The organism is Streptomyces sp. NRRL S-340, assembly GCF_000720185.1.
In the GTDB taxonomy this organism is placed as follows: Bacteria; Actinomycetota; Actinomycetes; order Streptomycetales; family Streptomycetaceae; genus Streptomyces.
The window spans coordinates 1-55,477 of sequence record NZ_JOIY01000042.1; the positions used below are offsets into that span (position 1 = coordinate 1).

General features: G+C 73.2%; 53 protein-coding genes (1 of these 53 cut by a window edge). 30 read left to right on the top strand and 23 right to left on the bottom strand.

Features of this window, described 5'->3' with window-relative positions:
- The first annotated feature begins 283 nt into the window (after positions 1-283).
- From IG64_RS29010 to IG64_RS29020, 3 genes are all read left to right on the top strand, one after another.
- On the top strand, positions 284-1,852 hold the full coding sequence (locus tag IG64_RS29010) for a DUF2252 domain-containing protein (protein ID WP_078884286.1): 1,569 nt from the start codon (positions 284-286) through the stop codon (positions 1,850-1,852).
- A 141-nt stretch (positions 1,853-1,993) separates the two neighbouring features.
- A complete protein-coding gene (locus IG64_RS29015; RefSeq protein WP_037861626.1) occupies positions 1,994-2,842 on the top strand; it encodes a hypothetical protein in 849 nt (282 codons plus the stop codon).
- A 138-nt stretch (positions 2,843-2,980) separates the two neighbouring features.
- Positions 2,981-3,328, top strand: a complete 348-nt coding sequence (locus IG64_RS29020; RefSeq protein ID WP_037861547.1) for a rhodanese-like domain-containing protein — start codon at positions 2,981-2,983, stop codon at positions 3,326-3,328.
- A gap of 195 nt (positions 3,329-3,523) precedes the next feature.
- Here IG64_RS29020 and IG64_RS29025 read toward each other — a convergent pair whose 3' ends face one another.
- The 5 genes from IG64_RS29025 to paaA are packed head-to-tail and all read right to left on the bottom strand — an operon-like array spanning position 3,524 to position 7,227.
- Entirely contained in the window at positions 3,524-4,594 is a 1,071-nt protein-coding gene (locus IG64_RS29025) for a 2Fe-2S iron-sulfur cluster-binding protein (protein ID WP_037861548.1), read from the bottom strand.
- Positions 4,594-5,190, bottom strand: a complete 597-nt coding sequence (paaD, locus tag IG64_RS29030) for a 1,2-phenylacetyl-CoA epoxidase subunit PaaD (RefSeq protein ID WP_037861628.1) — start codon at positions 5,188-5,190, stop codon at positions 4,594-4,596. The genes IG64_RS29025 and paaD overlap by 1 nt, the downstream gene beginning before the upstream one ends.
- Positions 5,187-5,918 (bottom strand): 1,2-phenylacetyl-CoA epoxidase subunit PaaC, encoded by a 732-nt coding sequence (gene paaC, locus IG64_RS29035; protein WP_037861549.1) that lies wholly within the window; start codon positions 5,916-5,918, stop codon positions 5,187-5,189. The genes paaD and paaC overlap by 4 nt, the downstream gene beginning before the upstream one ends.
- A complete protein-coding gene (gene paaB, locus IG64_RS29040; RefSeq protein ID WP_037861550.1) occupies positions 5,915-6,202 on the bottom strand; it encodes a 1,2-phenylacetyl-CoA epoxidase subunit PaaB in 288 nt (95 codons plus the stop codon). Before paaB ends, paaC begins: the two co-directional genes overlap by 4 nt.
- Positions 6,199-7,227 carry a 1,2-phenylacetyl-CoA epoxidase subunit PaaA gene (gene paaA / locus IG64_RS29045; protein WP_037861552.1) on the bottom strand — a complete coding sequence of 343 codons (1,029 nt, stop codon included), beginning with the start codon at positions 7,225-7,227 and terminating at the stop codon, positions 6,199-6,201. Before paaA ends, paaB begins: the two co-directional genes overlap by 4 nt.
- A gap of 842 nt (positions 7,228-8,069) precedes the next feature.
- Here paaA and IG64_RS29055 point away from each other — a divergent pair.
- The 3 genes from IG64_RS29055 to IG64_RS29065 are packed head-to-tail and all read left to right on the top strand — an operon-like array spanning position 8,070 to position 10,731.
- A complete protein-coding gene (locus tag IG64_RS29055) occupies positions 8,070-8,780 on the top strand; it encodes a DUF5819 family protein (RefSeq protein ID WP_420710004.1) in 711 nt (236 codons plus the stop codon).
- Positions 8,777-9,988 carry an HTTM domain-containing protein gene (locus tag IG64_RS29060; protein ID WP_037861556.1) on the top strand — a complete coding sequence of 404 codons (1,212 nt, stop codon included), beginning with the start codon at positions 8,777-8,779 and terminating at the stop codon, positions 9,986-9,988. Before IG64_RS29055 ends, IG64_RS29060 begins: the two co-directional genes overlap by 4 nt.
- A complete protein-coding gene (locus tag IG64_RS29065; protein ID WP_037861557.1) occupies positions 9,985-10,731 on the top strand; it encodes a TrmH family RNA methyltransferase in 747 nt (248 codons plus the stop codon). Before IG64_RS29060 ends, IG64_RS29065 begins: the two co-directional genes overlap by 4 nt.
- Positions 10,732-10,758: 27 nt before the next feature.
- Here IG64_RS29065 and paaN read toward each other — a convergent pair whose 3' ends face one another.
- On the bottom strand, positions 10,759-12,450 hold the full coding sequence (paaN, locus tag IG64_RS29070; protein ID WP_037861559.1) for a phenylacetic acid degradation protein PaaN: 1,692 nt from the start codon (positions 12,448-12,450) through the stop codon (positions 10,759-10,761).
- Between the two features lie 194 nt (positions 12,451-12,644).
- Here paaN and IG64_RS29075 point away from each other — a divergent pair, with 194 nt between their 5' ends.
- The 3 genes from IG64_RS29075 to IG64_RS29085 all read left to right on the top strand — a co-directional run bounded on the left by IG64_RS29075 (position 12,645) and on the right by IG64_RS29085 (position 15,176).
- The gene (locus IG64_RS29075; protein ID WP_037861561.1) at positions 12,645-14,159 is read left to right on the top strand and encodes a 3-hydroxyacyl-CoA dehydrogenase; all 1,515 of its coding nucleotides are present in this window, start codon (positions 12,645-12,647) and stop codon (positions 14,157-14,159) included.
- Entirely contained in the window at positions 14,156-14,746 is a 591-nt protein-coding gene (locus IG64_RS29080; RefSeq protein WP_037861563.1) for a TetR/AcrR family transcriptional regulator, read from the top strand. The genes IG64_RS29075 and IG64_RS29080 overlap by 4 nt, the downstream gene beginning before the upstream one ends.
- A gap of 121 nt (positions 14,747-14,867) precedes the next feature.
- Positions 14,868-15,176, top strand: a complete 309-nt coding sequence (locus tag IG64_RS29085) for a hypothetical protein (protein WP_037861565.1) — start codon at positions 14,868-14,870, stop codon at positions 15,174-15,176.
- 16 nt (positions 15,177-15,192) lie between these two features.
- On the opposite strand, the gene IG64_RS29090 is transcribed toward IG64_RS29085, so the two are convergent.
- Positions 15,193-15,786, bottom strand: a complete 594-nt coding sequence (locus IG64_RS29090) for an Lrp/AsnC family transcriptional regulator (RefSeq protein WP_234438648.1) — start codon at positions 15,784-15,786, stop codon at positions 15,193-15,195.
- Positions 15,787-15,962: 176 nt separating this feature from the next.
- Between IG64_RS29090 and pdhA (IG64_RS29095) the strand changes: the two genes are divergently transcribed.
- The 8 genes from pdhA (IG64_RS29095) to IG64_RS29135 all read left to right on the top strand — a co-directional run bounded on the left by pdhA (IG64_RS29095) (position 15,963) and on the right by IG64_RS29135 (position 25,234).
- Positions 15,963-17,102, top strand: coding sequence for a pyruvate dehydrogenase (acetyl-transferring) E1 component subunit alpha (gene pdhA / locus IG64_RS29095; protein ID WP_037861567.1), 1,140 nt, complete (start codon positions 15,963-15,965; stop codon positions 17,100-17,102).
- Positions 17,099-18,103 (top strand): alpha-ketoacid dehydrogenase subunit beta, encoded by a 1,005-nt coding sequence (locus tag IG64_RS29100; RefSeq protein ID WP_037861569.1) that lies wholly within the window; start codon positions 17,099-17,101, stop codon positions 18,101-18,103. The genes pdhA (IG64_RS29095) and IG64_RS29100 overlap by 4 nt, the downstream gene beginning before the upstream one ends.
- Entirely contained in the window at positions 18,103-19,635 is a 1,533-nt protein-coding gene (locus IG64_RS29105) for a dihydrolipoamide acetyltransferase family protein (protein WP_037861570.1), read from the top strand. Before IG64_RS29100 ends, IG64_RS29105 begins: the two co-directional genes overlap by 1 nt.
- Positions 19,636-19,776: 141 nt before the next feature.
- Positions 19,777-20,721 (top strand): NTP transferase domain-containing protein, encoded by a 945-nt coding sequence (locus tag IG64_RS29110; protein ID WP_037861571.1) that lies wholly within the window; start codon positions 19,777-19,779, stop codon positions 20,719-20,721.
- A complete protein-coding gene (locus IG64_RS29115) occupies positions 20,721-22,178 on the top strand; it encodes a molybdopterin molybdotransferase MoeA (RefSeq protein ID WP_037861572.1) in 1,458 nt (485 codons plus the stop codon). Before IG64_RS29110 ends, IG64_RS29115 begins: the two co-directional genes overlap by 1 nt.
- Entirely contained in the window at positions 22,175-23,272 is a 1,098-nt protein-coding gene (locus tag IG64_RS29120; protein WP_037861573.1) for a potassium channel family protein, read from the top strand. The genes IG64_RS29115 and IG64_RS29120 overlap by 4 nt, the downstream gene beginning before the upstream one ends.
- 100 nt (positions 23,273-23,372) lie before the next feature.
- Positions 23,373-24,353, top strand: coding sequence for an NAD(P)H-quinone oxidoreductase (locus IG64_RS29125; RefSeq protein WP_037861575.1), 981 nt, complete (start codon positions 23,373-23,375; stop codon positions 24,351-24,353).
- A gap of 482 nt (positions 24,354-24,835) precedes the next feature.
- The gene (locus tag IG64_RS29135; protein ID WP_051813438.1) at positions 24,836-25,234 is read left to right on the top strand and encodes a winged helix-turn-helix transcriptional regulator; all 399 of its coding nucleotides are present in this window, start codon (positions 24,836-24,838) and stop codon (positions 25,232-25,234) included.
- Between the two features lie 43 nt (positions 25,235-25,277).
- On the opposite strand, the gene IG64_RS37720 is transcribed toward IG64_RS29135, so the two are convergent.
- Positions 25,278-25,949 carry a hypothetical protein gene (locus IG64_RS37720; RefSeq protein ID WP_051813440.1) on the bottom strand — a complete coding sequence of 224 codons (672 nt, stop codon included), beginning with the start codon at positions 25,947-25,949 and terminating at the stop codon, positions 25,278-25,280.
- A gap of 137 nt (positions 25,950-26,086) precedes the next feature.
- Here IG64_RS37720 and IG64_RS29145 point away from each other — a divergent pair, with 137 nt between their 5' ends.
- Both IG64_RS29145 and IG64_RS29150 read left to right on the top strand, forming a co-directional pair.
- Positions 26,087-26,695, top strand: coding sequence for a PadR family transcriptional regulator (locus IG64_RS29145; RefSeq protein WP_051813442.1), 609 nt, complete (start codon positions 26,087-26,089; stop codon positions 26,693-26,695).
- A gap of 27 nt (positions 26,696-26,722) precedes the next feature.
- A complete protein-coding gene (locus IG64_RS29150; protein WP_037861578.1) occupies positions 26,723-27,262 on the top strand; it encodes a bacterial proteasome activator family protein in 540 nt (179 codons plus the stop codon).
- A gap of 142 nt (positions 27,263-27,404) precedes the next feature.
- Here IG64_RS29150 and IG64_RS29155 read toward each other — a convergent pair whose 3' ends face one another.
- Positions 27,405-29,078 carry a Stk1 family PASTA domain-containing Ser/Thr kinase gene (locus IG64_RS29155; RefSeq protein WP_037861580.1) on the bottom strand — a complete coding sequence of 558 codons (1,674 nt, stop codon included), beginning with the start codon at positions 29,076-29,078 and terminating at the stop codon, positions 27,405-27,407.
- A 399-nt stretch (positions 29,079-29,477) separates the two neighbouring features.
- On the opposite strand from IG64_RS29155, the gene IG64_RS29160 reads away from it, so the two are divergent.
- The gene (locus tag IG64_RS29160; protein WP_037861583.1) at positions 29,478-31,127 is read left to right on the top strand and encodes a protein kinase domain-containing protein; all 1,650 of its coding nucleotides are present in this window, start codon (positions 29,478-29,480) and stop codon (positions 31,125-31,127) included.
- Positions 31,128-31,297: 170 nt separating this feature from the next.
- On the opposite strand, the gene IG64_RS29165 is transcribed toward IG64_RS29160, so the two are convergent.
- Positions 31,298-32,314 (bottom strand): phosphotransferase, encoded by a 1,017-nt coding sequence (locus tag IG64_RS29165; protein WP_199811675.1) that lies wholly within the window; start codon positions 32,312-32,314, stop codon positions 31,298-31,300.
- A 528-nt stretch (positions 32,315-32,842) separates the two neighbouring features.
- Here IG64_RS29165 and pdhA (IG64_RS29170) point away from each other — a divergent pair.
- From pdhA (IG64_RS29170) to IG64_RS29180, 3 genes are read left to right on the top strand one after another with little or no spacing between them, the layout of a single operon-like run.
- On the top strand, positions 32,843-34,120 hold the full coding sequence (gene pdhA / locus IG64_RS29170; protein ID WP_037861585.1) for a pyruvate dehydrogenase (acetyl-transferring) E1 component subunit alpha: 1,278 nt from the start codon (positions 32,843-32,845) through the stop codon (positions 34,118-34,120).
- On the top strand, positions 34,120-35,097 hold the full coding sequence (locus tag IG64_RS29175) for an alpha-ketoacid dehydrogenase subunit beta (RefSeq protein WP_037861587.1): 978 nt from the start codon (positions 34,120-34,122) through the stop codon (positions 35,095-35,097). Before pdhA (IG64_RS29170) ends, IG64_RS29175 begins: the two co-directional genes overlap by 1 nt.
- An 11-nt stretch (positions 35,098-35,108) precedes the next feature.
- The gene (locus IG64_RS29180; protein ID WP_037861589.1) at positions 35,109-36,536 is read left to right on the top strand and encodes a dihydrolipoamide acetyltransferase family protein; all 1,428 of its coding nucleotides are present in this window, start codon (positions 35,109-35,111) and stop codon (positions 36,534-36,536) included.
- A 217-nt stretch (positions 36,537-36,753) separates the two neighbouring features.
- On the opposite strand, the gene IG64_RS29185 is transcribed toward IG64_RS29180, so the two are convergent.
- The 7 genes from IG64_RS29185 to IG64_RS29215 form a co-directional block, all read right to left on the bottom strand.
- The gene (locus IG64_RS29185; RefSeq protein ID WP_037861590.1) at positions 36,754-37,437 is read right to left on the bottom strand and encodes a contact-dependent growth inhibition system immunity protein; all 684 of its coding nucleotides are present in this window, start codon (positions 37,435-37,437) and stop codon (positions 36,754-36,756) included.
- A gap of 33 nt (positions 37,438-37,470) precedes the next feature.
- A complete protein-coding gene (locus tag IG64_RS29190; protein ID WP_037861591.1) occupies positions 37,471-37,770 on the bottom strand; it encodes an RNase A-like domain-containing protein in 300 nt (99 codons plus the stop codon).
- Positions 37,771-37,792: 22 nt separating this feature from the next.
- Positions 37,793-38,386: a hypothetical protein gene (locus IG64_RS29195; RefSeq protein WP_158771667.1), complete on the bottom strand. Its 594-nt coding sequence runs from the start codon at positions 38,384-38,386 to the stop codon at positions 37,793-37,795.
- Complete coding sequence (locus tag IG64_RS29200) at positions 38,383-40,062, bottom strand: RNase A-like domain-containing protein (RefSeq protein ID WP_051813444.1); 1,680 nt, start codon at positions 40,060-40,062, stop codon at positions 38,383-38,385. The genes IG64_RS29195 and IG64_RS29200 overlap by 4 nt, the downstream gene beginning before the upstream one ends.
- On the bottom strand, positions 40,062-40,379 hold the full coding sequence (locus tag IG64_RS29205; protein ID WP_037861593.1) for a WXG100 family type VII secretion target: 318 nt from the start codon (positions 40,377-40,379) through the stop codon (positions 40,062-40,064). Before IG64_RS29205 ends, IG64_RS29200 begins: the two co-directional genes overlap by 1 nt.
- Before the next feature lie 59 nt (positions 40,380-40,438).
- Positions 40,439-40,873 (bottom strand): WXG100 family type VII secretion target, encoded by a 435-nt coding sequence (locus IG64_RS29210; RefSeq protein ID WP_051813445.1) that lies wholly within the window; start codon positions 40,871-40,873, stop codon positions 40,439-40,441.
- Between the two features lie 179 nt (positions 40,874-41,052).
- On the bottom strand, positions 41,053-41,955 hold the full coding sequence (locus IG64_RS29215; RefSeq protein ID WP_037861594.1) for a D-alanyl-D-alanine carboxypeptidase family protein: 903 nt from the start codon (positions 41,953-41,955) through the stop codon (positions 41,053-41,055).
- A 199-nt stretch (positions 41,956-42,154) separates the two neighbouring features.
- Here IG64_RS29215 and IG64_RS29220 point away from each other — a divergent pair, with 199 nt between their 5' ends.
- Both IG64_RS29220 and IG64_RS29225 read left to right on the top strand, forming a co-directional pair.
- Positions 42,155-42,805: a GntR family transcriptional regulator gene (locus IG64_RS29220; RefSeq protein ID WP_078884289.1), complete on the top strand. Its 651-nt coding sequence runs from the start codon at positions 42,155-42,157 to the stop codon at positions 42,803-42,805.
- Positions 42,802-44,118, top strand: a complete 1,317-nt coding sequence (locus tag IG64_RS29225) for an MFS transporter (RefSeq protein ID WP_037861597.1) — start codon at positions 42,802-42,804, stop codon at positions 44,116-44,118. The genes IG64_RS29220 and IG64_RS29225 overlap by 4 nt, the downstream gene beginning before the upstream one ends.
- Positions 44,119-44,146: 28 nt before the next feature.
- Here IG64_RS29225 and IG64_RS29230 read toward each other — a convergent pair whose 3' ends face one another.
- Positions 44,147-44,971, bottom strand: coding sequence for a maleylpyruvate isomerase family mycothiol-dependent enzyme (locus IG64_RS29230; RefSeq protein ID WP_037861599.1), 825 nt, complete (start codon positions 44,969-44,971; stop codon positions 44,147-44,149).
- A 221-nt stretch (positions 44,972-45,192) separates the two neighbouring features.
- Between IG64_RS29230 and IG64_RS29235 the strand changes: the two genes are divergently transcribed.
- A complete protein-coding gene (locus IG64_RS29235) occupies positions 45,193-45,966 on the top strand; it encodes a carbon-nitrogen family hydrolase (RefSeq protein WP_037861602.1) in 774 nt (257 codons plus the stop codon).
- Positions 45,967-46,002: 36 nt separating this feature from the next.
- Here the strand turns inward: IG64_RS29235 and IG64_RS29240 are convergent, their stop codons facing one another.
- From IG64_RS29240 to IG64_RS29255, 4 genes are all read right to left on the bottom strand, one after another.
- On the bottom strand, positions 46,003-46,497 hold the full coding sequence (locus IG64_RS29240) for an LURP-one-related/scramblase family protein (protein WP_037861603.1): 495 nt from the start codon (positions 46,495-46,497) through the stop codon (positions 46,003-46,005).
- 48 nt (positions 46,498-46,545) lie between these two features.
- Positions 46,546-46,800: a DUF6458 family protein gene (locus IG64_RS29245; protein ID WP_037861605.1), complete on the bottom strand. Its 255-nt coding sequence runs from the start codon at positions 46,798-46,800 to the stop codon at positions 46,546-46,548.
- A 191-nt stretch (positions 46,801-46,991) separates the two neighbouring features.
- Positions 46,992-48,290, bottom strand: coding sequence for a M18 family aminopeptidase (locus IG64_RS29250; RefSeq protein WP_037861606.1), 1,299 nt, complete (start codon positions 48,288-48,290; stop codon positions 46,992-46,994).
- 151 nt (positions 48,291-48,441) lie between these two features.
- Positions 48,442-50,268 carry an acyl-CoA dehydrogenase gene (locus tag IG64_RS29255; RefSeq protein ID WP_037861607.1) on the bottom strand — a complete coding sequence of 609 codons (1,827 nt, stop codon included), beginning with the start codon at positions 50,266-50,268 and terminating at the stop codon, positions 48,442-48,444.
- A gap of 144 nt (positions 50,269-50,412) precedes the next feature.
- Here IG64_RS29255 and IG64_RS29260 point away from each other — a divergent pair, with 144 nt between their 5' ends.
- From IG64_RS29260 to IG64_RS29275, 4 genes are all read left to right on the top strand, one after another.
- Positions 50,413-50,889, top strand: a complete 477-nt coding sequence (locus tag IG64_RS29260; RefSeq protein ID WP_037861608.1) for an SseB family protein — start codon at positions 50,413-50,415, stop codon at positions 50,887-50,889.
- 170 nt (positions 50,890-51,059) lie between these two features.
- Positions 51,060-51,773, top strand: a complete 714-nt coding sequence (locus IG64_RS29265) for a DUF3592 domain-containing protein (RefSeq protein ID WP_037861609.1) — start codon at positions 51,060-51,062, stop codon at positions 51,771-51,773.
- Positions 51,774-51,928: 155 nt separating this feature from the next.
- Positions 51,929-52,906 carry a pirin family protein gene (locus tag IG64_RS29270; RefSeq protein ID WP_037861611.1) on the top strand — a complete coding sequence of 326 codons (978 nt, stop codon included), beginning with the start codon at positions 51,929-51,931 and terminating at the stop codon, positions 52,904-52,906.
- A 78-nt stretch (positions 52,907-52,984) separates the two neighbouring features.
- Positions 52,985-54,010 carry an AI-2E family transporter gene (locus tag IG64_RS29275; RefSeq protein WP_037861613.1) on the top strand — a complete coding sequence of 342 codons (1,026 nt, stop codon included), beginning with the start codon at positions 52,985-52,987 and terminating at the stop codon, positions 54,008-54,010.
- 117 nt (positions 54,011-54,127) lie between these two features.
- Here IG64_RS29275 and IG64_RS29280 read toward each other — a convergent pair whose 3' ends face one another.
- Positions 54,128-55,477 carry the 3' portion of a SpoIIE family protein phosphatase gene (locus IG64_RS29280; protein ID WP_037861614.1) on the bottom strand. The gene runs 807 nt beyond the window's last position, so the window shows 1,350 of its 2,157 coding nt (coding positions 808-2,157); its start codon lies beyond the right edge, outside the window; its stop codon occupies positions 54,128-54,130.

Below are 55,477 nucleotides of genomic sequence, written 5' to 3' on the forward strand. Positions count from 1 at the left end.
GTGCGGTGGTGGGGCGAGGACGGTTGGGCGAGAGGGCGGCGGGGCGCGGCGGCCTGGGGCAGCGGGGGTGCGGCGGTCCGGGGCCGGTGGGGCCGGGAGGGGGCGCCGGGGGTTGGTGCGGTGGTGGGCCCGGCGGGTGCGTGGCGGTCGGGTGCGGCGGGGGCAGGTGGGGGTGCGCGGGGGCGTGCGCGGTGGGCGTGTACGGGGCGTGCGGGCCGCTGTAGCGTCGGGGCGCGCCGCGTCGGCGGCGGGGCACGAACTGGAGCGGGAGGGGCGGTTGTCGATGAGCGGGGACACCGGGGCCGGGGCTGGAACGGGGACGGGGACGGGATCGGGCGCCGGGGCGGGTTCGGGGGCGGTGCCGGACCGGAGTTCCGGCCGGGGGCCGGGCGCTCCGGGCGGGGGCCCGGGCGCGTCGGGCGGCGGAAGCGGCGCGGGCGGAAGCGGGGAGCGTGCGGCGCGGGTGCCGCTGGTGCCCGGGTTCGCACGGTGGCCCGCCGAGGGGTCGCCCAAGGCGGAGGGCAAGGCGCTGCGCAAGCGTGTCGCACGGTCCGCGCACGCCGTGTTCGAGGCGGACCCGGGCCGGCCGGACGCGGTCGCGGCCGTCGAGGAGTCCAACCACGGCCGGATACCCGACCTGATACCGATCCGGGTGGGCAGGATGGCGGCCACGCCGTTCGCCTTCCTGCGCGGGGCGGCGGGCCTGATGGCGTACGACCTCGCCCGTACCCCCGCGACCGGCGTCCTCGCCCAGATCTGCGGTGACGCCCACGCGGCCAACTTCGGTCTCTACGGCGACGCCCGCGGCGGTCTCGTCATCGACCTCAACGACTTCGACGAGACGGTGCGCGGCCCCTGGGAGTGGGACCTCAAGCGGCTCGCCGCCTCCCTGGTGCTCGCCGGCCGGGAGGCGGGCTGCGACGAGGACAGCTGCCGCGAGGCCGCCCAGGACGCGGTCGGCGCCTACCGGCGCACCATGCGGCTGCTGGCCCGGCTCCCGGTCCTGGACGCCTGGAACGCCATCGCCGACGAGGAACTCGTCTCCCACTCCGACGCCCACGACCTGCTCGGCACCCTGGAACGGGTCTCGGAGAAGGCGCGCGGCAACACCAGTGGGCGGTTCGCGGCCAAGTCGACCGAGCGGACCGCGGACGGCGGCCGGCGCTTCGTGGACGCCCCGCCGGTGCTGCGGCGGGTCCCGGACGCGGAGGCCGCGGCGGTGGCCGCCTCGCTGGAGCAGTACCTGGCCACGCTCTCCGAGGACCGTCTCCCGCTGCTGGCCCGGTACGCGGTGCACGACGTGGCGTTCCGGGTGGTCGGCACCGGCAGTGTGGGCACCCGGTCGTACGTGGTGCTGCTGCTGGACCACCGGGGTGAGCCGCTGGTGCTCCAGGTGAAGGAGGCCCGGCCGTCGGCGCTGCTGCCGCACCTGCCGGTGGTCTTTGGGGCCGGTGAGGCCGGTACGGCCGAGGTGGCCCACGAGGGCCGGCGGGTGGTGCTCGGGCAGAAGCGGATGCAGGTGGTCAGCGACATCCTGCTCGGCTGGACGACCGTCGGCGGGCGGCCCTTCCAGGTGCGGCAGTTCCGCAACCGCAAGGGCAGCGTCGATCCGGCCGCGCTGCCCGCCGACCAGATCGACGACTACGGCCGGATGACCGGTGCGCTGCTGGCCCGCGCCCACGCGCACAGCGCCGATCCGCGGCTGATCGCCGGCTACTGCGGCAAGAACCAGGAGCTGGACGAGGCGGTCGCCGCCTTCGCCGTCGCCTACGCGGACCGTACCGAGGCGGACCACGCGGACCTGGTCGCGGCGGTGCGGACGGGAAGGGTCGCGGCCGAGATGGGCGTGTAGACCGGGCCGGGGCGCAGAGCGGGATGAGGGCCTGGCCCGGGAGGAGGGAGCAGGACGGGAGGAGGACGCGGGCCGGGCGGAGGTCCGGAGGAGAGGCCTCGGTGGCGCGGGCCGCGGGTCGCCGTGGCCTACGCTGGTCGGGTGACGACCCCGGAAGCTGAGCAGGGTGGCGTTGCCGGAGCGGACCGGGCGACGTCCAAGAGTGCTGCGGCGCGGCCCGAGGAGCGGTTGGAGCGGGCCGTACGGGCCGCCGAGCAGGCGCTCATCGAGTACGAGATCGCGGTGGAGACCTTCCGGGTGGAGATCGAGAACTTCTCCCGGCTGCACCACCAGCGGCTCGGCCCGCTCTACGCCCGCCTCGAGGAACTGGAGGCCCAGATCGCCGAGGCGCGGGCCGCGCGCACCGGCGATCCCGAGGACCTGCGCACGGCGCAGGAGGCGCGGGCCCGGCTGACGCCGATCCCCGGCGTCGAGGAGCTGCTGCACGGCTGGATGGACGGGGACGGCCTGTTCCCGGAGGCCGCGGCGATGCTCACCGACCGGCCGGTGCGGCCCCCGCAGCGGGTGCGGCCCAGCGAGGAGGCCCGCGGTCTCTACCGCGAGCTGGTGCGCAAGGCCCACCCCGACCTGGCCCAGGAGGAGGGCGAGCGGCAGCGCCGGGAGGAGTTCCTCACCCGGGTCAACGCCGCCTACGCCCGTGGCGACGAGAAGGAGCTGCGCGAGCTGGCCGAGGAGTGGGCCGCCGGGCCCGCCCCCGCCGAGCAGGCACCGAGCCGCGCCGAGGAGCTGTACGCCCGTCTGGAGTGGCTCGCCCAGCGCAAGGAGATGCTCACGCTCTTCGCCAAGGAGCTGGAGGACAGCGCGATCGCGGCGATGCTCAGGATCGCTCCCGACGACCCCGACGGGCTGCTCGAGCAGATCGCCGGGCAACTGCGCGACGACGTGGCGCGACGGGAGTCGCAGCTCGCCGAAGTGCAGGGCGGCCTCTGAGGCCGCCGGGCCCTGGCCGGCGGCAGCCGAACGCGGTACCGGCCGGAAAGGCCGGAACCGGGCGGTGGGCAGGCGAACCCGGCCGCGGCTCCCCGCGCGGCGACCGCTGTGCGGGGCGCTTCGGGTAGCGTCGGACCCATGCGTTTCGGAGCTGGTGTACCCACGGTGGAGGTCACGGACCTCAAGGACGGCGACTTCCTGCTGGACGTCCGCGAGGACGACGAATGGCAGGCGGGACACGCCGAGGGGGCGCTGCACATCCCCATCAGCGACTTCGTCGCCCGCTACGGCGAGCTGACCGAGGCGGCGCCGCAGGACGGGCGGGTCCACGTGATCTGCCGTTCGGGCGGCCGCTCGGCCCAGGTCACGATGTACCTGGTCCAGCAGGGCATCGACGCGGTGAACGTCGACGGCGGCATGCAGGTCTGGGCCGCCTCGGGCCGGGCCGTGGTGACCGACGGGGGAGAGCCGGGGCACGTCCTGTGACGGCCGGGCCGCCTGCTTGGGCGCCGGGCGGCGTCCTGCGCCTGCCGGGACCTGACCCTCGGCGGCCGGGCCGCCTCCCGCGACGGCCGGACCCGTCCCCCGGTGGCCGGGCCGCGTGCTTCCGGGGTCCCTGCTCAAGGGGCCGGCCCGCCTGTTTCGCGGCTGAACGGCCCCGGCCGCCGGGGCCCGGCCCGTTCAGCGGTCGAAGTCCAGCTCCACCTGTTCCGTCGCGGGGTGCGACTGACACGCCAGGACGTACCCCGCGTCCGTCTCCTCCGGTTCCAGCGCGAAGTTGCGGTCCATGCGCACCTCGCCCGTGACCAGGAAGGCCCGGCACGTCCCGCACACGCCGCCCTTGCAGGCGTACGGCGCGTCGGGCCGGTTGCGCAGCACCGTGTCCAGCAGGCTCTCCCCCTCCCGCACCGGCCACGTCCCGCCGCGGCCGTCGAGCCGGACGGTGACCGTGCTGTGCGCGGGCGCCGTCGCGGACGGCACGGGTCCGGCGCCCGTACCGGCGTCCACGTGGAAGATCTCCTCGTGGACCCGCCCCCGGGGCACCCCCAGGGCGCGCAGCGCCCGCTCGGCCCCCTGCACCAGCCCGTACGGGCCGCACAGGAACCAGCCCCGCACGTCGGGCAGCGGCAGCAGCGCGGGCAGCAGCGCCGTGAGCCGCTCCTGGTCGAGGCGGCCGGAGGGCAGTCCCGCCTGCTGCTCCTCCCGGGAGAGGACCGTCGCCAGGTGCAGCCGCCGCGGATAGCGGTCCTTCAGGTCGGCGACCTCTTCGAGGAACATCGTCGACGCGGTCGTCCGGTCGCTGCGTATCAGGCAGAAGCTGGCGCCGGGTTCGCGGGCCAGCAGGGTGGAGGCGATGGACAGCACGGGTGTGATGCCGCTGCCGCCGACGACCGCCGCGTACAGGCCGGGCGCGGGATCCAGCGTGAACCGGCCGGCCGGGGTCATCACCTCCAGCTCGTCCCCGACGGCGATCTCCTTCAGCGCGTACGTCGAGAAGGCACCGCCCTCCACCAGCCGCACGCCGACCCGCAGGGTCCGCGGTCCCTCGCCCGCCGGGTCGGGGGCCGGTGAGCAGATCGAGTACGTCCGCCGTACGTCGAGCCCGTCGGCCGCCCGGCGCAGGGCGACATGCTGGCCCGGCGCGTGCCGGTACTCCTCGCGCAGCTCCGGCGGCACCGCGAGGGTGAGGGCGACGGAGTCGTCGGTGAGCCGGTCGACCGCTGCCACGGGCAGCCGGTGGAAGCGGGCCATCACACCTCCTTGAAGTGGTCGAACGGTTCCCGGCAGGCCAGGCAGCGGTACAGCGCCTTGCACGCGGTGGAGGAGAACCGGCTGAGCATCTCGGTGTCGGCGGATCCGCAGGAGGGACAGCGGAGCGGCTCGGGCGGCGCGGTGCCCCCGGCGGGTGTCCGGCCCGCCGGCGCGTGCTCCGCGGGGGCCGGGTCCGCTGCCGCCCCACCGGCGCGGGTGCGGGTCGGGCCGAGTTCCAGCGGGACGGATGCCGAGGGGGTGCGCACGCGCGGCGGCGCTATGCCGAACTCCCGCAGTTTGCGCCGGCCTTCGGCGGTGATGTCGTCCGTCGACCAGGCCGGGGAGAGCACCGTGCGCACGGCGACCTCCCGCATGCCGTGCTCGCGCAGCACCCGCTCGATGTCCAGGGACATGGCCTCGATCGCGGGGCAGCCGGTGTAGGTGGGGGTCAGCTCGACGTCCACCGCGTCCGTGCCGCGCAGGCGCACCGCGCGGACCACGCCCAGTTCCTCCAGGGTGAGGACGGGCAGTTCCGGGTCGGGCACCGAGCCGGCCAGGCGGAGCAGTTCGGTTTCGAGCGGGGTGGCCGTGGTCACCATGACGCCCCCGGGTGGCTGCGGTGCAGGTGCTGCATCTCGGCGAGCATCCGTCCGAACGGTTCGGTGTGCAGGCCCTGCCGGCCCGCGCCCGCCGCCCACGCCCCGGTCCGCGGGCCCTCGGGCAACGTCAGCGTGGCCCGGTCCAGTACGGCCGTCACGGATTCCAGCCAGGCGGACTCCAGGCCGGGCCAGTCGACGTCCAGGCCGGCCACCGGCTGGAACATCTCGCCGGTGAACCGCCACAGCGCGGTGAGCGCGCGGCGCATCCGCTCGTGGCTGACGTCGGTGCCGTCGCCCAGGCGCAGCGTCCACTGCTCGGCGTGGTCGCGGTGGTAGGCGACCTCCTTGACGGCCTTCCCGGCGAGCGGTGCGAACGGCCCGTCGGTCTCGGCCAGCCGGGCGTACAGCAGGTGCTGGTACGTGGAGAAGTACAGCTGGCGGACGATCGTGTGCGCGAAGTCACCGCCCGGCTGCTCGACGAGCTGGAGGTTGGTGAAGGCGCGCTCCTCGCGCAGGTAGGCCAGTTCGTCCTCGTCCCCGACCAGGGACAGCAGGACACGGGCCTGACCCAGCAGGTCGAGGGCGATGTTGGCGAGGGCGACCTCCTCCTCCAGGGCGGGCGCGTGCCCGACCCACTCCCCCAGCCGGTGGGAGAGCACCAGGGCGTCGTCGCCCAGGGCCAGGGCCGCGGTGGCGGTGGCCGTGGTGGGGGCGGTGGGCGTCACAGGTGCTTCACCCCTTCCGGGATCTCGTAGAAGGTCGGGTGCCGGTAGGGCTTGTCGGCGGACGGCTCGAAGAAGGAGTCCTTCTCGTCCGGCGAGGAGGCGGTGACCGCCGCGGACGGGACGACCCAGATCGAGACGCCCTCGCCGCGCCGCGTGTACAGGTCACGGGCGTTGCGCAGGGCCAGTTCCGCGTCCGGGGCGTGCAGGCTGCCGGCGTGGGTGTGGGACAGCCCGCGCCGGGAGCGCACGAAGACCTCCCACAGGGGCCAGTCGGTGTTCGTCATGCCTGCTCCGCTCCTGTCCTGCCGCCGTGTCCCGTCCCGCCGGCGCGCTTGGCGGCGTGGGCCGCGGCGGCCTCCCGGACCCAGGCGCCCTCGTCGTGGGCCCGGCGGCGCTGGGTGATGCGCTGTTCGTTGCACGGGCCGTTGCCCTTGAGGACGTCCCAGAACTCGGTCCAGTCGATGGTGCCGAAGTCGTGGTGACCCCGCTCCTCGTTCCACTTCAGGTCCGGGTCGGGCAGCGTGAGGCCGAGGGACTCGGCCTGGGGGACGCAGATGTCGACGAAGCGCTGGCGCAGTTCGTCGTTCGAATGGCGTTTGATCTTCCATTCCATGGACTGCGCGGAGTGCTGGGAGGCGTCGTCGGCCGGGCCGAACATCATCAGCGACGGCCACCACCAGCGGTCCACCGCGTCCTGCGCCATCGCGTGCTGCTCGGGCGTGCCCCGGCTCAGGGTGAGCAGCAGCTCGTAGCCCTGGCGCTGGTGGAAGGACTCCTCCTTGCAGATACGGACCATCGCGCGGGCGTAGGGGCCGTAGGAGCAGCGGCACAGGGGGACCTGGTTGGTGATCGCCGCGCCGTCCACCAGCCAGCCGATCGCGCCCACGTCCGCCCAGGTGAGAGTGGGGTAGTTGAAGATCGAGGAGTACTTCTGGCGGCCGCTGTGCAGCTTGTCGAGCAGTTCCTCGCGGCTGGTGCCCAGCGTCTCGGCCGCGCTGTACAGGTACAGCCCGTGTCCGGCCTCGTCCTGGACCTTGGCCAGGAGGATGGCCTTGCGGCGCAGGGAGGGCGCCCGCGTGATCCAGTTGGCCTCCGGCTGCATGCCGATGATCTCGGAATGGGCGTGCTGCGCGATCTGCCGGACCAGCGACGCACGGTAGGCGTCCGGCATCCAGTCCCTCGGCTCGATGCGCTCGTCCGCGGCCAGGGTCGCGTCGAACGCGCGCAGGCGGTCGTCGGCTCCCGCGGCGGTGCCCGGCGCATCGCCCGCCGGGGCGCCGGCCGTCTGCTGTGCGGCTGCTGTCGCCATGCGGTCCCCCTCGACCTCGGTCTGCTCCGTACTCTCCCGACCGATCGTTCGGTTCGGTGGAATTCCATGGTGCGGTCCGCCGCCGTAGGGTGTCAACCGCTGTGGACGACTGAGGGCGTGCCCTGTGGACGGAGCGGTGGACACCGGTCCGTCGGCGCCTGTTCGGGGCGGGCGGGCCAAGGGCGGCAGAGCGGTACGGAAGCGGACCGCGGCCGAGCGGGGGCGGGGCCGGGGGCTGTGCCGCGCGGGCGGCCCTGAGTACCGTTCCGTGCGGCGCCCGGGGCCGGGCGGCGCGGGCGGGGCGTACGCACCCGGCGTCCTCGGGGCGGCCGGCGCACGCACGTCCGGCACGGACCGGAATCAGGAGACGGGGCGGAATGGAAGCGTACGACGGGGATGCGAACGCCCCGGGCGGTTCTGACGGGCCGGTGACACCGGGCGGGCCCGGTCCCGCGGGTGCGACCGGCGGCGGATCCGGGGAGCCACACCCGCCGACGGAACCGGGCCGTCCGTCCGGCTCGCCGGGCCGGACCACCGCCGTGCCGGAGGGCCTGCCGGCCGCAGCGGCACCTGAAGCACCGGAAGCGCCTGGAGCACCAGCGGCACCCGGAGCGCCTGCAGCGCCTGCAGCGCCTGCAGCACCAGTGGCGCCTGGAGCACCTGCGGCACCTGGAACATCTGCAGCACCGCCGGCACCGCCCGTCCCCACCCGGTCGGGGCCGCCGGGCCCGTCGGGCGCCCCGGACGCCTCCAGCGGGTCCGGCTCGTCCCGCCCCTCCCCGGCCGGTCCCTCCCTGCCCTCCCCCTCCGCCCCCTCCCTGTCTTCTCCCTCTGCTTCCTCCGTGCCGGGTGGCGGCGCAGGCCGGGACGCGGGAGCCGGGGACGGGACCGGGGCCGTCCGCGCCGGGATCGACATCGCCGGGCTGTCTCCGCGCTACGGGGCCGCCGCCCTCCTGGCGCTCGCCGTCGTGGCGGTGGTCGCCTGCGTGCACGTCGGAATGGTGTTCCTGCACGTCGCTCCGTCGAACACCCTGACGAAACAGCACGGCAAGGCCATCGACGAATGGATCTACCCGGAGTTCGAGCAGAACTGGAAGCTGTTCGCGCCCAACCCGCTGCAGCAGAACATCGCCGTGCAGGTGCGGGCCGAGACCCGCGGGCAGGACGGCAGCGGCCGTACCACCGGCTGGTACGACCTGTCGGCGCAGGACGGCCGGGCCATCGACGGCAACCTGCTGCCCAGCCACACGGACCAGAACGAGCTGCGCCGCGGCTTCGACTTCTACGTCTCCTCGCACGACCAGAAGAACCGCCCGCTGGGGCTGCGCGGCACGCTGTCGCAGCAGTACCTGCGCCGCATCGTCGTCCTGCGCCTGGACCGCGGACAGGTGGCCGGCCCGGGCGCCGTCGTCGAACGCGTCCAGGTGCGCGTGCGCACCGCCGCCGTCCCGCCGCCCGCGTGGAGCGGGGAGAAGGTGTCGACCGCGGCCTCGTACCGCACGCTGCCCTGGTGGTCCGTCCCGGCCGGTGAGGCCGCGGGAGGTGTCGGGTGAACAGCCTCACGCTCACGGCCTCCCGGGGGATCACCCGGGTCACCGAAGCGGCTCTGGGCCCCTGGCAGGCGGCCGTGACACGCATCGGCTTCTCCGCGACCTGGCTGCTGTTCCTGCTGCGCGAGCTGCCGCACCGCCAGGAGATGTACGGTCCCGACGGGCCGTGGAGCTGGGACCTCGCGCGGCGGCTGACCGACGACAACGGCGCCTTCACGGTGCTGATGTGGTTCCGGGGCCGGTTCTGGTTCGAGACCGTCTATCTGCTGGCGGTGCTCGCCGGCCTGCTGCTGATGCTGGGCTGGCGCACCCGCACGATGTCCGTGCTGTTCATGCTCGGTGTGCTCTCGCTGCAGAACCGCAGCATCTTCATGGGCGACGGCGGGGACAACGTCCTGCACCTGATGGCGGTGTACCTGGTCTTCACCCGCTGCGGGCAGGTGTGGTCGCTGGACGCGTGGCGTGCCGCACGGGCCCGGGCGGCACGCGCGCGCGGGGAGCGGCTGCCCGACCGGGCCGGCCCCGCCCTGTGGTGCGTGCTCGGTGCGGCGCTGATCGCGGTCACCGCGGCGGGCCGCGTTCAAGGTGAGTGGCTGATACCCGCGCTCCTGTGGTGCGTGTGGGCGGCCCAGGGGGTGTACTGGCTGGTCGGGCGGCGTGCGCGGTCGGCCGAGCCGCGCCTGCTGCTCGACGTCGTCGGCAACATCGTGCACAACGCGGCCCTGTTCGTGATCATGGCCGAGGCGTGTCTGATCTACGCGACGGCCGGCTGGTACAAGATCCAGGGGTCGCGCTGGCAGGACGGCACCGCCGTGTACTACCCGCTCCACCTGGACTACTTCTCGCCCTGGCCGGCGCTGGCCGATCTGCTGTCCTCCAGCGGGACGCTGATGATGCTCGTCACCTACGGGACGGTGATCGTGCAGGTCGCCTTCCCGTTCACGCTGTTCAACCGGCGGGTGAAGAACGTCCTGCTCGTGGCCATGATGACCGAGCACGCGGTGATCGCCGTCGTCCTCGGGCTGCCGTTCTTCTCGCTGGCGATGATCGCGGCGGACGCGGTGTTCCTGCCGACGCCGTTCCTGCGCAGGCTGGGCGATGCGGCGGCACGCGCGTGGGCGCGGCTGCCGCGGCGCGCGGGCCGCCCGGTGCCCGGGCAGCCGCACTCACCGGAGGAGAGCGAGCCCGCCCGCGTAGGCTTCCCCGCATGAACGACCCCGTGGGCACCTGGCACCGGCTCGCCGGCGGTGCCGTCCTGCTCGACGGCTTCCACGCCCTCAAGCACGCGCTCCGCTTCGGCGCCGAGGTGCCGGTGGCGGTGGCCGCCGACCGGGAGGCGGCACTCGCCCTCGCCGACGAGCTGGCACCCGACGTACGGGACGCCCTGGACGGCCTGCTGACGGAGGTGCCGCGGCAGACGTACGCGTCGCTCGTGCCGCGCCCGCATCCCACGGCCGTCGCCGCGCTGGCCGTACGGCCCGCTCGGGAGGCCGGACTGCGGGCGCTGGCGCACACGCCCCGCAGCGCGCCCGTCGTCGTGCTGGACCAGCCGCGCAACCTGGGCAACGCCGGCGCGGTGATCCGGCTGGCGGCCGGTTTCGGCGCGACCGGCGTGGTCACCACGGGCACCCTCGACCCGTGGCACCCGACCGTGGTGCGGGGCGGGGCGGGGCTGCACTTCGCGACGGTCGTGGAGCGGCTGACCGTGCAGACGCTGCCGCCCGGCCCGCTGTTCGCGCTCGACCCGGAGGGCGAGGACATCCGCGGGCTGGAACTGCCCGACGACGCCGTCCTCGCCTTCGGCTCCGAGCGCAGCGGGCTGACCGCCGAGCTGCGCGAGCGCACCGACCACCTGGTGGCCCTGCCGATGCGCCCCCAGGTCTCCAGCTACAACCTCGCCACCAGCGTGGCGATGACGCTGTACCACTGGAGCGCGGGCGCGCCCGCGTGCTGAGGGGCCGGTGCCCGGCCCCTGGAGGGCTCAGGCCTGGCGGCGGACCTCCACCACCCTGAAGCGGTTCGCCACGAACGCGCCGTCGGTGAGGGCGGCGTTGGCCGCAGGGTTGCCGCCCGAGCCGTGGAAGTCGGAGAAGGCGGCCGTCTGGTTGACGTACACCCCGCCGGTGAGGTTCAGCGAGAGCTGGGCGGCCTCCTCCAGGCAGACCTCCCGCACCGCCTGCTCGACCTCCTCGTCCGTCGTGTAGGCGCCCACCGTCATGGCGCCCTTCTCGCGGACCGTGCGCCGCAGCAGTTCCACCGCGTCGGCGGCCGAGTCGACGGCGACCGCGAAGGAGACCGGTCCGAAGCACTCGCTCAGGTAGGCGGCCTCGGCGTCCGGCTTGCTGCCGTCCAGCTTCACGATCACGGGGGTGCGGACCACCGCGTCCGGGAAGTCGGGATGGGTGACCTCGCGGGAGGCGAGGGCGACCTCGCCGAGGGCCGCGGCGGCCTCCAGGCGGGCCTTGACGTCCGGGTTGACGATCGCGCCGAGCAGCGCGTTGGCGCGGGCGTCGTCGCCGAGCAGGGCGTCGACCGCCTTCGCGAGGTCGGCGGCCACCTCGTCGTAGGACCTGGGGCCCTCGTCGGTGCGGATGCCGGTGCGGGGGATCAGCAGGTTCTGCGGGGTGGTGCACATCTGGCCGCTGTACAGGGACAGCGAGAAGGCCAGGTTGGCGAGCATCCCCTTGTAGTCGTCCGTCGACTCCACGAGCACGGTGTTGACGCCGGCCTTCTCCGTGTACACCTGGGCCTGGCGGGCGTTGGCCTCCAGCCAGTCGCCGAAGGCCGTGGAGCCGGTGTAGTCGATGATGCGGATCTCGGGGCGGGTGGCCAGTGTCCTGGCGATGCCCTCGCCGGGGCGCTCGGCGGCCAGGGCCACCAGGTTGGCGTCGAATCCGGCCTCGGCGAGCACCTCGCGGGCGGTCTTCACCGTGAGGGCGAGCGGCAGCACCGCGCGCGGGTGCGGCTTGACCAGGACCGCGTTGCCGGTGGCCAGGGAGGCGAACAGGCCCGGATAGCCGTTCCACGTCGGGAAGGTGTTGCAGCCGATGACCAGGGCGATGCCCCGGGGGACCGGGGTGAACGCCTTGGTGAGGGCGAGCGGGTCGCGCTTGCCCTGCGGCTTGGTCCACTCGGCGGTGTCCGGGGTGCGCACCTGCTCCGCGTACGCGTACGCCACCGCTTCCAGGCCGCGGTCCTGGGCGTGCGGGCCGCCCGCCTGGAACGCCATCAGGAAGGCCTGGCCGGAGGTGTGCATCACGGTGTGCGCGAACTCGTGGGTCCGGTCGGAGATCCGCTTGAGGATCTCCAGGCAGACCGCCGCCCGGGCCTCGGCGCCCGCGTCGCGCCAGGCCCGCTGCCCGGCCCTCATGGCGGGCAGCAGGACGTCGATGTCGGCGTGCGGGTAGCTCACGCCCAGGTCGATGCCGTAGGGCGAGACCTCGCCGCCCACCCAGTCGTCGGTGCCGGGCTGGCCGAGGTCGAGGCGGGTGCCCAGCAGGGCGTCGAAGGCGGCCTTGCCCGCGGCGGCGTCCAGGCTGCCGTGCTCGCCGTAGGCCTTGGGGTGCTCGGGGTGGGGCGACCAGTACGCGCGCGTGCGGATCGCCTCCAGCGCCTGGTCGAGAGTGGGCCGGTGGCGGGCGATCAGCTCGTGCGTCGTCGGTTCGGCGGCCATGCGGGACCAACTCCTTGTCTCGAGAGCTCCTCGTCGAGCTCATGACCTGGCGGAAACATGGGCAGGGACAGCCGGTCAGAGTTAGAGTAACCGAACGATCGGTCGGGACAAGGGGGTCCGCCGTATCTGTGGAGAAGTCGGGCCAGGGGGGTCCGCCGCGCCTGTGGAAAACGCCGTGCGGGAGGATCGCGCACATGACAGCACTGGACCTCAGCAGCCCCGTGGCCGTCGTCGGCACCGGCACCATGGGCCAGGGCATCGCCCAGGTCGCGCTGGTCGCGGGTCACGCCGTACGCCTGTACGACGCCGTGCCCGGGCGGGCCGCCCTGGCGGCCGCCGCGATCGGCGCCCGGCTCGACCGGCTCGTCGAGAAGGACCGCCTCACCGGGGCCGTTCGGGACGCGGCCCGCGCCCGCCTGACGCCTGCCGAAAGCCTCGCCGAGCTGGCCGACTGCGCCCTGGTCGTCGAGGCCGTGCTCGAACAGCTGGACGCCAAGCAGGAGCTGCTGAAGGACCTGGAGGGCATCGTCACCGACGACTGCCTGCTCGCCACCAACACCTCCTCCCTGTCGGTCACCGCGATCGGCGGCGCGCTGCGCAACCCCGGCCGCTTCGTCGGACTGCACTTCTTCAACCCGGCGCCGCTGATGCCGCTGGTGGAGGTCGTCTCCGGGTTCGCCACCGACGTCACGTCCGCCACGCGCGCGTACGAGACGGCCCGTGCCTGGGGCAAGACCCCGGTCGCCTGCGCCGACACCCCCGGCTTCATCGTCAACCGCATCGCCCGCCCCTTCTACGCGGAGGCGTTCGCCGTCCACGAGGGCCAGGGGGCCGATCCGGCCACCATCGACGCGGTGCTGCGCGAGTCCGGCGGCTTCAGGATGGGCGCCTTCGAGCTGACCGACCTCATCGGCCAGGACGTCAACGAGTCCGTGACGCACTCCGTGTGGCGCTCCTTCTTCCAGGACGTGCGCTTCACGCCCTCGCTCGCCCAGCGGCGCCTGGTGGAGTCGGGCCGGCTCGGCCGCAAGAGCGGCCGCGGCTGGTACGACTACGCCGACGGCGCCGAGCGCCCCGAGCCGCACACCGCCGAGCCCGCCCAGCCGCCCGCCCACGTCGTCGCCGAGGGCGACCTGGGCCCGGCGGCGGAGCTGCTCACCCTCATCCGCGAGGCGGGCATCCCCGTCCGCGAGGAGGACGAGGACCACGGCACCCGCCTGGTGCTGCCGAGCGGCGGCCAGCTGGTCCTCGCCGACGGGCAGACCTCGGTGGAGTTCCGGGACGTCGTCTACTTCGACCTGGCGCTCGACTACCGCCGCGCCAGCCGCATCGCCCTGTCCGCCTCCCAGGACACCGCCCCGCAGACCCTCGCGGAGGCCACCGGCCTCTTCCAGGCGCTCGGCAAGGACGTCAGCCTCATCGGCGACGTGCCCGGCATGATCGTCGCCCGCACGGTCGCCAGGATCATCGACCTGGCGCACGACGCCGTGGCCAAGGGCGTCGCCACCGAGGAGGACATCGACACCGCGATGCGCCTGGGCGTCAACTACCCCCTGGGCCCCTTCGAGTGGAGCCGCCGGCTCGGCCGCACCTGGGCCTACGGCCTCCTGGACGACCTGCACCTGCGCGACCCGTCCGGACGCTACGCCCCCTCGCTCGCGCTGTACCGCCACGCGTACGCCACCGACAAGCGGGAGTCCGCCTCATGACCACCGCCCGACGCGACACGTACACGCCGCAGACGCTGCTCTCGGTGGCCGTGCGGGTCTTCAACGAGCGCGGCTACGACGGCACCTCCATGGAGCACCTGTCCAAGGCGGCCGGCATCTCCAAGTCGTCGATCTACCACCACGTCGCCGGCAAGGAGGAGCTGCTGCGCCGTGCGGTCACCCGGGCGCTCGACGGCCTCTTCGAGATCCTCGACGAGGAGCACGCGCGCGCGGGAAGTGCCGCCGCCCGCCTGGAGTACGTCGTGCGGCGCATGGTCGAGGTGCTCATCGCCGAACTCCCGTACGTGACCCTGCTGCTGCGGGTGCGGGGCAACACCGAGACCGAGCGCTGGGCGCTGGAACGGCGCCGCGAGTTCGACCACCGGGTGGCCGCGCTGCTGAAGGCGGCGGCGGCCGAGGGCGACGTGCGCGGTGACGTGGAGGTACGGCTCGCGACGCGGCTGGTCTTCGGGATGATCAACTCGATCGTGGAGTGGTACCGGCCCGACGTGCGGGGGGCCGGCGAGCGCGAAGTGGGCGACGCGGTCGTCCGGCTGGTCTTCGGCGGGCTGCGGCAGTCCGGCTGACCCCTGGGGGATGAGTACGGGGCGGGGCGCGCCGGGGTGAGTACGGGGGCGGGTGAGGTGCCGGGAGGGATGAGTACGGCGTCCGATGTCCCGGCCGGCCGTCCGGTGATGGGCTGGGCGCATGCTTCGCAACCGACCGCGGCCGGGGGCCGCTCACCCCACCTGGTGGAAGGCGCCGTTCGCGGCCACCGTGATCGGCCTGCCGTTCCTCGTGTGGGAGTACCACTGGTTCGCCGCCGGTGACGGCGTCGGCTCCTTCGGCGGCATCCTCTACTGGGCGAGCGGCCTGCTGGCCCTCGCCTGGGTGCTGCCGCACCGCCGGTCCGTGCGGACCGCGCGGGTGCTGACCGCCGGCGCCGGACTGGGCTGCGCGCTGCTGCCGGGGATGATGGCCGTGCTGCTGGTCTGGGCGGCGGTCGCCTCCTCCTGACGTGCCGTGCGCACCGTCACCCCTGCGGTTCGAGGTCCTCCTCCTCGAACACCAGCAGGGTGCGGGTGCTGAGCACCTCCGGGATCGCCTGGAGCCGGGTCAGCACCACCTCGCGCAGCGCCCGGTTGTCCGGGGTGTGCACCAGGAGCAGGACGTCGTAGTCTCCCCCGACCAGGGCGATGTGGGAGGCGCCCGGCAGCCGGCGCAGCTGGTCGCGCACGGTGCGCCAGGAGTTCTGCACGATCTTCAGCGTGATGTACGCGGACGTGCTCTGCCCCGCGCGCTCGTGGTCGACCCGGGCGCCGAAACCGCGGATGACGCCGTCCTCGACGAGGCGGTTGATACGGGCGTAGGCGTTGGCGCGCGAGACGTGGACCCGTTCGGCGACCGACCGTACCGAGGCGCGGCCGTCCGCCTGGAGCATCCGCAGGATGTCCTGGTCGATGGCGTCCAGCGGGCGCGGCGGCGGGGCGGTGCCGGCCGCGTCCTCCGGACGCTCGGCGCTCTCCGCCCTGCGTTCGGTCTCGGCCCCGCGTTCCGCGTTCTCCGTCCTGCGCTCGCCGTTCTCCGTCCCTCGCCCGGCGTTCTCGGCCATTCGTTCAGACGGCATGTCCCCCCGCCTCTCCACCATGGACGTACTGCATCCATACCAGGCTGTGGAGAACCGTTTGTCCACAGCCTGGGGCCGCCTGTAGCCAAAATGTGCCGACGACCGAACAATCGGTAGGTGGGGCGCGTCACAGCCGACGCGTCTCCCGTAGCCACTCCCACGAGGAGGTGCCCGCCATGACGGTCATGGAGCAGCGGGGTGCGTACCGGCCATCGCCGCCGCCCGCCTGGCAGCCCCGTACCGACCCCGCGCCGCTGCTGCCCGACGCGGAGCCCTACCGCGTCCTGGGCACGGAAGCGGCCGCGAAGGCCGACCCGGAGCTGCTGCGCCGTCTGTACGCGCACCTGGTGCGCGGACGCCGGTACAACACGCAGGCCACCGCCCTCACCAAGCAGGGCCGCCTCGCCGTCTACCCGTCCAGCACCGGCCAGGAGGCCTGCGAGGTCGCCGCGGCCCTCGCCCTCCAGGAACGCGACTGGCTCTTCCCGAGCTACCGCGACACGCTCGCCGTGGTGGCCCGCGGCGTCGATCCCGTCCAGGCCCTGACGCTGCTGCGCGGGGACTGGCACACCGGCTACGACCCGCGCGAGCACCGGACCGCCCCGCTGTCCACCCCCCTGGCCACCCAGCTCCCGCACGCCGTGGGCCTGGCCCACGCCGCCCGGCTCAAGGGCGACGACGTGGTCGCGCTGGCGATGGTCGGCGACGGCGGCACCAGCGAGGGCGACTTCCACGAGGCGCTGAACTTCGCCGCCGTCTGGCAGGCCCCGGTCGTCTTCCTGGTGCAGAACAACGGCTTCGCCATCTCCGTCCCGCTCGCCAAGCAGACGGCGGCGCCCTCCCTGGCCCACAAGGCCGTCGGGTACGGCATGCCCGGCCGCCTGGTCGACGGCAACGACGCGGTCGCCGTCCACGAGGTGCTCACCGACGCCGTACGGCACGCGCGCGCGGGAGGCGGTCCGACCCTGGTCGAGGCGGTGACGTACCGGATCGACGCCCACACCAACGCCGACGACGCCACCCGCTACCGCGGCGACGCCGAGGTCGAGGCCTGGCGCGACCACGACCCGGTGAAGCTGCTGGAACGCGAGCTGTCCGGGCGCGGTCTGCTCGACGAGGACACCGTCACGGCCGTGCGCGAGGACGCCGAGGCGATGGCCGCGCGGCTGCGCGAGCGGATGAACCAGGACGCGGCGCTCGACCCCATGGACCTGTTCGCCCACGTCTACGCCGAGCCGACCCCGCAACTGCGCGAGCAGCAGGCTCTGCTGCGGGCCGAGCTGGCGGCCGAGGCGGAGGAAGGCGGGGCCCGATGACCACCGTCGCGCTGAAGCCGGCCACCATGGCGCAGGCCCTCACGCGCGCGCTGCGCGACGCCATGGCCGCCGACCCCGCCGTGCACGTCCTGGGCGAGGACGTCGGCACGCTCGGCGGTGTCTTCCGCGTCACCGACGGGCTCGCCGAGGAGTTCGGCGAGGACCGCTGCACCGACACACCACTGGCCGAGGCGGGCATCCTCGGCACCGCGGTCGGCATGGCGATGTACGGGCTGCGCCCGGTCGTCGAGATGCAGTTCGACGCGTTCGCCTACCCGTCGTTCGAGCAGCTCGCCAGCCATGTCGCGAAGATGCGCAACCGCACGCGCGGGAAGCTGCCCCTGCCGCTGACCGTCCGCATCCCCTACGGCGGCGGCATCGGCGGCGTCGAGCACCACAGCGACTCCTCCGAGGCGTACTACATGGCGACTCCGGGGCTCCATGTCGTCACGCCCGCGACCGTCGCCGACGCCTACGGGCTGCTGCGCGCCGCCATCGCCTCCGACGACCCCGTGGTCTTCCTCGAACCCAAGCGGCTGTACTGGTCGAAGGACTCCTGGAACCCGCAGGACCCGCGGCCCGTGGAGCCGATCGGCCGCGCGGTGGTGCGGCGCACCGGCCGCAGCGCCACGCTCATCACCTACGGCCCGTCCGTGCCGGTGTGCCTGGAAGCCGCCGAGGCCGCCCGCGCCGAGGGGTGGGACCTGGAGGTCGTCGACCTGCGCTCGCTGGTGCCGTTCGACGACGAGACGGTGTGCGCGTCGGTACGGCGCACCGGGCGCGCGGTCGTCGTCCACGAGTCGGGTTCCTTCGGCGGGCCGGGCGGGGAGATCGCCGCCCGCGTCACCGAACGCTGCTTCCACCACCTGGAGGCGCCGGTGCTGCGGGTGGCCGGGTTCGACGTCCCCTACCCGCCGCCCATGCTGGAGCGGCACCACCTGCCCGGCGTCGACCGGATCCTGGACGCCGTCGCGCGGCTGCAGTGGGAGGCGGAGGGCTGATGGCGCAGGTGCTGGAGTTCAGGCTCCCCGATCTCGGGGAGGGGCTCACCGAGGCGGAGATCGTCCGCTGGATGGTCGAGGTGGGCGACGTCGTCGCCGTGGACCAGCCGGTCGTCGAGGTCGAGACGGCCAAGGCGATGGTCGAGGTGCCCTGCCCCTACGGGGGTGTGGTCACCGCCCGCTTCGGTGAGGAGGGGGCCGAGCTTCCGGTGGGCGCACCGCTGCTGACCGTCGCGGTGGGGGAGGAGTCCGCGGGGAGCCCCGCACCGGCCGCCGGGGGAGCCGCCGGCGGGGGCGCCGGCGGCTCGGGCGGCGGCAGTGGCGCGGGCGGGAGCAGCGGCCCGGGCTCGGGCGGCGGATCCGGCAACGTCCTGGTCGGGTACGGCACGGCCGAGGCCCCGGCGCGCCGCCGCAGGGTCCGGGCGGTGCCCGGCGCCCCGTCCGCCGCCGCCGGGCGGCCCGCCGCCGGTGCGCCCGCTCCGGGTGCCCCCGGCGCCTCGCGTGCGGCTTCCGTCCCGGACACGCCCGTGATCGGGCGGCCGGCCGACGGCCCGGTCCCGGTGATCTCCCCGCTCGTGCGCAGGCTCGCCCGGGAGCACGGACTGGACCTGCGGCGGCTGCCCGGCTCCGGCCCCGACGGGCTCATCCTGCGCTCGGACGTCGAAGCAGCCCTCAAGGCGGCCTCCACCGCCCCGGCCGCCGCCCTCACGGGCCTGGTGGCGGACCCCACGGGCCCGTCCGCGTCCGGCACCCCCGGGTCCGCCGCGTCCGGGAGCGGTGTCCTCGGGACCGCTGCCTCCGGGGCCGGTGCCTCCGCGTCCGGTCGCGCCCCCACAGCCGCCGCCGGAACCCGCGTCGCCCTCAAGGGCGTGCGCGGGGCGGTCGCCGACAAGCTCTCCCGGAGCCGCCGCGAGATCCCCGACGCGACCTGCTGGGTGGACGCCGACGCCACGGAACTCCTGCGCGCCCGCGCGGCGATGAACGCCGCGGGCGGCCCGAAGATCTCCCTGCTCGCCCTCCTCGCCAGGATCTGCACCGCCGCGCTCGCCCGCCACCCGGAGCTGAACTCCACGGTCGACACGGAGGCCAGGGAGATCGTCCGGCTCGACCACGTCCACCTGGGCTTCGCCGCGCAGACCGAACGCGGGCTCGTCGTACCGGTCGTACGGGACGCGCACGCGCGCGGTGCCGAGGCGCTGACGGCCGAGTTCGCCCGGCTCACCGAAGCGGCCCGCACCGGCACCCTCACACCGGGGGAACTCACCGGCGGCACCTTCACGTTGAACAACTACGGCGTGTTCGGCGTCGACGGCTCGACACCGATCATCAACCACCCCGAGGCGGCCATGCTCGGCGTCGGCCGGATCGTCCCCAGACCCTGGGTGCACGAGGGCGAACTGGCGGTCCGGCAGGTCGTCCAGCTCTCGCTCACCTTCGACCACCGGGTGTGCGACGGCGGCACGGCGGGCGGATTCCTGCGCTACGTGGCCGACTGCGTGGAACAGCCGGCGGTGCTGCTGCGCACCCTGTGAGCGTGCTCCCCCGGGACGCGCTCCCGCCTGTCGTGCCCCTGTGACACGCGCCGGGTGACGTGCCCCCTGCGACGGCAGGTCCCCGGGCGGGCCGGGGACCGCCCGTGTTCCCCGGCCCGACCGGGAGGACATACTCGGGGGGTGACCGCCTACGAGCACCCCGGCGACCGGGACACCCCGGCCGGCGACCCGGCGCCGGACCCGGCCCATGACGCCGTCGTGCTCGCCGGGGGAGCCGCGCGGCGGCTCGGCGGCGCGGACAAGCCCGGCGTGCGCGTCGGCGGCCGGGCCCTGCTCGACCGGGTGCTCGGCGCCTGCGCCGACGCGCGCACCACCGTCGTCGTGGCCGACCCGCGGCCCACGGCGCGCCCCGTGCGATGGGCGCGCGAGGAGCCGCCCGGCGGCGGTCCCCTCGCCGCGCTCGCCGCGGGCCTGCGGCACACCACGGCGGACCTGGTCGTCGTCCTCTCCGCGGACCTGCCCTTCCTGCGGCCCCGGACGGTACGGCGGCTGCTCACCGGCCTGCGCGCGAGCCGCGCCGACGGCGCGCTGCTCACCGACGCCGACGGCCGCGACCAGCCGCTCGTGGCGGCCTACCGCGCACCCGCGCTGCGCCGGCGGCTGACCGTGCTCACCCGCGAGAACGGCACCCTCACCGGCCTTCCGCTGCGCCGGCTGACCGCGGCGCTCGACCTCACCCGGGTCCCCGACGACGTCGCCTCTTTCGACTGCGACACCTGGGACGACATCGCCACCGCCAGAGCACGCATCAGGGAGCATGGGCACGTGCTGGATGAATGGATTTCCGCAGTCAAGGACGAGCTGGGCATCGACCTGGACGTCGACACCGGCGTACTGCTCGACCTCGCGCGCGACGCCGCCCACGGTGTGGCCCGGCCCGCGGCGCCCCTGACCACCTTCCTCGTCGGCTACGCGGCCGCCCGCGCCGGAGCCGGCCCCGAAGCGGTGGCCGAGGCCGCCCGCAAGGCCGCGGCGCTGGCCCTGCGCTGGGCGGAGGAGGACAGCGCGGGCAAGGAGCCCGACGTGGCTCCGGACGCCACGCCCGACACGCGCCCGGACGCCTGATGACGGCCCGCGGTGTGCAGGCCGGCGAGGACGCCGAGGACCTCGACGTCGAGGAGGCGCTCGCGCTCGTGAACCAGGGCACCGGCCACTTCCCCGGCGACAGCCCCCACTTCCCCGGCACCGGCGCCGCCCCGGCTCCCGGCATGCCCGGATTCGACTCCGGCGGCCGCGTCTCCCCCGCCGGGCAGGGCCGGGACGCCGGACCCGGCTCCGGCGCGGCCCCGCACGCCACGCGGACCGGACCGCAGGACCACGCCCACGCCACCCCCTGGCCCCGGGCCCGCGACATCGCGGCCCGTGCCGTCCGCGCCGCCGCCCGCCCCGCCGCCGCCTCGGTCCCCCTGGACACCGCCCTCGGCCTGGTCCTGGCCGAGCCCCTCGCCGCCCTCACCGACCTGCCCTCCTTCGACACCTCCGCGATGGACGGCTGGGCGGTCGCCGGACCCGGCCCCTGGGACGTCCGCGAGGGCGGCTCCCTCGCCGGGCACGCCCAGGCCGACCCGCTGACCGACGGCGAGGCCGTGCGGATCGCGACCGGCGCGCGCATCCCGCAGGACACCACCGCGGTGCTGCGCACCGAGCACGGCCGCACGGACGCCAAGGGCAAGCTGCACTCCGTCCGCGACCTCGGCCACGGCCAGGACATCCGCCCCCGCGGCCAGGAGTGCCGCAGCGGAGAGCAGCTGCTTCCCGCCGGCACCCTGGTCACACCGGCCGTGCTGGGCCTCGCCGCGGCCGCCGGGTACGACACCCTGACCGCCGTGCCCCGGCCGCGGGCCGACGTCTTCGTCCTCGGGGACGAACTGCTCACCGAGGGCCTGCCGCACGACGGGCGGATCCGGGACGCGCTCGGCCCGATGCTGCCGCCGTGGCTGCGCGCGCTCGGCGCCGAGGTGGCCTCCGTGCGCCGTATCGGCGACGACGCCAAGGCCCTGCACCGGGCGCTCACCCGGTCCGAGGCCGACCTCGTCGTCACCACCGGCGGAACCGCCGCCGGCCCCGTCGACCACCTGCGCCCCACCCTGCGCCGCATGGAGGCCGACCTGCTGGTGGACGGCGTCCGGGTCCGCCCCGGCCATCCCATGCTCCTGGCCCGCACCAAGGAGAACCAGCACCTCGTCGGGCTGCCCGGCAACCCCCTGGCCGCCGTCTCCGGTCTGCTCACGCTGGCCGAGCCGCTGCTGCGCGCCCTGGCCGCGCGTCCCGTCCCGGAGCCGTACACGATGCCGCTGCGAGGCGGGGTGCACGGACATCCGGGCGACACCCGGCTCGTCCCCGTCGTCCTGCGCGGCGATCACGCGGCCCCGCTGCACTACAACGGGCCCGCCATGCTGCGCGGTGTCGCGGCGGCCGACGCCCTGGCCGTCGTACCGCCGGGTGGCCTGCGCGCCGGACAGGAGGCCGAACTGCTCGATCTGCCGTGGGCCGCCGCCGGAATCGGAGTGTGTTTCACGTGAAACTTCCGGGCCATGACGCGATCGCCCGTCAGGCGGACGAACACCTCGTGACCCATCGGGTGAAGCTCCCGAGGAAACTGGTGGACCGCCCTATACGCCAGGTCGGAAAGCGACTGGCCATGGCGCTGCTGGTCCTGGTGGTGACGGTGGTGGTCGTCTACGCCGACCGTGACGGCTACCACGACAACGCCGACAGCTCCGTGGACCTCCTCGACGCGGCGTACTACGCGACGGTGACCCTCTCCACCACCGGGTACGGCGACATCACGCCCGTCAGCGACAGCGCCCGGCTCACCAACATCCTCGTCATCACGCCGCTGCGCGTGCTGTTCCTGATCATCCTCGTCGGCACCACGCTCGAAGTCCTCACCGAGCGCACCCGGGAGGAATGGCGCCTGAGCCGCTGGAGGGCCACCTTGCGCGAACACACCGTCGTCGTCGGGTTCGGGACGAAGGGGCGGTCGGCGATCCAGACCGTGTGCGCGACCGGACTGAAGAAGCAGCAGGTCGTCGTGGTCGACCCGAGCGCCAAGGTGATCGACGCCGCCACGGCGGAGGGGTACGCGGGCATCGTCGGCGACGCCACCCGCAGCGAGGTGCTGAAACGCGCCGAGGTCCAGCGGGCGCGGCAGATCATCATCGCCACGCAGCGGGACGACACGGCGGTCCTGGTGACCCTGACGGCCCGGCAGCTCAACCGGGCCGCGAAGATCGTCGCCGCGGTGCGCGAGGAGGAGAACGCCCCGCTGCTCAAGCAGTCCGGGGCGGACGCCGTGATCACCAGCGCGAGCGCGGCGGGAAGGCTGCTGGGGCTCTCCGTGCTCAGCCCCGCCGCCGGCATGGTCATGGAGGACCTCATCCAGCAGGGCAGCGGGCTGGACATCGTCGAACGGCCCGTCATAAAGGCCGAGGCGGGCCGCAGTCCGCGGGAGATCGACGACCTGGTGGTGAGCGTCATCCGCGGACACCGGGTCCTCGGCTACGACGACCCGGCCGCCGCCGCGCTGCAGCTGACGGACCGCCTGATCACGATCGTCCGGGCCACCCCCGGCTCGCAGGTCACCCCGGACACCCGTCCCCTGCCGCTGGACTGACCGCCGGGTCCCGGGAGCACCGCCTCGGCCGGCCGGCCCGCGGCACGCGCGGGTGCCGCGGCCCGCGGCGCGGCGGCGGGCGAGGAGTAGCGTCGGCCCCATGCATGCGATCACGATTCCCGAACCCGGTGGACCAGAGGCGCTGGTGTGGGACGAGGTGCCCGATCCCGTGCCCGGCGAGGGCGAGGTGCTCGTCGAGGTGGTGGCCGGCGCCGTCAACCGGGCCGACATCATGCAGCGGCAGGGGCACTACGACCCGCCGCCCGGCGCCTCCCGCTACCCCGGCCTGGAGTGCTCCGGCCGGATCACCGCCCTCGGCCCGGGGGTGTCCGGCTGGGCGGTCGGCGACGAGGTGTGCGCGCTCCTCGCGGGCGGCGGCTACGCCGAGAAGGTCGCCGTCCCGGCCGGTCAGCTGCTGCCCGTCCCCCAGGGCGTGGACCTCGTCCAGGCGGCGGCACTGCCCGAGGTGACCTGCACCGTATGGTCGAACGTCTTCATGGTCGCCCACCTCCGCCCCGGTGAGACCCTGCTCGTGCACGGCGGCTCCAGCGGCATCGGCACCATGGCGATCCAGCTGGCCAAGGCCGCGGGCGCCCGGGTCGCGGTCACGGCGGGCACCAAGGAGAAGCTGGACCACTGCGCGGAGCTGGGCGCCGAGATCCTGATCAACTACCGCGAGCAGGACTTCGTCGAGGAGGTCCGCCGGGCCACGGACGGGGCCGGCGCCGACGTCATCCTGGACAACATGGGCGCCAAGTACCTGGACCGCAACATCCGGGCGCTCGCCGTCAACGGCCGGCTCGCGATCATCGGCATGCAGGGCGGCGTCAAGGGCGAGCTGAACATCGGCGCCCTGCTGAGCAAGCGGGGCGCGATCAGCGCGACCTCGCTGCGGGCCCGCCCGCTCGAGGAGAAGGCGGCCATCGTCGCGGCCGTCCGCGAGCACGTGTGGCCGCTGCTCGCCGACGGGCACGTCCGGCCGGTCGTCGACCGGCAGGTGCCCCTGCGGGACGCCGCGTCCGCCCACCGGCTCGTGGAGGAGAGCACGCACGTCGGCAAGGTGCTGCTGGTGACCTCCTGACCTGTGCCACGCCGTCCTGCGGACCGGGCAAGGACCCGGCCGCGGGGCCGCACGGCCGTGTACGGACCCGGCCGTCCCGGTACGACGTGCGTGCCGGGGCGCGCCGGGACCAGGTGCGGACCCGGCTGCCCCGAGCCGGGCGCCGGGTCCACGCCGTGCCGAACCTCCGCCTGCGGTACCCGGCCCGGCGATGGCCGGGCGGGTGGGCCGGGGCCGGTGTCAGCTCGCGCGTGACGACCTCGACCCGCAGGCCGAGCCCGTCGCCCAGGGCCTTCTCCGGGTGGTCGGGGACCAGCGACGAGTCGATGTGCGGCGGACGGCCATGGAGGAACTCCTCGCAACGGGCGCGCCGGGCCGTGCGGGGGAGGCGGACGGGCATGCGGAAGCACCGCCGCCGTAACGTCACCTTCCCAAGTTACTTACAGAAGAAAAGCAGCTTACTTTTCAGAAGTAATTCAGGGGGTGGGCGGTAGCATGGGCGCATGGATCAGGGGCGGCGCGGCGCGGGGCAGTGCACGGCGGTGGGCGGCGCGGTCGAACGCGTCTTCGCCCTTCTGGGCAAGCGCTGGAACGGCGTCATCCTGGCCAGCCTGATGGGCGGCCCCGGCCGGTTCGCCGAACTGCGCCGCGCCGTCAGCGGGATCAGCGAGCGCATGCTCTCCGACCGTCTCGCCGAACTCGGCGAGGCCGGCCTGGTCAGCCGCGAGGTGGACGCGGGGCCGCCCCTGCGCGTCTCCTACCGGCTCACTCCCGCGGGTGAGGCCCTCCGGCCGGCTCTCGAGGAGCTGGGCACCTGGGCCGAGCGGTTCCTCGGGGTGTCCGAGCAGGACCGCTGCCCCTCCCCGCGGCAGGCGCAAGCGGCGGATTCCCGCAACGGCTGAAGCCCGGCCCGGCCCGTGCCGGAAGGGGATGTGACGGCAGGGCTCAGACCCGGCGCACCCGCAGCGCGATGAACGCCAGTCCCAGGCCGAGACCGATCAGGACCAGTCCGCTGCCGAGCGGCAGCAGCTCCAGCACCGGTCCGGTCGCCGGGCCGCCGCCTGCCGCGGGCCGGGGGACCGGTGGCGTCTGCGTGGCCGAGGGCGACGGGGAGGCGGCCGGTTCCTCGGCGGCGGCCGTCGGCGTGCCGGTCGGGTCCGAGTCCGGGCCGCCGTGGCGATCGTGTCGCGGACGGCCGCGGTCGTCGCCCTCCGCCTCGCTCCCGTGCCGGTGAGGGCGGCCCGGCCGCTGCCGCCCCTCCCCCGCCGGGCTGCCGGCCCCGGACGGCTCCCGGGGGAAGCGGAGGGCGGCCGGTGGCGCGACGGCGGCGACCGCCGGGGAACGGGACGAGGCGGGGGACGAGGAGGCGGACGGCACGGGCGGCGCGGGCGAGGAGGCGCCCGACGGACCGGACGGGCGCGGCGGGGCCGGCGAGGGACCGGTGCCCGGGCGGGCCGCCGTGGCGGACGGCGACGACGTGGGGGCGTACGGCGACGCGGACGCGGACGGCCCGTACGCGGCGGCGTACGCCGGGGCGGGCCCGCCCGGCAGGGCGACCGCGCCCAGCAGGAGCAGCGGTCCCGCGGTACGCGGTACGGCGCGCAGCCATGGAGTCACCCGGGGACCCCCTCACGGTGGCCGATCAGTGGTGCGGTGCGGGAAAGCGGTCGTTCCGTGCAACAACAGTCACATCACCGGACCCGTCCGGCATTCCGGGTTCGTCCGCCAGGCCGAATCCGCTGCACAATCCGGGTATGGCGCTACCGCACGGGCTGCTGGCACTCCTGGAGGCCGGTCCCCGCTCCGTCTGCGGGCTGCGGGCCGAGTTCGAGGCCCGCACCTCGGCGGCGTGGGCACCGGACCTCGGCGCGGTCTGCGGGGCACTCGGCCGGCTGGAACGGGACGGCCTGGTCGTCCGCGAGGCGGGGGACGCGGCCGGACGGGCGATCTACGCGCTGACCGGGGCGGGCCGCGCCGAACTGCGGTCCTGGTACACGCGGCCCGTGCGGCCCGGGCCCGCCGCGCCGGGCGGGCAGCCGCCGGACGAACTGGTCACCAAGCTGGTGCTGGCCCTGGGAGCGCCCGGCATCGACGTGCGCGACATCGTCGACCGACAGCGCCGGTACGTGTCCGAGGCGCTGCAGGACTGCGTACGGCAGCGGGCGGAGGTCCTGGCGCGGCTGCCCGCGCACGCTCAGGAGGTGGCCCGGCTGCTGGTCCTGGAGCGGTCGATCTGCCGGGCGGAGGCCGAGTCCCGCTGGCTGGACCACTGCGCGGCCCGCCTGGAACGCCTGGGCCGTCAGGGGGACACCCCGGCCGCGCACACGGTGGATCACCCTCCACGGGGGGCACCAGGGAGATGACGCGTACGGGTACGAGAGAATGGCGGCATGGAGATGCCGAGGAACGAACGGTCGCCGGAGAATCCGCAGATCCTGGTCGTGGGCCAGGACGGCATGGCGCTCGGGGGCGGCGGGGACGACGACTCGCGCGAGACCCCGGTCACCGAACAGGTGGAGCAGCCGGCCAAGGTCATGCGGATCGGCAGCATGATCAAGCAACTGCTCGAAGAGGTGCGTGCCGCTCCTCTCGACGAGGCCAGCCGGGCCCGGCTCAAGGAGATCCACGCCAGCTCGGTCAAGGAGCTGGAGGACGGTCTCGCGCCGGAGCTGGTCGAGGAACTGGAGCGGCTCTCGCTGCCGTTCACCGACGAGGGGACTCCCAGCGACGCGGAACTGCGCATCGCGCAGGCGCAGTTGGTGGGCTGGCTGGAAGGACTCTTCCACGGGATCCAGACGACGCTGTTCGCGCAGCAGATGGCCGCCCGAGCCCAGTTGGAGCAGATGCGCCGCGCCCTGCCGCCGGGAGTCGGCATCGAGGGCGGCGACGACCCCCGCACGGGCGGGCGCTCCGGGGGGCCGTACCTGTAGGGCCTCCTCCGGGCCGCACACGCGGAAGGTGACGTGAGGGCCCGGCAGCCGAGCTGCCGGGCCCTCACCCGTCGGAAGACCGTGGCCGGCCGGACCTGTCAGCCGGTGAACCGGTCGCCCGGGTCCGTCCGGGGCCGTCCGGTCAGGACGAGACCGGGTCGCCCGTGGACACGTTGAGCTGGATCACCGGCATCTTGTGCGGGTCGACGTCCGTGTCGGCCGCGGGGAACTGGCTCATGACCGTGTCCTGGCCGTACGTGTTCTCGTCCACGTAGTCGACCTTCAGCTGCCAGCCGGCGGCCTGGAGGCACTCCTTGACCGAACCCAGGTACTTGAACTGGAAGTTCGGCACCTTGATCAGCTTCGGGTCGTTGTACGACTCCTGCGGTTCCTTGCATTCGCTCTGGCTGATCGTCTTGGAGGTGTCCGGACCGCGGTGGCCCTCGACGGCGGCCGGGGAGGAGCTGGGGCTCGGGCCGGTGCTGCTGCCCCCGCCTCCGGCGGTGTCCTCCCCGTCCTTGTTCAGCAGGAGCGCGGCGATCAGGCCGACGACCGCGATCACGGCGACGGCCGCCGACGCGACGATCACCATCCTGTTGTTCCTGCCACCGCCGGACGGGCCCCCCGCCGCGCCGGTGCCGGACGGCTGCGGGGAGACGCCGTACGGGGGCGGGGTCGAGGCCTGCTGCGGGGCGGCGTAGGGGGAGGCGGCGGACGGGGTCCGGTACCCGGCCTGCTGCTGCGGGTAGCCGTACGCCGGTGACGGGGTGGCCGGGGCCGGGGTGCCGTACGGGTGCGGTGCCGGGGCCGGCTGGTACGGCGTCTGCACGCTGCCCGCCACCGGCGGTGCGGCGTCGACCGGCGGGAACACCGCGGAGCCGACGCCCGCGCCGCTCGGCGTCTGGGCGCCCGGCACGATGCTCGGCGGCGCCGCCTGGAAGGAGGCCGCCACCCGCAGGCACTCGTCGCGCATGGACTCGGCGCTCGGGAAACGCTCGTTGGGGTTCTTCTTCAGCGCGCGGGCCACCAGCGCGTCCACCGCCGGGGGCAGCGCGCGGTTGACCGCGGACGGCGCGACCGGCTCCTCCTGCACATGCGCGTACGCGATGGCCAGCGGCGAGTCGGCGTCGAACGGCAGCCGCCCGGTGACGAGCTGGAACAGCATGATGCCGACCGAGTACAGGTCGGAGCGCGCGTCCACGCCCCGGCCGAGCGCCTGTTCGGGCGAGAGGTACTGGGGGGTGCCGACGACCATGCCGGTCTGCGTCATCGAGGTGACCCCGGACTGCATGGCCCGGGCGATGCCGAAGTCCATGACCTTGACGACGCCGCGCTTGGTCACCATCACGTTGCCCGGCTTGATGTCGCGGTGGACCAGGCCCATCTCGTGGCTGATCTCCAGCGCGGCGAGCACGTCCGCGGTGACCTTCAGGGCCTTGTCGGCGGGCATCGCGCCCTGCTGCCGCACGTCCTCGTCGAGCACGGAACCCAGCGGCCGGCCCTCGATGTACTCCATGACGATGTACGGCGTCGTCATGCCGTCGACATCGTCCTCGCCGGTGTCGAAGACGGAGACGATGTTCGTGTGCGTGAGCTTCGCCACTGCCTGGGCCTCGCGGCGGAACCGCTCGCGGAACGCGGGCTCCCGGCCCAGCTCGGTGTGGAGCGTCTTGATCGCGACATGGCGGTCGAGCACGGAGTCGTAGGCGAGGTGCACCGAGGCCATGCCGCCCTCGCCGAGCAAGTCGCGCAGCTGGTAGCGGCCGCCGGCCAGCGACCGCCCCGCGAACCGGCTTTGCGCGCCGTCCTGGCTCATCTTCTGCGTCCCCCATGTGCGCGGCGCCGGCGGCTGCTGCGCCCGCGCGATCGGCTGTCCGTCGACGGTCCCGGGACCGGACCTGACCTGACCGCGTGTCCGGATCTCGATGATCGATAGTGTTATTCCCGGCCAAGTCTGCCCCAGGGCACTGACACGTCAAGCTCGGTGCCCGTTCCGTGACCGTACGCGAAAGAAGCGTCGCGGAAGCGTTACAGCCGACGCAGGGCCGGCTCAGGGGATTTGCACGACGACGGCCGCTCGCGGTTTGATGGCCGGTCCGTCCCGGACCGGTGCCCGCGACGAACCGGGACCGGCGGCTTGCGCCGAACCTGTAGCGTGGCCGACGGAGACCGTGACAACACCGCGCACCGCGGGCAGAAACGACGGCGAGGACTGATGGCACAGACGCAGCGCGCCCAGGGCCCGTCCGACCCCGAGGCGTCTGGCGGCGGCGGCATGTCGGACGCGCCGGAGCTGTGGGGCAACGGCGGCCTGGTCGGCGACGGCCGCTACCGGCTGACGCACCGGCTCGGCCGGGGCGGCATGGCCGAGGTGTTCGCGGCCGAGGACGTGCGCCTGGGGCGAACCGTCGCGGTCAAGCTGCTGCGCGCCGACCTCGCCGAGGACCCGGTCTCCAAGGCCCGCTTCACCCGCGAGGCCCAGTCGGTCGCCGGCCTCAACCACCATGCCATCGTGGCCGTGTACGACTCCGGCGAGGACTCCGTCGGCGGTCAGTCCGTGCCGTACATCGTGATGGAGCTGGTCGAGGGCCGCACCATCCGTGACCTGCTGCTCAACGCCGAGGCGCCGGGCCCCGAGCAGGCGCTGATCATCGTCTCCGGTGTCCTGGAGGCCCTCGCCTACTCGCACCAGCACGGCATCGTGCACCGTGACATCAAGCCCGCCAACGTCATCATCACCGACAACGGTGCCGTGAAGGTGATGGACTTCGGCATCGCCCGCGCCCTGCACGGCGCGTCCACGACGATGACGCAGACCGGCATGGTCATGGGCACCCCGCAGTACCTCTCCCCCGAGCAGGCCCTGGGCAAGGCCGTCGACCACCGTTCCGACCTGTACGCCACCGGCTGCCTGCTGTACGAACTCCTCGCGCTGCGGCCCCCGTTCACCGGTGAGACCCCGCTGTCGGTGGTCTACCAGCACGTGCAGGACCTGCCGGTGCCGCCGTCGACGACCTCTCAGGGCGCCTGCCCGCCCGAACTCGACGGCCTGGTCATGCGGTCGCTCGCCAAGGAGCCCGACGACCGTTTCCAGACGGCCGAAGAGATGCGCGGCATGGTCCAGTACGCGCTGCAGATGCTCTACGACCAGGGCGGCCACACCGGCACCTGGCACACCGGCCCGGTGGCCGCGCCCGACGGACGGCACACCCCGGCGACCGGTTTCGCCGGCACGACGGTGATGCCGCACCACGGCGACGGCCAGGCCGGCACCACGCAGATCCCGCAGCCGATCCTGCCCGCCGGGTACGGCAACGGCGACGACGGCGGCTTCGAGGGACACGGCAACCAGGGCAGCGGCCGGGGCAAGCTGTGGATCCTCGCCGTGCTGGCCGTGATCGCCATCGCGGCGGGCGTGGCGCTGGCCCTGCACGAGACCAGCGGCAAGAGCGGTGGCGGGGACACCGGCACCACCCAGTCGCCGTCGGCCACCCAGTCCACCCAGGACGAGCAGCCCTCGTCCTCCCCGACCGACGAGTCGACCGGCCGGCCCTCGGACACGTCCACGGAGACGGGCTCGGGTTCGGGCGGCTCCGGCTGGCAGAACCCGCCCTCGCACCGGCCGTCGTGGACGCCGTCCCAGTCGCCGACGGACGACACGTCCGACGAACCGTCGGGGGAGCCCAGCTCGCACGAGGCGTCCAGCCCGCCGGCGCAGACGCAGTCCCCGGGCACGGGCGGCGGTCCGGGCGGCGGCGGCACCCCGACCGAGGGGACGAACGAGGGCACCAGCAGCGGCACCGGCGACACCACCGGTACCGCGGCAGGAGCGGCCGGTGCCGGTGCCGGCGGCGGCGGAACCTGATCACCTTCTGATCACCCTTCACGCGCGCGGGGGCCCTCACGGGCGCCCCGCGCGCGTGCGTGTGTCCGCCCGCTTGCGCCGGGCGGCGCACGGCTCCCCGGCCCGTCCTGCTCCCTTGGGCGGCCGGTCCTGCCCCTGCCTGCTCCTGCCCCGCTTCCCTGCCGCCCGTCCTACTCCGCGAACGCCCCGCACACCGCGTCGTACTCGCGGGTCCACCACACCACCAGGGCCGAGGCGGCCGGGAACTGGGGATCGGCGCGGGTGTCGCCGCGCTCGTAGTGCCAGCGCAGCATCCAGAAGTCGTTCAGACGTTCCCACCACACGCGGTGCACCGCGGCGGCCAGCTCCGAGGACGTGACCCCCGCGGCGCGCCGGTACGCGCGCGCGTACGCCGTGATCTTCGGCAGGTCCAGGGTGCCGCCGGGCCGCAGGAAGAAGATCGCGGCGGCCCGTACGGTCTCCTCCGCGCGCGGCTGGACGCCGAGCCGGTCCCAGTCGACGATCGCGGCGGGCGCGTCCCCCTGGTAGAGCACGTTGTAGGGGTGGAAGTCGCCGTGCACCCAGCCGACCGGGCCGCCGGGCGGCGGCCGGCGGCCGGCGTGCTGCTCCAGGAGGGTGCGGCGCTCCAGGAGCCGGTGCCGGGCCAGCTCGTCGAAGGCGTCCGGCGGGTGGTGGCGGCGGACGTGGCCGAGCAGGTCGTCGATCAGGGCGAGCGTGTCGGCCGGATCCGCGCTGCGGACGGGATGGGGACTCGTGGCCGGGCGGGTGCGCGCCTTGGGGGGCATCACGCGCTCCAGGCAGGCGTGCACGGCGCCCAGGAGGGCGCCGAGGCGGGCGCACTGGCCGGTGGTGAGCTGGCCGCCGTGCCGGTGCCGGCCGTCGATCCACGGGTAGAGGGCGTAGGCGTGGCCGCCGACGACGGCGACCGTGCGCCCGTCCCGGCCCGCGAGCGCCGGCGCCACGGGGACGCCGAGGTCGGCGAGGCGCTGGGTGGCGCGGTGCCGGCGGGCGATCGAGGCCGGGTCGGCGGTGTCGGGGTCGAAGTGGTGCTTGAGGAAATAGCGGCCGCGGGTGGTGCACAGCCGGTAGCCGCGGTTGAGCAGCCCCTGATCGACCGGCTCGCAGGTGACGGCGGAACCGGCGGCGAACTGGCGCAACAGGGCACCCAGAGGGGGCGCGTGGGGCACAGAGGGTGGTACACATGAGCGCGGCACGCGCCAGATGTTAGGGCACCGGCCGAGGCTGTGAGCTGGGGCTTGTCACAGACAGTCGTCGACAGTCGCTTTCGGTCACACAAGATCACCGTGCCGTTCTCCCTTCGTCCCGGTTTCGGGGCCCTCGGCCGCTCGGGGGAGGGCGCGGTCAAGAGCGGTTCCGGCCAGTCGTGAACTCTTCCCGACCAAGGGGTGACCGGGATAACGTGCCGGTGTTCCGGCCCCCTGCAAGGCTGTGACCAGCGGCTGCCCCGAACGCCCGGCGAGGTACTTGGACGTCCAAGCGAAAGTACTTGGAAATCCAAGGAAACACGCAGGTCAGGAGGGGTTTCCCAGAAATGTGGAGCACTGGGTAACGTGGCTGTTGCAGGGCGCTCGCCGGGGCACCTGTCACGCCTGTTCCCGGCCGAGTGGCACCCACCCCGTGCCCGGTGGTCCAAAACAGGTGAGCCGCACTGGCCTACCGGCAACCCCGGGGGCCGGACCGACGGAGGAGCACACGTGACCGAGGAGAGCACTGCCGCGCGCACACCGCGACGCAGCGCCGGGAGCAAGGCCGGGACGTCCGGCACGAAGGCGGCCGGCGGCAAGACGGCCGGCACCAGGACGGCCCGCACGAAGGCGGCCGGCACCAAGCGCACCACCAGCACCGCCGGCACCAGCGCCGGGAAGGCCGCGGCAGCCGCCGCGAACGGCGCCGAGCCCGGCCTCGTGCAGCTGCTGACGCCCGAGGGCGAGCGCGTCGAGAACGCCGAGTACGACCGGTACGTCGCCGGCGTCACCGCCGACGAACTGCGCGGCCTGTACCGCGACATGGTGCTCACCCGGCGCTTCGACGCCGAGGCGACCGCCCTGCAGCGCCAGGGCGAGCTGGGCCTGTGGGCCTCGCTGCTCGGCCAGGAGGCCGCCCAGATCGGCTCGGGGCGCGCCCTGAACGACGACGACTACGTCTTCCCGACCTACCGCGAGCACGGTGTGGCCTGGTGCCGCGGCGTCGACCCGGCCAACCTGCTCGGCATGTTCCGCGGCGTGAACAACGGCGGCTGGGACCCCAACAGCAACAACTTCCACCTGTACACGATCGTCATCGGCTCCCAGACGCTGCACGCCACCGGCTACGCGATGGGCATCGCCAAGGACGGCGCGGACTCGGCGGTCATCGCCTACTTCGGTGACGGCGCCTCCAGCCAGGGCGACGTCGCGGAGTCCTTCACCTTCTCCGCCGTCTACAACGCCCCCGTGGTGTTCTTCTGCCAGAACAACCAGTGGGCGATCTCCGAGCCGACCGAGAAGCAGACCCGGGTGCCGCTCTACCAGCGCGCCCAGGGCTACGGCTTCCCCGGCGTCCGCGTCGACGGCAACGACGTGCTCGCCTGCCTCGCGGTCACCAGGTGGGCGCTGGAGCGCGCCCGCGCCGGAGAGGGCCCGACCCTGGTCGAGGCGTACACCTACCGCATGGGCGCCCACACCACCTCCGACGACCCCACCCGCTACCGCCACGACGACGAGCGCGCCGCCTGGGAGGCGAAGGACCCGATCCTGCGCCTTCGCCGCCACCTGGAGGCCGCAAACCACGCGGACGAGGGATTCTTCGCGGAACTCGAGGCCGAGAGCGAGGCGTTGGGAAGGCGAGTGCGCGAAGCGGTCCGCGGCATGCCCGACCCGGACCACTTCGCCATCTTCGAGAACGTGTACGCGGACGGGCACGCGCTCGTCGACGAGGAGCGCGCTCAGTTCGCCGCCTACCAGGCGTCGTTCGCGGATGAAGGGGGTCACTGATGGCCGAGAAGATGGCGATGGCCAAGGCCATCAACGAGTCGCTGCGCCACGCCCTGGAGACGGACCCCAAGGTCCTCGTCATGGGCGAGGACGTGGGCAAGCTCGGCGGCGTGTTCCGGGTGACGGACGGACTGCAGAAGGACTTCGGCGAGAGCCGCGTCATCGACACCCCGCTGGCCGAGGCCGGCATCGTCGGTACCGCGATCGGCCTGGCCCTGCGCGGCTACCGCCCGGTGGTCGAGATCCAGTTCGACGGCTTCGTCTTCCCGGCCTACGACCAGATCGTCACCCAGCTGGCGAAGATGCACGCCCGCTCGCTGGGCAAGGTCAAGATGCCGGTCGTCGTCCGCATCCCCTACGGCGGCGGCATCGGAGCGGTCGAGCACCACTCGGAGTCCCCCGAGGCCCTCTTCGCCCACGTGGCGGGCCTGAAGATCGTCTCCCCGTCCAACGCGTCGGACGCCTACTGGATGATGCAGCAGGCCATCCAGAGCGACGATCCGGTGATCTACTTCGAGCCCAAGCGGCGCTACTGGGACAAGGCCGAGGTCGACACCGAGGCCATCCCCGCCCCGCTGCACAAGGCGCAGGTCGTCCGCGAGGGCACCGACCTCACCCTGGCCGCCTACGGCCCGATGGTGAAGCTGTGCCAGGAGGTCGCCGCCGCGGCGGCCGAGGAGGGCAAGTCCCTGGAGGTCCTGGACCTGCGCTCGGTCTCCCCGCTGGACTTCGACTCGGTCCAGGCGTCGGTGGAGAAGACCCGCCGCCTGGTCGTGGTCCACGAGGCCCCGGTGTTCTTCGGCTCCGGCGCGGAGATCGCCGCCCGCATCACCGAGCGCTGCTTCTACCACCTGGAGGCCCCCGTCCTGCGGGTCGGCGGCTACCACGCGCCGTACCCGCCGGCGCGCCTGGAGGAGTCCTACCTGCCGGACCTGGACCGCGTGCTCGACGCCGTCGACCGCTCGCTGGCGTACTGAGGAAGAGGGTCGTGACGACGATGACGGATGTTGCGTCCGTACGCGAGTTCAAGATGCCGGATGTCGGCGAGGGCCTGACCGAGGCCGAGATCCTCAAGTGGTACGTCCAGCCCGGCGACACGGTCACCGACGGACAGGTGGTGTGCGAGGTCGAGACGGCCAAGGCGGCCGTGGAACTGCCCATCCCCTACGACGGCGTGGTCAGTGAGCTGCGCTTCCCCGAGGGCACCACGGTCGACGTGGGCACGGCCATCATCGCGGTGGCCGTCGCGGGTGCGGCCCCCGCCGCCCCGGCCCAGGCCGAGGTCCCGGCCCAGGCCGCACCGGCGGCCGCGGCGCAGCCGGCCGGGGAGGAGCAGGAGCCGCAGGGCCGCCAGCCGGTCCTGGTGGGGTACGGCGTCTCGACGTCCGCCACCAAGCGCCGCCCGCGCAAGGGCGCCGGTGCCCCGGCGGCCGACGCGCTCCGGCCCGAGGTGAACGGACACGGTGCCCCGCCCGCCGCCGCCGTGCAGGACCGCCCGCTGGCCAAGCCGCCGGTGCGCAAGCTGGCCAAGGACCTGGGTGTCGACCTGACGACGGTGGTCCCGTCCGGCCCGGACGGCATCATCACGCGCGAGGACGTCCACGCGGCGGCGGCACCGGCGGCCGCCCCGGGACCGGTGAGCGCACCCGCCCCGGCGGCCGCGCAGACCCCGGCGGTCCGGGCGGCCCCGGCGCCGGTGGCGTCCTACGACACGGCCCGCGAGACCCGCACCCCCGTCAAGGGTGTCCGCAAGGCCACGGCGGCGGCGATGGTCGGCTCCGCGTTCACCGCCCCGCACGTCACGGAGTTCGTGACGGTGGACGTCACGCGCACCATGCGGCTGGTGGAGGAGCTGAAGCAGGACAAGGAGTTCGCGGGCCTGCGCGTCAACCCGCTCCTGCTGATCGCCAAGGCCCTCCTGGTCGCCGTCAAGCGCCACCCGGACATCAACGCGTCCTGGGACGAGGCCAACCAGGAGATCGTCCTCAAGCACTACGTCAACCTGGGCATCGCCGCGGCCACCCCGCGCGGTCTGATCGTCCCCAACATCAAGGACGCCCACGCCCAGACGCTCCCGCAGCTGGCCGCGTCCCTGGGCGAGCTGGTCTCCACGGCCCGGGAGGGGAAGACCTCCCCGGCGGCGATGCAGGGCGGCACGATCACGATCACCAACGTCGGTGTCTTCGGTGTCGACACCGGCACGCCGATCCTGAACCCCGGCGAGTCCGCGATCCTGGCGGTCGGTGCGATCAAGCTCCAGCCCTGGGTCCACAAGGGCAAGGTCAAGCCCCGCCAGGTCACCACCCTCGCCCTCTCCTTCGACCACCGCCTGGTCGACGGAGAACTGGGCTCCAAGGTCCTGGCGGACGTGGCCGCGATCCTGGAACAGCCCAAGCGGCTGATCAGCTGGGCCTGACGGCCGCGATCCGCAGGTCCCCGTGCCCCGGAGGGGCCGGCCGCAACGTCATCCGCGACCGGCCCCTCCGCGCGTGCCCGGCCCAGGCCCGGCCGGACACGCACACGGGGGCGCCGTCCTGCGCCGCGCCGCGCGAACGGACGCGGACGTGCACGCTCGGCATGCGCGGGCACGCGCCGGCCCGGCGCACGGCAGGGTGTCACGGTGGCCGGACGACTCACCCTTCCCCGGGGCCGTGGCCGGCCCGTGGAAGGGTGAGTCGTCCGGCCACCCGTGCGATCCAGCCGCTGGGTGACCAGGGGGCCGGCGGATCGACCTCCATGCCCAGTTCGGCGACGGCCAGGGCACAGCCGGACTCGTCGAGGTCCAGGGCGAGGAGTTCGTGCAGTTCACCGACGAGGCGGGCGACGAGGTGCGGATCGGTGGAGTCGCGGTAGTGGTCGACGGCGGCGTCGTGGTCGTCGAACTCGTCGGGCATGTCCTGGGAGAACCAGCCGCCGAGGAACTGGCCGAGTTCGGGGAACCGGGCGTGCCATTCCCAGGGAGTGGCAGGGGCGGCCGGGGGCGGGACCGCGCCTTCCTCGATGCTCTGCCGGATGTGGTCGGCGAGGCAGCGCAGCCACCGCTGGACGTCCGCCTCGGGCAGGCCGACGTCCGGGACGGCGTAGAACTCGCCGAGGCGCAGGCGGAGGCGCCCCGGAGGACTGTCGGCGTAGTCGCGCAGTTGCCGTTCCGCGGTGGCGAGGGCCCAGGGACGCGTGTGCCAGGTGTGGCGCAGGTAGGCGGTGAGGGCCTCCCCGGGCCGGTCCGGGGTGTCGTCCGCCGGCCGTCCGAGGTAGGCACGCATGACCTGGTCCAGCTCGCCGTAGCGGCGGTCGTGTTCGAGGGGGGTCAGGGGCACGGTCGTCAGCCTTCGTCTCTGGGCCGGTGGGTGCTACCGGTAGACGGGGAAAGTGGAGCGCACGGCGAAGCCGTGGGGGCGGGAAGGATCCCGCTCGAGGATCACCCGGGCGGCCCGTACGTCCACCGGGTCCCGGCCCGCGAGCATCATCGCCTGCAGCAGCACGCGGCCGACCGGGTCGGGCCGGGAGGGCCAGGACGCCTCGATGGTCAGCCGGGGGCGGGTGGCCTGGGCGAGCCAGCGGTGGATGACCTGCTCGTTGGCGGTCACGACCTGCTGGGTGGCCCACTGGGCGGTTTCACGGTCGGGGTAGGTGGCGGAACGGGTGCGCAAGGTTTTCCTCTCTCCTGTTCTCTCAGTCTTCCCAGAAGGCCCAGAAGACGCCCACCTCTGTGTCGGACACTGCGACGAGACCGCAGTCGGTGGTGTACACGGAAAGACAGGACCATTCTGTGTCGGGGTTGAGGAGATCGGCGTCCCGGTTCTCGTACGCATCTGCTGCGTTCGTCAGGAAGACCGTGTCCGAGGGAAACCGAGCCAAAATGTTCCGGGAGCTTGCGAACAGTGAGTCCTTGTGACGCTCGAAGTCCGGAATTCCGGCTGCCTGATAGAATTCTCCCTTGAGGGCGACCAGGAGTTGGGCAGCTGATCCAGCACTGATTTCGTAGAGGCTCTCCCCGATCTGCTCGGGACTCCAGGGCATGAACGGCGATCCGGTGCCGCTGCGGTTCTCACCGACCTCCGGCGCGTAGTTGATCGAGAGCCATTTCCGCGGGTCCGTGGTCTTCAGAGCCATCACCGCTGCCGTGTCCCGGCGCCAGTCCTCGTGCTCTCGAGGGCCGACCGCTGCGAAGGTCCAGCCACCGCCGTACAGCTCGAGTACGGAAGATTTCCATGATGCGGAGTCGACCAAATTATTCTTTTCCTCGTCCGATGCTGTTCCGGTCATGCTGGTGGAGGTTTGTCGCTGGGCGTCGACGTGAGGACGACGTACGGTGGGTGGCCTCCAGGACGACTGCGCAGGGTCACGCTCACCATATCGGAGTCGTGCGGCTGAGAGTCGCCACGTGCCCAGGTGCGCCCAGTGGGTTGCTTGAAATCGAGGCCAACTGTTCTGTTTCCCTTGTTCGGTTTATTGCTCATCAACCACTTCTCAATCTTCTTCTGGTTGCCAGGATCATCCAGTACGGCCTGAGTGAACCGCTGGGCATCGTCCAGGCTTTTGAACGTGGAAACAGCGACGGGCCTGACCACCCCGTCCGGATAGAGCTTTCCTTGATCTCTGAGGCGCTGCTCCAACTGCTCATCCGTCTTTCCCACATGTTTGTCGATGACGTGCGATCCCGCCAGGCCCTCCTGGTTGGCGAGGTCGACGGGGAACCGGTGGCGGGACTCGTCGTCCCCCGGGACCGTGTAGAGCGGATCACCCTTGAAATCGGTCAGGGCACGGGCACCGAAAGCCTCCGCCCGGGCCGTTTCGGCGCTGAAGGACGGTGCGCTCGTGTACGCCTCGTCCAGCGCCGGCAGCAGAGCCTTGATTTCACCGACCTGTCGGTGGATCCGGTTGTCGTAGGCCGACACCGCGTCGTTCAGGGCGCCCTCGTCGATGTCCAGAACGATGCCGACCGAAAGGTCCGTGACCAGGCCTTTTCCCGCGTGCCACAGTCCTTTCACCAGGCTCTTGGGATCCGTGACGTCCAGTTCGCGCGGGTCGAGCTGTCTGAGGCTGCCCACGACGGCCCGGCGGTAGATCCGGTGCAGATCGTCCCTGACGTCCTCGGCCGCCTTGGCGACGGCGTAGACCGCGTCGGCCATGGCGTCGCAGGTGTCGAACAGCACGGCGAAGACGGGGTGGCTGGTTCCCCTCTTCCGCGCGTCGTCGTTGGACCAGTCGTAACCCTCCCGGTTCCTGCCCCAGGCGGAGGTTCCCCACAGGGTGCTGCAGAAGGTCCGCATCGCGTTGTACCAGTCCTGGTCGGTCTGGTCCGTGATGCCGCCGATGAGGGCCGTCAGCGTTCCGTCCACCATGCCGAGCGTGCTCTGCGGCATCCGCCAGGCCTGGGACGTCGAGTACAGCCGCAGGTGGTGGGGCAACGGCAGGATCGTGGCCGCCTTGCCCCACCGGCACTCGTGTTCCAGCAGGGGCCGCAGGACAGCCAGGACCGCGGCCTCCAGGCCTTCGAGCACCTCCTGCGTGATGCTCTGGGCGGGGTCGAGGTCTCCCCAGGTGAAGTCCGTGACCGGGCCGTAGGCAGGGGGTTTGTCGATCACGACCGGGAGGGGCCGGGAGGCGGGATGCGCTGACGGAGAAGGGTGCGTGGCGGCGTCGGCCGCCGCGTAGTTGTCGGCGGTCGTGGTGAATCCGACGGCGGCGCCGCCGACGCTGACCACGGCCTTGGCCCACACGTCGAGGAACCGGTTGGCGACCTGTGCGTAGGCGGCCGTGAAGTCCTTCATGGCGGACCCGTTGCCGCCGCCGTCCGGATACCGTGCCAGTTCGGCGAGGAACGACTTGATTCCCTTGTCGAGAGGGTCCTGCTGGCCCGCCACGCCGGCCGAGACCCCGTACAGAGCGGACGGAGTCACGTCGATCGTCCCGCTGCGGGGAGCGGACGGCGTCGCCATCAGGCGGCGCCCCAGCCGCGGAGCACCGCCTGGTGGGCCGCCGCGTAGTTGGCATGGCCCGTGGTGACGTAAGCGTGCAGCCACTTCTGGGCGGCCTGCAGGTCCTGGGCGTCGTGGTCCCATTCGTCGAGTTTCTCGACGAAGATCGTCCGGGCCTCGCCCTTCCACGACAGCACGACGGGCTCGACGCGCTCGTAGAGCTCCTCGAGCTTGCCGTTGAGCTGCTTGAGGATGTCCTCCAGTTCGGCGGCGAGTTCGTGGAGGGTGGCGAAGGAGACGGATATGTGGTCGTCGGGCGCAGCAGCCCCGGTCGGCATGTTCCCCCCTGGGTGTCGGTGACGACGGTTCTCGGACGGGCGTGGTGCGGATGCCTGCCTCAGTAGGAGTCGAGGCTGCTCCGGGGCGCGGGCGGGGTGGCTGCCCCCTGGCCCCTGTCCGGGGCGGGGGTGGAGAGCTTGTCGACCTCGCTGTCGATGTCCACCCGGATGCGCTGCAGGTGCCCGAGCACGTCGAGGTCGTGCCGGGAGAAGCCGTCACGGCTCATCCGCACGGCCTGCTCCAGCAGCTTCATCACTTCACGGATGCGGACGGCGTCCTCGGCCGCCGCACGGTGGAAATCGCGGTACGCCGTCGCGGCCGGCCCCTTCCAGCCCGCCTCGATCCGGTCCACGAGCCCGTCCATGCGCTTGACCTGCCGGTCCAGGTGGCCCTGCATGGCGTCCAGATCATCCGCGAGCCTGGTCAGATCCTCGCCGGACACCCGCAGGTCAGGCCCGCCGGCCTGCCCGGCACCGTGTTCGCGCGCCCTCATGCTGTTCCCCCGGTCGCCTCGGCATCGCACGCCCGCTGTGCGGAAGGATCATACGACCGGTGATACCCGCACCCGCAGGAGCCGTGGCGGCCGGAAGTGCCTCGGCGCCGGCGGCTTCCGGGACGCGGAAGGGGCCTGCCGGTGTGCAGCGGCAGGCCCCTTCGCTTCGTGGGCCGGTGTCAGTGCAGGCGCGCGAAGCCGTAGTTCAGGATGCGCGTGGCGTCCGTGGCGCGCTGGTTGACGGAGGTGGAGGCCAGGACCGTGCCGATGACGGTCTTGTTGCCCTTGGTGGCGGCGAAGACGAGGCAGTACTTGGCCTCGGGGCCGGAACCGGTCTTCACACCGATGGCGCCGCGGTAGCTGCCGAGCAGCGTGTTGGTGTTCGTCCACGTCGCCATCGTGCGGGTGCTGCCCGTCCGGGTGATGGTCTTGGCGCGGTACGACTTCGTCTTCACGATCGAGCGGAACGTGGAGTTCCGCATCGCACTGCTCGCGATCTTCGTCAGGTCGCGCGGCGTCGAGTAGTTGTTGCCCCGGCCGATGCCGTCGAACGAGTCGAAGTGCGTGTTCTTCAGCTTGAGGTCCTTCGCGGCGGCGTTCATCTTGCCGACGAAGGACTTCACGCGGGCGTCACGGGTCTTGCCCGAGCCGAACTTGTCGGCCAGCGCGTAGGCGGCGTCGCAGCCCGAGGGGAGCATCAGCCCGTACAGCAGCTGACGGACGGTCACCTTGTCGCCCACGATGAGGTGGGCCTGGGAGGCGTTGTTGCGCACGACGTAGTCGCTGTACGCCTTCTGGATGGTGACCTTGGCGTTGAGATTGAGGTTCCGCTGGGCCAGGACGACCTTGGCGGTCATGATCTTCGTGGTGGAGCCCGTGGACAGCCGGGTGTCCGCCTTCTTCGCGAACAGGGTCGAGCCGTTCGCGTTGTTCATCGCGTAACCGCCCTTCGCCGCGATCGACGGCGTGGCGACGGCCTGGGCGGGCGCCGCGGTCAAAGCTCCCGCGGCGAGCACGGCCCCGGTGGTCAGGGCGACGGCTGCGGCTCTGCGGAGGCGATTGGCCTGGATGCCGGTTTTCAAGTGAGATACCCCGATTATGTCGAATGCCCCTATGGTGCGGCCGAGTTGATAACCCGTGAAAGGGGGGCCGCGTCTATAGGACACGTAAGTAGCACAGTTGGTTGTCCACGGGATGCGGGAAATTCCGCGGAGGCCGGGGTGCCGTCCGCATACTGGACAGGGACGCGTCATGCGTACGTGTTGTATCTATGCTGTGGCCATGAGCCTGGCAGTGAAGCAGCCCCCCGCCGCCGACCGCGTGTACACCCACGTCAAGCAAGCGGTCCTGGACCGCCGCTACGAGGGCGGCACCCTCCTGACCGAGGGGGAGCTGGCCGAGGCCGTCGGCGTGTCGCGCACCCCGGTGCGCGAGGCGCTGCTGCGGCTGGAGGTCGAGGGGCTCCTCAAGCTCTACCCGAAGAAGGGAGCGCTCGTCCTGCCGGTCTCCGCCCAGGAGATCGCGGACGTCGTGGAGACCCGCCAGCTCGTGGAGGAGCACGCCGCGCGCAAGGCCGTACCCGCCCCGCCCGGGCTGATCGCCCGGCTGGAGGAACTGCTGGAGCAGCAGAAGGAGCAGGTGGCGGCCGGCGACCTGACCGGGGCCTCCGTCACCGACCGCTGCTTCCACGCCGAGATCGTCCGCAGCGGCGGCAACGAGATCCTCTCCCGCCTCTACGGCCAGTTGCGCGACCGTCAGCTGCGCATGGGCGTCGCCGTCATGCACGCCCACCCCGACCGGGTCGCCAAGACGCTCACCGAGCACGAGGAGATCCTTCAGGCGCTGCGGTCCGGGGACGCCGAGGCGGCGGTCGGCCTCGTCCACCGGCACGTCAGCTGGTTCTCCCACCTGGCACGGGGTGAGGTCCGATGAGTTCCTTCTCCACCTCGACCGCACCCGTGACGCTGCCCGGAGATCCCCCCGGCGGTCGGCGGGCCGCCGCCGTCTGGAGCATCGGCGTCGCCGTCTACTTCGTCGCCGTCATCTTCCGTACGTCGCTGGGTGTCGCCGGGCTCGACGCCGCCGAGCGCTTCCACGTGGGCGCCTCCGCGCTGTCCACCTTCTCGATCCTCCAGCTCCTCGTCTACGCCGGCATGCAGATACCCGTCGGCCTGCTCGTCGACCGGCTCGGCACCAAGAAGGTGCTGGGCATCGGCGTGGTGCTGTTCACGGCCGGTCAGCTCGGCTTCGCCTTCTCGCCGTCGTACGGCACCGCCCTCGCCTCCCGGGCGCTGCTCGGCTGCGGGGACGCCATGACCTTCATCAGCGTGCTGCGGCTGGGCACCCGGTGGTTCCCCGCCCGGCGCGGGCCGCTGGTCGCGCAGCTCGCCGGACTCGTCGGCATGGCCGGCAACCTGGTCTCCACCCTGGTGCTGGCCCGGCTGCTGCACGGGCTGGGCTGGACGCAGGCGTTCGCGGGCAGCGCGCTGGCCGGCGTGGTGGTGGCCGTACTGCTGGTCCTCTTCCTGAAGGACCACCCCGAGGGCCACGAGCCGGCGCCCGTGCCGCACCGGGGCGCCGCCTCCGTGCGCGGGCAGATCGCCGCCTCCTGGCGCGAGCCGGGGACCCGGCTCGGCATGTGGGTGCACTTCACCACCCAGTTCCCGGCGATGGTGTTCCTGCTGCTGTGGGGGCTGCCGTTCCTGGTGGAGGCGCAGGGACTGTCGCGCGGGACGGCGGGGGAACTGCTCACGCTCGTCGTCCTGTCGAACATGGCCGTCGGCCTCGTCTACGGGCAGATCGTCGCCCGGCACCACGCGGCCCGGCTGCCGCTGGCGCTCGGCACGGTCGCGGCGACGGCGGTGATGTGGGCGGCGACCCTGCTCTGCCCCGGCGAGCGGGCGCCGATGTGGCTGCTCCTGGTGCTGTGCGTGGTGCTCGGTGCCTGCGGGCCCGCCTCGATGATCGGCTTCGACTTCGCCCGGCCGGCGAACCCGGCCGAGCGGCAGGGGACCGCCTCCGGCATCACCAACATGGGCGGTTTCGTCGCCTCGATGACGACGCTCCTCGCGATCGGTGTGCTGCTGGACGCCACGGGGGACGACTACACGGTCGCCTTCTCCGCCGTGTTCGTGCTCCAGGCGCTCGGCGTCAGCCAGATCCTTCGGCTGCGCGGGCGGGCGGCCCGCAGGGAACGCGAGCGGCTGGTGGCCAGCCGGGTGGAGACGGTGCACGTGCCCGCGTGAGGCGCGGCCCGGCCCGGGCGGCGGTTCCTCAGCGCGTCACCGTGAAGTTCCGCAGGATCGCCGCCGTCAGCTCCGGGTCGCCCTCCGTCTTCACCCGGTCGGCCACCGCCTCCGGGGTGACCCGGCCGCACGCCAGGCGGACGTACGTCTCCCAGTCGAGGGTGAGGGCCGCCGCCGGGCCCAGGGCGGGCGCCGTCTCCAGGGTGCCGCGGCCCTGGATGTCGACGCGGATCGTGCGCAGGAACTCCACCGGCCCGTGCACGTCGAAGACGATCGCCGAACTGCGCGGGGCGTCCGCCCGCACCGCCACGACCTCCGGCAGCGCGTCGAGCAGGTGGTCGCGGGCGACGTACGCGCCGGGCGAGTCGAGGTTGCCGGGGCGGCCCAGCGCGGCCCGCAGGTCCTGCTCGTGCACCCAGATGTCGAACGCCCGGTAGCGCATCGACTCCTCCAGGGTGATCTCCGCGCCGAGCGGGCCGCGCACCTTGGTGCCCGGGTCCCTCGACTCGTTGCGCAGCTGGCGGTTGCGGCGGATGACCGTGTACTCCAGCTCGGACGTCATCTCCGGCGCCGTGTGGTGGCGGCGGACGTCGACCTGCATCTCCATGTAGCGCTGGTGTTCGTCGGTGACGTGGAACAGGTCGCGCGGCAGGGAATGGATGGGGCGCGGGTCGCCGAGCGCCTCGCAGTCCATCCCGATGACGTGCGAGACGACGTCGCGCACGGACCAGCCGGGGCACGGGGTCCGCCGGTTCCACTCGCCCTCCACGAGCGGCTGCACCAGCTCGGATATCGCCTCGACGGAGTGGGTCCAGGCATCGGCGTAGGGCTGGAGGGTGGGATGCAGACTCACGGAACGGGACCCCTCGGCGGTCGGTACACGGTCAGGTTGTGGCGGCATTGCCAGTGGGGAGTGGCGGCGGTCGGCGGGCGGCTCGGGACTCCCCCCTGACTCTCGCTCCGCTTCGAGCAGGGGGGATCCCCAAGTTACGCTGCTGTGAGGCACCCCGGCAGTGCTTTCGTGTGACGATCGTAGGCCCGCCGGGACAACTCGATTGCCAGGACGGTGGTAGTGTGCGCGCCTCGCTGATCCAGATCGCCGTGGACGAGGGCGAATCGGTCGTGTCGCGGCGGCGGCGGGCGGCCGCTCTGGTGCGCGAACAGGCCGCTGCCGACCTCGTCGTCCTGCCGGAGCTGTGGACCACCGGGGCCTTCGCCTTCGAGCGGTTCGCCGGTGACGCCGAGCCGCTGGAGGGGCCGACGTACGAGGTGATGGCCGAGGCGGCGAACGAGGCGGGCGTGTGGCTGCACGCGGGCTCGATCCCGGAACGGGACGCCGACGGCACCCTCTACAACACCTCTCTGGTCTTCTCCCCCTCCGGCGGCCTGGCCGCCGCCTACCGCAAGATCCACCGCTTCGGCTTCGACAAGGGCGAGGCGGTGCTGATGGGCGCGGGACGCGATCTGGTGACGGTCCGGCTGCCGGACACGGTGCTGGGCGTGGCCACCTGTTACGACCTCCGTTTCCCCGAGCTGTTCCGCGGTCTCGTCGACGCGGGCGCCGAGACCCTGGTGATCCCGGCGGGCTGGCCGGAGCGCCGCCGGGCGCACTGGACGCTGCTGGCCCGCGCGCGGGCGGTGGAGAACCAGGCGTTCGTGCTCGCCTGTGGAACGGCCGGGACGCACGCGGGAGTTCCGCAGGCCGGTCACTCGATCGTGGTGGATCCGTGGGGCGAGGTGCTGGCGGAGGCCGGGCCGGGCGAGGAGGTCCTGAGCGTTGCGATCGACCCCGGCAGGGTCGCGGCGACCCGGGAGCAGTTCCCCGCCCTCAAGGACCGGGTTCTCTGAACCGCCTCGGTCCGGGCGCGCGGTCCTGACCGGGGCTCAGGCCTCGTCGCGTTCCTTCTCCGCCAGGTGGATCACGCACACCGCCACCGCGATCAGCAGCGCCGGGTCCGCGTCGTCCCGTACGACGTCGACGCCGTAGGTGTCCACCACGCTCAGCCACCGCCGGGAGATCACCGCCAGCAGTTCCCCGTCGTACTCGACGGCGAACTCCCGGTCGAGGATCTTGCCGCTGACGTCCAGTCCGGTCCCGTCGACCAGGGACACCCGGTAGTGGTTGCGCAGCAGCGACAGCCGCTTGCGCCGGATCTTCGCCAGCGCCTGCCCGTCCCGCTCGATCACCATCGTCTCCCGCAGGGAGAGCATCTTCTGGTGGATGTCGATCAGGACCCGGCCCTGGGCGTCCTTCAGCTCGAAGGTGTCCCGCAGCCGCATCGCCTTGCCGTCGACGAGGAAGACCTTGGCTCCGTGCTCGTCCTCGATCCAGTAGTCGTCACCGATGCCGAGGATCCGGTCGCGTACGAGGAATCTCATGCCCTTACCGCTTCCCCGGGCGGGCCCGCGCGTACCGCATCCGGTCGGTCACACGCCGTAGCCGTCGGTGTACCCGTCCCGGGGCCCGTGGTGGTGGCGCTCCTCCTCGACGACGGTCGTCGAGGGCGGCACCATGACGCGCCGGCGCCGGGCGATGCTGCTGAACGTCGTGACCCCGATCAGTCCGACGATCATCAGGATGACGCCGACCATGTGCAGGTTGACCCCCTGCATGTGCCAGTCGGTCGCGAACGTGAGGATGGCTCCCACGGCGATGAGGATGATGCACCCGCCGAGGCCCATGAGTGTCGCCTCCCAATCCGGTGTCAGGTCCGGTGGTTCCGGCCTGTCCGGTCCCTTCCGGTCAACTCCGGGTACCCGCAAGCCCGGTGGACATGCGGGGGGCGGCTCTCACGGAGTGCCGGCGCGGGCTCGCGGCGGTGCGGATCCCCGGGGCCCGTGGCCGGGTCCCGCGGCCGGGGCCCCGGGCCCCGTCAGCCCTCCAGGAACGCCACCAGCGCGTTGGCCAGCAGGAACGGGTCGTCGGCGGCGCACAGTTCGCGGGCGCTGTGCATGGACAGGATGGCCACGCCGATGTCGACGGTCCTGATGCCGTGCCGGGCCGCGGTGATCGGGCCGATCGTGGTGCCGCACGGCATGGAGTTGTTGGAGACGAAGGACTGGAAGGGGACGTCCGCCTTCTCGCAGGCCGCCGCGAACACCGCCCGGCCCGTACCGTCCGTGGCGTAGCGGTTGTTGACGTTGACCTTCAGGATCGGGCCGCCGCCCGCGCGCGGGTGGTGCGTCGGGTCGTGCCGCTCGGCGTAGTTGGGGTGCACGGCGTGGCCCGTGTCGGAGGACAGGCAGACGGTGCCGGCGAAGGCACGCGCCCGGTCCTCGTACGATCCGCCGCGCGCGAACACCGAACGCTCCAGGACGCCGCCGAGCAGCGGGCCGTCCGCGCCGGTGTCGGACTGGGAGCCGTTCTCCTCGTGGTCGAAGGCGGCCAGCACCGGGATGTACGGCAGCTCCTGGCCCGAGGTCGCCACGGCGGCCAGGGCGGCCGTGCCCGCGTGCACGGAGAGCAGGTTGTCCATGCGCGGCCCGGCCACCAGCTCGCGGGCGCGGCCCAGGTAGGCGGGCGGCTCCACGGAGTGCGTCATCAGGTCCCAGCCGGTGACCTCGCCGGCCGGCAGGCCCGCCTCCTGTTCCAGGAAGGCGATGAGGTCGCCGTCGCGGACGTCGTCACCGAGGCCCCACACCGGCTGGAGGTGCCGCTGCTTGTCCAGCTTGAGTCCCTCGGTGGAGACCGAGCGGTCCAGGTGGATGGCGAGCTGGGGGACGCGCAGCAGCGGACGGTCGACGTTCACCAGCCGGGTGGAGCCGTCGCGCAGCGAGAGCCGCCCGGCCAGGCCCAGGTCCCGGTCGAGCCAGGAGTTCATCAGCGGGCCGCCGTAGATCTCCACGGCGACCTGGCGCCAGCCGTGCGCCCCGGTGTCGGGCCGCGGCTTGACGCGCAGGTTGGGCGAGTCGGTGTGGGCGCCGACGATGCGGAAGGGGGTGTGCGGGGCGGCGCCCTCGGGGACGTACCAGGCGATGATCGCGCCGCCGCGCAGCACGAACCTGCCGCCGGCCGTGCCGTCCCAGGCGTCCGTCTCGGCGACCTGCCGGAAGCCGGCCTTCTCCAGGCGCTCGGCGGCGTTCGCCACGGCGTGGTACGGCGACGGGCTCGCCGCCAGGAAGGACATCAGGTCGTCGGTGTGGCCGCGGTCGAAGGGCCGGTTCGTACTCATGGCTTCACCTTAACGACGCCGAAGGGTCCGCTCCCGGCGGCGGGAGCGGACCCTCGTACGGACGGACGGCAAGACGGCCGGGCGGACCGCCGCGAGGGCGGAGGGCCGGTCGCGGGCCGGGCCGCCGACGGGCGGGCCGGCCGGGGCCGGACTAGAACGCTGCCTCGTCCAGCTCCATCAGGTCCAGGTCGACGTTCTGGGCCAGCTTGCGGGCCAGGGTGACGCCGGGCAGGACGTTGGCCGCGAAGAACTTCGCCGCCGCGATCTTGCCGGTGTAGAAGGCCCGGTCCTTGGCGGAGGCGGTCTGGAGCTTCTCGGCGGCGACCGCCGCGCCCTTGAGCAGCAGGTAACCGACGACCACGTCACCGGAGGCCATCAGCAGGCGGGTCGTGTTCAGGCCCACCTTGTAGATGTTCTTGACGTCCTGCTCGGTGGCGGCGAGGTCGGTCAGCAGCAGGCCGACGACGGCCTCCAGCTCGACGGCGGCCTTGGCCAGGTGCTCGCGGGCGCCGGCCAGCTCCTCGCCGCCGGTGCCGAGCGCCAGGAACTTCTTGATGTCCTCGGCGAGGGAGTTCAGCGCGGCGCCCTGGTTGCGGACGATCTTCCGGAAGAAGAAGTCCTGGCCCTGGATCGCGGTGGTGCCCTCGTACAGGGTGTCGATCTTGGAGTCCCGGATGTACTGCTCGACCGGGTACTCCTGGAGGAAGCCGGAGCCGCCGAAGGTCTGCAGCGACTGGGCGAGCTGCTCGTAGCCCTTCTCCGAGCCGTAGCCCTTGACGATCGGCAGGAGCAGGTCGTTCAGCGCGATCTCCGCGGAGGCGTCCTCGCCGTCGGCCTCCTTGATCTGGATCGCGTCCTGGATCGAGGCGGTGTAGAGCACCAGGGCGCGCATGCCCTCCGCGTACGCCTTCTGCGTCATCAGCGAGCGGCGCACGTCGGGGTGGTGGGTGATGGTGACCTTCGGCGCGGTCTTGTCCATGAAGTTGGCCAGGTCCGGGCCCTGGACGCGCTCCTTGGCGTACTCCAGCGCGTTGAGGTAGCCGGTGGAGAGCGTGGAGATCGCCTTCGTGCCGACCATCATGCGGGCGAACTCGATGATGCGGAACATCTGGCGGATGCCGTCGTGCTTGTCGCCGATCAGCCAGCCCTTGGCGGGGTGGCGGTCGCCGAAGGTCATCTCGCAGGTGTTGGAGGCCTTCAGGCCCATCTTGTGCTCGACGTTGGTGGCGTAGACGCCGTTGCGCTCGCCCAGCTCGCCGGTCTCGAAGTCGAACTCGTACTTCGGGACGAGGAAGAGGGACAGGCCCTTGGTGCCGGGGCCGGCGCCCTCGGGACGGGCGAGCACGTAGTGGAGGATGTTCTCCGACATGTCGTGCTCACCGGAGGTGATGAAGCGCTTCACGCCCTCGATGTGCCAGGAGCCGTCCTCCTGCTGCACGGCCCTGGTGCGGCCGGCGCCCACGTCCGAGCCGGCGTCCGGCTCGGTGAGGACCATGGTGGAGCCCCACTGCTTCTCGACGGCGATCTTGGCGATGTGCTTCTGGACCTCGTTGCCCTCCTCGAAGAGGATGCCGGCGAACGCGGGGCCCGAGGAGTACATCCACACGGCCGGGTTGGCGCCCAGGACCAGCTCGGCGTAGGCCCAGATCAGGGAGCGCGGCGCGGTGGTGCCGCCGATCTCCTCGGGCAGGCCGAGGCGCCAGTACTCGGAGTCCATGAACGCCTGGTAGCTGTTCTTGAAGGACTCCGGGACGGGCGCGGTGTGGGTCTCCGGGTCGAAGACCGGCGGGTTGCGGTCGGCGTCGGCGAAGGACGCGGCCAGCTCGTTCTCGGAGAGGCGGGTCAGCTCCTCCAGGACGCTCTTGGCGGTGTCGAGGTCCATCTCCTCGAACGGGCCGGTGCCGTACACCTTGTCGCGCCCGAGCACCTCGAAGAGGTTGAACTCGATGTCACGGAGATTCGACTTGTAGTGCCCCATGGCGACGGCTCCCGTTGAGGACTCGGCGAGGCACTGGCTCCTCGCATCCGGTTCACGTACCAACTAGTAACTCCGATGATGCTACCCGTCGGTAATAAGAAGCAACCCCGGGCGGGCCATCTGTGACTCAGTAGTCTTTAGCTCATGTACGGCTACGACCAGAGCGCGGGCGCGGGTGCGCAGCAGGGATACGTCCCGCCGCAGCAGCAGATGCCCACAGGCGGCGGGTACGGCCAGCAGCCGCCGCTGTACCCGGAGCCGTCCCCGCCGTCGCTGGCCGACGCGGTGCGCGCCTTCACCACCGGGCAGATGGCCGCCGAGGACTTCCAGCAGATCTTCGCCACCTCCAAGGTGTACTGCCCGCGCGGCGACACCCCCGGCTTCCTCGCGCTGCACAACACCCAGCAGCCGGTGATCCCCATGTTCACCTCGCTGAAGGAGCTGCGCCGCTACGCGGGCAAGGAGTCGAAGTACTTCGTGATCACCGGCGCGGAGGTGATCGACCTGCTGCCCACCGGATACGGCTTCGTGCTCGACATGGAGGGCGAGCACCGGATGGTCTTCGACGCGAAGGCGGTCGAGCAGATGGTCGACTTCGCGATGCGCCGGATGTACGGCTGACCCCTCCCTCCGTCCGGGGGCGCCTCTGAGGCGCCCCCGTCAGCTCCTCCGGGGCCGCGCCGCCGGCCCTGCACGGACGGCGGCGCAGCGCCGCCCGGCTGTGCGCCGGTGAGCTGCTGCTGGACGCGCGCCTGCTGCGCCGCCGGATACCCCTCGCGGCGATCGACCGGGTGGCCGTCGGCGGGGCGGGCGGGCGCACGCTGACGGTGGTGCTGACCGCCGCCGGCGAGCCGTCGGCCGCCTACTCCCTCACCTGCCGCGACGCCGCCGCCGGGCGCGCCTTCGCCGAGGCCGTGGGCCGGGAACTGGACGCGCACCCGGGCGGAGAGCCGCGGCCCGACGGGTGGGGGCAGGTGCGCGAGGAACGGCTGAGGCGGTGGGCGTCCGCGCCGCGCCGGGGGCCGGGGTGGGCCGCGGCGGCGGTCTACGCGCTGGTGGCGGCGGTGCTCCTCGTCTCCCGGGCGGACGCCGCAGCCGTCTTCGGCTGGCCGGCGGGACCGCTGGTGCTCGGCCCCGCCGCCGTCGCCGTGATGGGCGGGGCCGGGCTGGTCCGGCAGGCGTGGGTGCTGCGGGCGCGCGGGATCGCGGCGCCGGCCCGGCTCAGGCGCTCCTGCGCCGTGCACGGCTCCGACGAGCCGTCCGAGCACCACGTGTACACCTACGTCGACGCCGACGGGCTGATGCGTGAGTGGCGCGGGGCCGGGAGCGGGGCGGAACGGGCGGAGATCCTCTACGACCCGGCGGACCCGGAGGTCGCGGTCTTCGGCCGGGACACCGCCGGCCGGCTGGCCGGCGGGTTCGCCTTCGCGCTGGGTCTCGGGGGCGCCCTGCTGTTCATCGCGGCGATGCTGCTCGCGCCCGCCGTGCGGGCGCTGACCGGGTGAGCGGCCGGCCGGTGTCCGCGCTGACCGGGTGAGCGGCCGGCCGGTGCCCGCGCCGGGTTGCTCCGGCGGTCGGGGAATGTCCGCGCGCCCTCCTCCGTTGTGGCTGGCAGAAAGTTGAACGCTCAACTAGAGTGAGCGCACAAGGAGGTACCGACATGCCTGCAGTGACCGTCGAGAACCCGCTCACGCTGCCCCGTGTGGCCGCGCCGGCCGACGCCGTGGCACGTCCCGTGCTCACCGTCACGACCGCGCCGAGCGGTTTCGAGGGCGAGGGCTTCCCGGTGCGCCGGGCGTTCGCCGGGATCAACTACCGCCATCTCGACCCGTTCATCATGATGGACCAGATGGGCGAGGTGGAGTACGCGCCGGGCGAGCCGAAGGGCACGCCCTGGCACCCGCACCGCGGCTTCGAGACCGTCACCTACATCATCGACGGGGTCTTCGACCACCAGGACTCCAACGGCGGCGGCGGCACCATCACCAACGGCGACACCCAGTGGATGACGGCGGGCTCGGGCCTGCTGCACATCGAGGCGCCGCCGGAGTCCCTCGTCATGTCCGGCGGCCTCTTCCACGGCCTCCAGCTGTGGGTGAACCTGCCGGCCGAGGACAAGATGATGGCCCCGCGCTACCAGGACATCCGCAGTGGCAGCGTCCAGCTGCTCACCTCCCCCGACGGCGGCGCGCTGCTGCGCGTCATCGCCGGTGAGCTGGACGGTCACGAGGGCCCCGGCATCACGCACACGCCGATCACGATGGTCCACGCGACGCTGGCTCCGGGCGCGGAGGTCACCCTGCCCTGGCGGGAGGACTTCAACGGCCTGGCCTACGTCCTCGCGGGCCGCGGCAGCGTCGGCACGGAGCGCCGGCCGATCCACCTCGGCCAGACCGCGGTCTTCGGTGCGGGTGGCTCGCTGACCGTCCGCGCGGACGAGAAGCAGGACTCGCACACCCCGGACCTGGAGGTCGTCCTGCTGGGCGGACGGCCGATCAGGGAGCCGATGGTCCACTACGGGCCGTTCGTCATGAACACCAAGGACGAACTCATGCAGGCCTTCGAGGACTTCCAGAAGGGCCGCCTCGGCTCCGTCCCGGCCGTCCACGGCATGACCGGCAGCGGCCCGCAGGACTGAGCCGCCACCCCGGCAGCGGGTCACCCGGGCGGGCCGTCCGTGCAGGACAGCCCGCCCGGCGCGTGGTCCGCTGGTGGGGTGCGACTGCTGCCCGAGCCCGTCCGGCGCCTTGCCGCCTGGTGTGCCGTCGTGCTGCTCGTCTCCGGTGTGGTGTGGATCGTGGTGCGGCTGTGCGTGGCGTTCCGTACGACGGTGACGCCGGTGCTGCTCGCCCTGCTCGGGGCCGCGCTGCTGCGGCCGCTGTTCCTGCGGCTGGCGCGGGCCGGGGTCAACCGGTCGCTGGCGGCCGGGATCACCTGTGCCGCCGTCCTGGTCGTCGTCGGCGGCGTCGGCTACATCGTGGCCCTCGCGCTGATCGACAGCGGGCCGCAGATCCTCTCCTCGCTGCAGAACGCGGCGAAGTCGCTGGCCGCCCACTTCGGCGCGGCCGGCACCTCGCTGGAGGACCTGGCCGCCCACGGCAGACAACTGCTGTCGAAGTTCGGCGGGACGGCGGTCTCCAACGTCATCAGCGGGGTCAGCGTGGTCGCCGAGTACCTGGCGATGGCGGTGCTGGCGCTGCTGCTCGTCTTCTTCTTCCTGCGCGACTCGGGGCGGGCGCTGCGCGCGCTGCGGTCGATGGCTCCGGGCGGCAGCGCCGACGCGGCCGAGGCGATGGCGCGGCGGGCGTTCTCCGCCGTCGAGGGCTTCATGCGCGGAACCACGCTCATCGCGCTCATCGACGCCGGCTGCATCACGGTCGGGCTGCTGCTGCTCGACGTGCCGGGCGCCGTCGGACTCGGTGCGCTGGTCTTCGTCGGCGCCTACATCCCCTACCTCGGGGCGTTCATCTCGGGTGCGGTGTCCGTGCTGGTCGCGCTCGCCGACCGGGGGTTCGTGGTCGCCCTGTGGGCGCTGGGGGTGGTGCTGGCCGTGCAGGTGCTGGAGGGCCACGTGCTGCAGCCGGTGATCCAGAGCCGGACGGTGCAGCTGCACCCGGCGGCGGTGCTGCTGGCCATCACCGCGGGCGCGTCGGTCGCCGGGATCGTCGGGATGCTGCTGGCGGTGCCGCTGACGGCGGCGGCGTCCGGGGTCGCGCACGAACTGCGGCAGCGGTACTCGTGACCGAGCCGCAGTCCGGTTCCGGCCCCCGGTGCGTCACCGTCCGCCTCCGTCAGGGCCCGCCCGGCGGCTGCTCCGGCGCGGCCCGGACGGCACGGCCGGTCCGGCGCGGCCCGGGCGTCACGGTCTGCTGCGCGGTGGCTCGTACAGCTCGAACCAGATGCTCTTGCCCACCCCCCGCGGCTCCACCCCCCAGGCGTCCGCGAGCAGCTCGATCAGCACCAGCCCCCGCCCGGAGGAGGCCAGCTCGCCCGGCCTGCGCTTGTGCGGCAGGTCGTCGCCGGCGTCGGTGACCTCCACCCGCATCCGCCGCTCGCCCGGCTCGCCGCTGACCTCCGCGAGCAGCAGGGCGTCGGTGTCGGTGTGCACGAGCACGTTGGTCAGCATCTCCGACAGCAGGAGCACCGCCGAGTCCACCTGGTCGGCGGAGGCCCAGTCGTGCAGCAGCTCCCGCAGTTGCTGCCGGGCCACCGCGACCCGCTCGGGTTCGGCCTGGGCGACCGTCAGCAGCGTGCGCCGGATCTCCGGGCGGGCGGTGACGGCGCCGCCGTGGCCGTCGCAGAGGCGGTTCAGCAGCAGGACGGCGATGTCGTCCTCGCGGCGGTCGGCGAGCGGGCCGGTGGTGTGGTGCGAGGACGGTCCGTGCACGGCCTGGACGAGCGCGTCGGCCAGCTCCTCGGCGTCGCCCTCGTGCTGCTCCAGGATGGTGCGGATGCGCTGCCAGCCGGTGTCCAGGTCGTGGCCGCCGGTCTCGATGAGGCCGTCCGTGCAGAGCATCATGGTCTCGCCGGGCTCCAGGACGAACCGGGTGGTGGGGTAGTCGGCGTCCGGGTCGACACCCAGCGGCAGCCCGCCCGCGGTCGGGCGCATCAGCACCGTGCCGTCGGCCATGCGGATCACCGGGTCGGGGTGTCCGGCGCGGGCGACCTCCAGGACGCCGGTGCGGGGGTCCACCTCGGCGTACAGGCAGGTCGCGAAGCGCAGGTCGGCGAGGTCGTCGTCGGCGCTGTCGTCGACGATGCCGTGCAGGAACCGGGAGGCGCGGGTCAGGACCGCGTCCGGGGGGTGGCCCTCGGAGGCGTAGGCGCGCAGGGCGATGCGCAGCTGGCCCATCAGGCCCGCGGCGCGTACGTCGTGGCCCTGGACGTCGCCCATGACCAGGGCGAAGCGGCCCGCGCCGGGCTTCGCGGGGCTCCGGGAGGGGCCGCCGGGCAGCGGGATGACGTCGTACCAGTCGCCGCCGACCTGGAGACCGCCGCCGGTGGGGACGTAGCGGGCGGCGACGTCCATGCCGGGGACGGCGGGGCCGGTCGTGGGCATCATGGAGCGCTGCAGGCCCTCGCTCAGCTCCCGTTCGGTCTCGGCGGTCCCGGCCCGGGACAGGGCCTGGGCGAGCATGCGGGCCACCGTGGTCAGCACCGAGCGCTCGTCGGGGGTGAAGGCGACCGGATAGGTGAAGGCGGCCATCCA

What these genes read in the sequence shown, in the direction of transcription:
- IG64_RS29115 (WP_037861572.1), top strand. Translation starts at nt 20,721, where the DNA reads ATGACGGCCCGCGGTGTGCAGGCCGGCGAGGACGCCGAGGACCTCGAC.
- IG64_RS29090 (WP_234438648.1), bottom strand. Translation starts at nt 15,786, where the DNA reads ATGCCGTCTGAACGAATGGCCGAGAACGCCGGGCGAGGGACGGAGAAC.
- IG64_RS29270 (WP_037861611.1), top strand. Translation starts at nt 51,929, where the DNA reads ATGCCTGCAGTGACCGTCGAGAACCCGCTCACGCTGCCCCGTGTGGCC.
- IG64_RS29175 (WP_037861587.1), top strand. Translation starts at nt 34,120, where the DNA reads ATGGCCGAGAAGATGGCGATGGCCAAGGCCATCAACGAGTCGCTGCGC.
- IG64_RS29105 (WP_037861570.1), top strand. Translation starts at nt 18,103, where the DNA reads ATGGCGCAGGTGCTGGAGTTCAGGCTCCCCGATCTCGGGGAGGGGCTC.
- IG64_RS29025 (WP_037861548.1), bottom strand. Translation starts at nt 4,594, where the DNA reads ATGGCCCGCTTCCACCGGCTGCCCGTGGCAGCGGTCGACCGGCTCACC.
- IG64_RS29195 (WP_158771667.1), bottom strand. Translation starts at nt 38,386, where the DNA reads ATGACCGGAACAGCATCGGACGAGGAAAAGAATAATTTGGTCGACTCC.
- IG64_RS29145 (WP_051813442.1), top strand. Translation starts at nt 26,087, where the DNA reads ATGGCGCTACCGCACGGGCTGCTGGCACTCCTGGAGGCCGGTCCCCGC.
- IG64_RS29210 (WP_051813445.1), bottom strand. Translation starts at nt 40,873, where the DNA reads ATGAGGGCGCGCGAACACGGTGCCGGGCAGGCCGGCGGGCCTGACCTG.
- IG64_RS29260 (WP_037861608.1), top strand. Translation starts at nt 50,413, where the DNA reads ATGTACGGCTACGACCAGAGCGCGGGCGCGGGTGCGCAGCAGGGATAC.
- IG64_RS29065 (WP_037861557.1), top strand. Translation starts at nt 9,985, where the DNA reads ATGAACGACCCCGTGGGCACCTGGCACCGGCTCGCCGGCGGTGCCGTC.
- IG64_RS29245 (WP_037861605.1), bottom strand. Translation starts at nt 46,800, where the DNA reads ATGGGCCTCGGCGGGTGCATCATCCTCATCGCCGTGGGAGCCATCCTC.
- IG64_RS29205 (WP_037861593.1), bottom strand. Translation starts at nt 40,379, where the DNA reads ATGCCGACCGGGGCTGCTGCGCCCGACGACCACATATCCGTCTCCTTC.
- IG64_RS29255 (WP_037861607.1), bottom strand. Translation starts at nt 50,268, where the DNA reads ATGGGGCACTACAAGTCGAATCTCCGTGACATCGAGTTCAACCTCTTC.
- IG64_RS29250 (WP_037861606.1), bottom strand. Translation starts at nt 48,290, where the DNA reads ATGAGTACGAACCGGCCCTTCGACCGCGGCCACACCGACGACCTGATG.
- IG64_RS29160 (WP_037861583.1), top strand. Translation starts at nt 29,478, where the DNA reads ATGGCACAGACGCAGCGCGCCCAGGGCCCGTCCGACCCCGAGGCGTCT.
- paaB (WP_037861550.1), bottom strand. Translation starts at nt 6,202, where the DNA reads ATGACGAACACCGACTGGCCCCTGTGGGAGGTCTTCGTGCGCTCCCGG.
- IG64_RS29220 (WP_078884289.1), top strand. Translation starts at nt 42,155, where the DNA reads ATGAGCCTGGCAGTGAAGCAGCCCCCCGCCGCCGACCGCGTGTACACC.
- IG64_RS29010 (WP_078884286.1), top strand. Translation starts at nt 284, where the DNA reads ATGAGCGGGGACACCGGGGCCGGGGCTGGAACGGGGACGGGGACGGGA.
- IG64_RS29200 (WP_051813444.1), bottom strand. Translation starts at nt 40,062, where the DNA reads ATGGCGACGCCGTCCGCTCCCCGCAGCGGGACGATCGACGTGACTCCG.
- IG64_RS29225 (WP_037861597.1), top strand. Translation starts at nt 42,802, where the DNA reads ATGAGTTCCTTCTCCACCTCGACCGCACCCGTGACGCTGCCCGGAGAT.
- paaN (WP_037861559.1), bottom strand. Translation starts at nt 12,450, where the DNA reads ATGGCCGCCGAACCGACGACGCACGAGCTGATCGCCCGCCACCGGCCC.
- pdhA (WP_037861567.1), top strand. Translation starts at nt 15,963, where the DNA reads ATGACGGTCATGGAGCAGCGGGGTGCGTACCGGCCATCGCCGCCGCCC.
- IG64_RS29085 (WP_037861565.1), top strand. Translation starts at nt 14,868, where the DNA reads ATGCTTCGCAACCGACCGCGGCCGGGGGCCGCTCACCCCACCTGGTGG.
- IG64_RS29100 (WP_037861569.1), top strand. Translation starts at nt 17,099, where the DNA reads ATGACCACCGTCGCGCTGAAGCCGGCCACCATGGCGCAGGCCCTCACG.
- IG64_RS29155 (WP_037861580.1), bottom strand. Translation starts at nt 29,078, where the DNA reads ATGAGCCAGGACGGCGCGCAAAGCCGGTTCGCGGGGCGGTCGCTGGCC.
- IG64_RS29080 (WP_037861563.1), top strand. Translation starts at nt 14,156, where the DNA reads ATGACCACCGCCCGACGCGACACGTACACGCCGCAGACGCTGCTCTCG.
- paaA (WP_037861552.1), bottom strand. Translation starts at nt 7,227, where the DNA reads ATGGCGACAGCAGCCGCACAGCAGACGGCCGGCGCCCCGGCGGGCGAT.
- IG64_RS29240 (WP_037861603.1), bottom strand. Translation starts at nt 46,497, where the DNA reads ATGAGATTCCTCGTACGCGACCGGATCCTCGGCATCGGTGACGACTAC.
- IG64_RS29020 (WP_037861547.1), top strand. Translation starts at nt 2,981, where the DNA reads ATGCGTTTCGGAGCTGGTGTACCCACGGTGGAGGTCACGGACCTCAAG.
- IG64_RS29125 (WP_037861575.1), top strand. Translation starts at nt 23,373, where the DNA reads ATGCATGCGATCACGATTCCCGAACCCGGTGGACCAGAGGCGCTGGTG.
- IG64_RS29075 (WP_037861561.1), top strand. Translation starts at nt 12,645, where the DNA reads ATGACAGCACTGGACCTCAGCAGCCCCGTGGCCGTCGTCGGCACCGGC.
- IG64_RS29150 (WP_037861578.1), top strand. Translation starts at nt 26,723, where the DNA reads ATGGAGATGCCGAGGAACGAACGGTCGCCGGAGAATCCGCAGATCCTG.
- IG64_RS29135 (WP_051813438.1), top strand. Translation starts at nt 24,836, where the DNA reads ATGGATCAGGGGCGGCGCGGCGCGGGGCAGTGCACGGCGGTGGGCGGC.